Annotated in this window: 50 protein-coding genes and 2 tRNA genes (1 of these 52 running past the window's edge); 25 read left to right on the forward strand and 27 right to left on the reverse strand. The window is 54.6% G+C overall.

The genetic code is table 11. The features are described 5' to 3' along the window. Window positions 1–218: 218 nt before the first annotated feature. Both AC1MDE_RS16305 and AC1MDE_RS16310 read right to left on the reverse strand, forming a co-directional pair. Window positions 219–1973: a sulfite reductase subunit alpha gene (locus AC1MDE_RS16305; RefSeq protein WP_034826640.1), complete on the reverse strand. Its 1755-nt coding sequence runs from the start codon at window positions 1971–1973 to the stop codon at window positions 219–221. Between the two features lie 66 nt (window positions 1974–2039). After that, window positions 2040–7571, reverse strand: coding sequence for a glutamate synthase-related protein (locus AC1MDE_RS16310; RefSeq protein ID WP_058962134.1), 5532 nt, complete (start codon window positions 7569–7571; stop codon window positions 2040–2042). A gap of 885 nt (window positions 7572–8456) precedes the next feature. Here AC1MDE_RS16310 and arcB point away from each other — a divergent pair. Together arcB and mtgA are read left to right on the forward strand one after the other, a co-directional pair. Beyond that, a complete protein-coding gene (gene arcB / locus AC1MDE_RS16315; RefSeq protein ID WP_058962133.1) occupies window positions 8457–10811 on the forward strand; it encodes an aerobic respiration two-component sensor histidine kinase ArcB in 2355 nt (784 codons plus the stop codon). An 878-nt stretch (window positions 10812–11689) separates the two neighbouring features. After that, window positions 11690–12412: a monofunctional biosynthetic peptidoglycan transglycosylase gene (mtgA, locus tag AC1MDE_RS16320; protein ID WP_045815873.1), complete on the forward strand. Its 723-nt coding sequence runs from the start codon at window positions 11690–11692 to the stop codon at window positions 12410–12412. Between the two features lie 6 nt (window positions 12413–12418). Here the strand turns inward: mtgA and npr are convergent, their stop codons facing one another. The 11 genes from npr to AC1MDE_RS16375 all read right to left on the reverse strand — a co-directional run bounded on the left by npr (window position 12419) and on the right by AC1MDE_RS16375 (window position 20417). Then, window positions 12419–12691 carry a PTS phosphocarrier protein NPr gene (npr, locus tag AC1MDE_RS16325; RefSeq protein WP_034826632.1) on the reverse strand — a complete coding sequence of 91 codons (273 nt, stop codon included), beginning with the start codon at window positions 12689–12691 and terminating at the stop codon, window positions 12419–12421. Further along, window positions 12688–13542: an RNase adapter RapZ gene (gene rapZ / locus AC1MDE_RS16330; protein WP_038649498.1), complete on the reverse strand. Its 855-nt coding sequence runs from the start codon at window positions 13540–13542 to the stop codon at window positions 12688–12690. The genes npr and rapZ overlap by 4 nt, the downstream gene beginning before the upstream one ends. A gap of 52 nt (window positions 13543–13594) precedes the next feature. After that, window positions 13595–14077: a PTS IIA-like nitrogen regulatory protein PtsN gene (gene ptsN, locus AC1MDE_RS16335; protein ID WP_176505766.1), complete on the reverse strand. Its 483-nt coding sequence runs from the start codon at window positions 14075–14077 to the stop codon at window positions 13595–13597. Between the two features lie 162 nt (window positions 14078–14239). Continuing rightward, entirely contained in the window at window positions 14240–14527 is a 288-nt protein-coding gene (gene hpf / locus AC1MDE_RS16340) for a ribosome hibernation promoting factor (RefSeq protein WP_034826627.1), read from the reverse strand. A gap of 21 nt (window positions 14528–14548) precedes the next feature. Beyond that, window positions 14549–15982 carry an RNA polymerase factor sigma-54 gene (rpoN, locus tag AC1MDE_RS16345; RefSeq protein WP_058962131.1) on the reverse strand — a complete coding sequence of 478 codons (1434 nt, stop codon included), beginning with the start codon at window positions 15980–15982 and terminating at the stop codon, window positions 14549–14551. 48 nt (window positions 15983–16030) lie between these two features. Continuing rightward, entirely contained in the window at window positions 16031–16756 is a 726-nt protein-coding gene (gene lptB / locus AC1MDE_RS16350) for an LPS export ABC transporter ATP-binding protein (protein ID WP_034826621.1), read from the reverse strand. 5 nt (window positions 16757–16761) lie between these two features. After that, entirely contained in the window at window positions 16762–17316 is a 555-nt protein-coding gene (gene lptA / locus AC1MDE_RS16355; RefSeq protein ID WP_034826619.1) for a lipopolysaccharide ABC transporter substrate-binding protein LptA, read from the reverse strand. Then, complete coding sequence (lptC, locus tag AC1MDE_RS16360) at window positions 17285–17863, reverse strand: LPS export ABC transporter periplasmic protein LptC (protein ID WP_480344840.1); 579 nt, start codon at window positions 17861–17863, stop codon at window positions 17285–17287. Before lptC ends, lptA begins: the two co-directional genes overlap by 32 nt. Beyond that, window positions 17860–18426, reverse strand: a complete 567-nt coding sequence (gene kdsC / locus AC1MDE_RS16365; RefSeq protein ID WP_058962130.1) for a 3-deoxy-manno-octulosonate-8-phosphatase KdsC — start codon at window positions 18424–18426, stop codon at window positions 17860–17862. The genes lptC and kdsC overlap by 4 nt, the downstream gene beginning before the upstream one ends. Window positions 18427–18439: 13 nt before the next feature. Beyond that, window positions 18440–19420, reverse strand: a complete 981-nt coding sequence (kdsD, locus tag AC1MDE_RS16370) for an arabinose-5-phosphate isomerase KdsD (RefSeq protein WP_479401216.1) — start codon at window positions 19418–19420, stop codon at window positions 18440–18442. 13 nt (window positions 19421–19433) lie between these two features. Further along, on the reverse strand, window positions 19434–20417 hold the full coding sequence (locus AC1MDE_RS16375; RefSeq protein ID WP_058962129.1) for a calcium/sodium antiporter: 984 nt from the start codon (window positions 20415–20417) through the stop codon (window positions 19434–19436). 227 nt (window positions 20418–20644) lie between these two features. On the opposite strand from AC1MDE_RS16375, the gene mlaF reads away from it, so the two are divergent. The 7 genes from mlaF to murA all read left to right on the forward strand — a co-directional run bounded on the left by mlaF (window position 20645) and on the right by murA (window position 25422). After that, the gene (mlaF, locus tag AC1MDE_RS16380) at window positions 20645–21460 is read left to right on the forward strand and encodes a phospholipid ABC transporter ATP-binding protein MlaF (RefSeq protein ID WP_034826608.1); all 816 of its coding nucleotides are present in this window, start codon (window positions 20645–20647) and stop codon (window positions 21458–21460) included. A gap of 4 nt (window positions 21461–21464) precedes the next feature. Continuing rightward, window positions 21465–22247: a lipid asymmetry maintenance ABC transporter permease subunit MlaE gene (mlaE, locus tag AC1MDE_RS16385; protein ID WP_034826606.1), complete on the forward strand. Its 783-nt coding sequence runs from the start codon at window positions 21465–21467 to the stop codon at window positions 22245–22247. Between the two features lie 4 nt (window positions 22248–22251). Then, window positions 22252–22794, forward strand: coding sequence for an outer membrane lipid asymmetry maintenance protein MlaD (gene mlaD / locus AC1MDE_RS16390; protein ID WP_034826604.1), 543 nt, complete (start codon window positions 22252–22254; stop codon window positions 22792–22794). A gap of 14 nt (window positions 22795–22808) precedes the next feature. Further along, window positions 22809–23438, forward strand: a complete 630-nt coding sequence (gene mlaC / locus AC1MDE_RS16395; RefSeq protein WP_034826602.1) for a phospholipid-binding protein MlaC — start codon at window positions 22809–22811, stop codon at window positions 23436–23438. Between the two features lie 2 nt (window positions 23439–23440). Then, entirely contained in the window at window positions 23441–23746 is a 306-nt protein-coding gene (mlaB, locus tag AC1MDE_RS16400) for a lipid asymmetry maintenance protein MlaB (protein ID WP_034826600.1), read from the forward strand. A 114-nt stretch (window positions 23747–23860) separates the two neighbouring features. Next, window positions 23861–24118, forward strand: a complete 258-nt coding sequence (gene ibaG, locus AC1MDE_RS16405; RefSeq protein ID WP_034826599.1) for a BolA family iron metabolism protein IbaG — start codon at window positions 23861–23863, stop codon at window positions 24116–24118. A 44-nt stretch (window positions 24119–24162) separates the two neighbouring features. Further along, window positions 24163–25422, forward strand: coding sequence for a UDP-N-acetylglucosamine 1-carboxyvinyltransferase (gene murA, locus AC1MDE_RS16410; protein WP_058962128.1), 1260 nt, complete (start codon window positions 24163–24165; stop codon window positions 25420–25422). 65 nt (window positions 25423–25487) lie between these two features. Here the strand turns inward: murA and AC1MDE_RS16415 are convergent, their stop codons facing one another. Continuing rightward, window positions 25488–25769, reverse strand: a complete 282-nt coding sequence (locus AC1MDE_RS16415) for a helix-turn-helix domain-containing protein (RefSeq protein ID WP_058962127.1) — start codon at window positions 25767–25769, stop codon at window positions 25488–25490. A 271-nt stretch (window positions 25770–26040) separates the two neighbouring features. Then, window positions 26041–27012 carry an octaprenyl diphosphate synthase gene (gene ispB, locus AC1MDE_RS16420; protein WP_038649473.1) on the reverse strand — a complete coding sequence of 324 codons (972 nt, stop codon included), beginning with the start codon at window positions 27010–27012 and terminating at the stop codon, window positions 26041–26043. 254 nt (window positions 27013–27266) lie between these two features. Here ispB and rplU point away from each other — a divergent pair, with 254 nt between their 5' ends. From rplU to cgtA, 3 genes are all read left to right on the forward strand, one after another. Beyond that, window positions 27267–27578 carry a 50S ribosomal protein L21 gene (gene rplU / locus AC1MDE_RS16425; protein WP_034826596.1) on the forward strand — a complete coding sequence of 104 codons (312 nt, stop codon included), beginning with the start codon at window positions 27267–27269 and terminating at the stop codon, window positions 27576–27578. A gap of 15 nt (window positions 27579–27593) precedes the next feature. Then, entirely contained in the window at window positions 27594–27851 is a 258-nt protein-coding gene (rpmA, locus tag AC1MDE_RS16430) for a 50S ribosomal protein L27 (protein ID WP_003851093.1), read from the forward strand. Between the two features lie 249 nt (window positions 27852–28100). Beyond that, window positions 28101–29276 carry an Obg family GTPase CgtA gene (cgtA, locus tag AC1MDE_RS16435; protein WP_034826592.1) on the forward strand — a complete coding sequence of 392 codons (1176 nt, stop codon included), beginning with the start codon at window positions 28101–28103 and terminating at the stop codon, window positions 29274–29276. Between the two features lie 146 nt (window positions 29277–29422). Here the strand turns inward: cgtA and AC1MDE_RS16440 are convergent, their stop codons facing one another. Genes AC1MDE_RS16440 through AC1MDE_RS16460 form a run of 5 tightly spaced genes read right to left on the reverse strand, consistent with a single transcriptional unit; the run spans window position 29423 to window position 34278 of the window. After that, a complete protein-coding gene (locus tag AC1MDE_RS16440) occupies window positions 29423–29839 on the reverse strand; it encodes a hotdog fold thioesterase (RefSeq protein WP_058962126.1) in 417 nt (138 codons plus the stop codon). 1 nt (window position 29840) lies between these two features. Then, window positions 29841–30599 (reverse strand): 2,3-dihydro-2,3-dihydroxybenzoate dehydrogenase, encoded by a 759-nt coding sequence (dhbA, locus tag AC1MDE_RS16445; RefSeq protein WP_479402877.1) that lies wholly within the window; start codon window positions 30597–30599, stop codon window positions 29841–29843. Further along, window positions 30596–31450, reverse strand: coding sequence for an isochorismatase family protein (locus AC1MDE_RS16450; RefSeq protein ID WP_034826585.1), 855 nt, complete (start codon window positions 31448–31450; stop codon window positions 30596–30598). Before AC1MDE_RS16450 ends, dhbA begins: the two co-directional genes overlap by 4 nt. Before the next feature lie 19 nt (window positions 31451–31469). Beyond that, window positions 31470–33086, reverse strand: coding sequence for a (2,3-dihydroxybenzoyl)adenylate synthase (locus tag AC1MDE_RS16455; RefSeq protein ID WP_058962123.1), 1617 nt, complete (start codon window positions 33084–33086; stop codon window positions 31470–31472). Between the two features lie 10 nt (window positions 33087–33096). Then, window positions 33097–34278, reverse strand: coding sequence for an isochorismate synthase (locus AC1MDE_RS16460; RefSeq protein WP_058962122.1), 1182 nt, complete (start codon window positions 34276–34278; stop codon window positions 33097–33099). Window positions 34279–34455: 177 nt separating this feature from the next. On the opposite strand from AC1MDE_RS16460, the gene fepB reads away from it, so the two are divergent. Continuing rightward, window positions 34456–35421: a Fe2+-enterobactin ABC transporter substrate-binding protein gene (gene fepB, locus AC1MDE_RS16465; protein WP_479401211.1), complete on the forward strand. Its 966-nt coding sequence runs from the start codon at window positions 34456–34458 to the stop codon at window positions 35419–35421. Here fepB and entS read toward each other — a convergent pair. Next, window positions 35416–36666, reverse strand: a complete 1251-nt coding sequence (entS, locus tag AC1MDE_RS16470; protein WP_480344843.1) for an enterobactin transporter EntS — start codon at window positions 36664–36666, stop codon at window positions 35416–35418. The genes fepB and entS overlap by 6 nt on opposite strands. A 139-nt stretch (window positions 36667–36805) precedes the next feature. Between entS and fepD the strand changes: the two genes are divergently transcribed. The 3 genes from fepD to AC1MDE_RS16485 are packed head-to-tail and all read left to right on the forward strand — an operon-like array spanning window position 36806 to window position 39569. Beyond that, window positions 36806–37795 carry a Fe(3+)-siderophore ABC transporter permease gene (gene fepD, locus AC1MDE_RS16475; RefSeq protein WP_479397987.1) on the forward strand — a complete coding sequence of 330 codons (990 nt, stop codon included), beginning with the start codon at window positions 36806–36808 and terminating at the stop codon, window positions 37793–37795. Then, complete coding sequence (gene fepG, locus AC1MDE_RS16480) at window positions 37792–38775, forward strand: iron-enterobactin ABC transporter permease (protein WP_058959456.1); 984 nt, start codon at window positions 37792–37794, stop codon at window positions 38773–38775. The genes fepD and fepG overlap by 4 nt, the downstream gene beginning before the upstream one ends. Further along, entirely contained in the window at window positions 38772–39569 is a 798-nt protein-coding gene (locus AC1MDE_RS16485) for an ATP-binding cassette domain-containing protein (RefSeq protein ID WP_058959455.1), read from the forward strand. The genes fepG and AC1MDE_RS16485 overlap by 4 nt, the downstream gene beginning before the upstream one ends. Before the next feature lie 208 nt (window positions 39570–39777). Here the strand turns inward: AC1MDE_RS16485 and AC1MDE_RS16490 are convergent, their stop codons facing one another. Both AC1MDE_RS16490 and fes read right to left on the reverse strand, forming a co-directional pair. Next, the gene (locus AC1MDE_RS16490; protein ID WP_480344845.1) at window positions 39778–43692 is read right to left on the reverse strand and encodes an amino acid adenylation domain-containing protein; all 3915 of its coding nucleotides are present in this window, start codon (window positions 43690–43692) and stop codon (window positions 39778–39780) included. 32 nt (window positions 43693–43724) lie between these two features. Then, the gene (fes, locus tag AC1MDE_RS16495; RefSeq protein WP_166936427.1) at window positions 43725–44936 is read right to left on the reverse strand and encodes an enterochelin esterase; all 1212 of its coding nucleotides are present in this window, start codon (window positions 44934–44936) and stop codon (window positions 43725–43727) included. 260 nt (window positions 44937–45196) lie between these two features. On the opposite strand from fes, the gene AC1MDE_RS16500 reads away from it, so the two are divergent. Further along, the gene (locus tag AC1MDE_RS16500; RefSeq protein WP_479397990.1) at window positions 45197–47470 is read left to right on the forward strand and encodes a TonB-dependent siderophore receptor; all 2274 of its coding nucleotides are present in this window, start codon (window positions 45197–45199) and stop codon (window positions 47468–47470) included. On the opposite strand, the gene pmrB is transcribed toward AC1MDE_RS16500, so the two are convergent. Genes pmrB through dacB form a run of 3 tightly spaced genes read right to left on the reverse strand, consistent with a single transcriptional unit; the run spans window position 47467 to window position 50617 of the window. Beyond that, entirely contained in the window at window positions 47467–48525 is a 1059-nt protein-coding gene (pmrB, locus tag AC1MDE_RS16505; protein WP_058959451.1) for a two-component system sensor histidine kinase PmrB, read from the reverse strand. The genes AC1MDE_RS16500 and pmrB overlap by 4 nt on opposite strands. Beyond that, complete coding sequence (gene pmrA / locus AC1MDE_RS16510; RefSeq protein WP_034826547.1) at window positions 48522–49184, reverse strand: two-component system response regulator PmrA; 663 nt, start codon at window positions 49182–49184, stop codon at window positions 48522–48524. The genes pmrB and pmrA overlap by 4 nt, the downstream gene beginning before the upstream one ends. Next, complete coding sequence (gene dacB, locus AC1MDE_RS16515; RefSeq protein ID WP_479399799.1) at window positions 49184–50617, reverse strand: serine-type D-Ala-D-Ala carboxypeptidase; 1434 nt, start codon at window positions 50615–50617, stop codon at window positions 49184–49186. Before dacB ends, pmrA begins: the two co-directional genes overlap by 1 nt. Window positions 50618–50863: 246 nt before the next feature. Between dacB and greA the strand changes: the two genes are divergently transcribed. After that, window positions 50864–51340 carry a transcription elongation factor GreA gene (greA, locus tag AC1MDE_RS16520; RefSeq protein ID WP_034826545.1) on the forward strand — a complete coding sequence of 159 codons (477 nt, stop codon included), beginning with the start codon at window positions 50864–50866 and terminating at the stop codon, window positions 51338–51340. 128 nt (window positions 51341–51468) lie between these two features. Here greA and yhbY read toward each other — a convergent pair whose 3' ends face one another. Next, complete coding sequence (yhbY, locus tag AC1MDE_RS16525) at window positions 51469–51762, reverse strand: ribosome assembly RNA-binding protein YhbY (RefSeq protein WP_034826542.1); 294 nt, start codon at window positions 51760–51762, stop codon at window positions 51469–51471. A 126-nt stretch (window positions 51763–51888) separates the two neighbouring features. Between yhbY and rlmE the strand changes: the two genes are divergently transcribed. The 7 genes from rlmE to AC1MDE_RS16560 all read left to right on the forward strand — a co-directional run. After that, entirely contained in the window at window positions 51889–52518 is a 630-nt protein-coding gene (gene rlmE, locus AC1MDE_RS16530) for a 23S rRNA (uridine(2552)-2'-O)-methyltransferase RlmE (protein ID WP_034826540.1), read from the forward strand. A 173-nt stretch (window positions 52519–52691) separates the two neighbouring features. Beyond that, entirely contained in the window at window positions 52692–54623 is a 1932-nt protein-coding gene (gene ftsH / locus AC1MDE_RS16535; RefSeq protein ID WP_058959449.1) for an ATP-dependent zinc metalloprotease FtsH, read from the forward strand. 85 nt (window positions 54624–54708) lie between these two features. Beyond that, window positions 54709–55542 carry a dihydropteroate synthase gene (gene folP / locus AC1MDE_RS16540; protein WP_058959448.1) on the forward strand — a complete coding sequence of 278 codons (834 nt, stop codon included), beginning with the start codon at window positions 54709–54711 and terminating at the stop codon, window positions 55540–55542. Between the two features lie 3 nt (window positions 55543–55545). Next, a complete protein-coding gene (gene glmM, locus AC1MDE_RS16545) occupies window positions 55546–56880 on the forward strand; it encodes a phosphoglucosamine mutase (RefSeq protein WP_034826534.1) in 1335 nt (444 codons plus the stop codon). A 217-nt stretch (window positions 56881–57097) separates the two neighbouring features. Continuing rightward, window positions 57098–57433: a preprotein translocase subunit SecG gene (gene secG / locus AC1MDE_RS16550; RefSeq protein WP_479414768.1), complete on the forward strand. Its 336-nt coding sequence runs from the start codon at window positions 57098–57100 to the stop codon at window positions 57431–57433. A 46-nt stretch (window positions 57434–57479) separates the two neighbouring features. Further along, a tRNA-Leu gene (locus tag AC1MDE_RS16555) sits at window positions 57480–57566 on the forward strand. Between the two features lie 59 nt (window positions 57567–57625). Further along, window positions 57626–57671, forward strand: a tRNA-Met gene (locus AC1MDE_RS16560); it runs 31 nt beyond the window's last position.

The following is a 57671-nucleotide window of genomic DNA, read 5'->3' on the forward strand; positions in this document are numbered from 1 at the left end:
CGGAAACGAAGCGTTTCCGGATTCTTACACAGCCACTGGATCGTTCAACTGATCCTTAACTGATCGGCATTAGGCCAATTGGCCCGTTTTTTTATGGATGCATTTCTCAATAACGGCGCGATTGATCGCGCATCTGAACCGCGTTTACATGGTGCGATTCATCGTGCCGCGACAGCAGATGTAAAAAAGGAAGCTCATTAGCTTCCTTTTTTTGGGCCTTAGTAGACGTCACGCAGATAGCGCTTATCTTTCTTCAACTGGTCAATGTAAGCCGCTGCACGTTCGCTAGAGAGTCCACCAAACTGGCGCACCACTTCATACAGCGCTGCATCCACATCTTTCGCCATGCGCGAAGCATCGCCACAAACATAGAAGTACGCGCCATCCTGCAGCCAGGCATACAGCTCAGCGCCTTTTTCCAGCATACGATTCTGCACGTAGATCTTCTCTTCCTGATCGCGTGAGAATGCCAGGTCGAGATGTGTTAACAGACCGCTTTGCTGCCAGCCATTAAGCTCATCTTCATAAATGTAGTCGTGTTCCTGATGCTGATCGCCGAAGAACAGCCAGTTCTTACCTTCAGCTCCGGTTGACTGACGTTCCTGCAGGAAGGCACGGAACGGGGCAATACCGGTGCCAGGTCCAACCATAATCAGCGGAGCATTGCCGTTAGCCGGCACCCGGAACGCTTTGTTTGGCGAAATAAAGATCGCTGGCTTCTCACCACGGCGCACGCGCTCAGCCAGGTAGGTTGAACATACGCCTTTACGCTCACGGCCACCGCTGTGATAGCGCACGGAAGCAATCGTCAGGTGCACCTGATTCGGATGCGTTTTGGAGCTGGAAGAGATGGAGTACGCACGGTGCTGCAACGGACGCAGCATCGCCACCAGTTCTGGAACAGACAGCGTGCGCTTCAACTCAAGCTGCAGCAGGTCCAGCGTGTCTTTGCCCCACAGCCAGTTAGCCAGCGTGTCTTTATCGTCGTGCTGTAATACGTGCAGTAGTTCCTGGTTGGCAGTGTGCTGACCCACCCACTCAATCAGCTTGCGCGATGGCTCGGAGATTTCGAACTGATAGGTCAGCAGGTCGCCGAGGTTACGGTCAAAGCCAGGTACTGGCGTTTCGTAATCCGCTTTCAATTCGCTCAACAGCAGGCTAACCAGCTCAGCATCGTTCACTGGGATGACACCCAACGCATCACCGGCTTCATATTTCAGACCGCTGTCGGTGAGGTCGAATTCAAAGTGACGAATATCTTTCGCCGATGATTCGCCTGACAGACGCTTGTTGGTCGCCAATGCAGCAGCATAAGGATTTTGCTTGTTGCTACCAGGAATGACTGGCGCTTCTGGCGCGCTCTCTAATACCGTGCCACTGCTACCCGCACTGGCGGCAAATTGTGGCATTGCATCGCCAATCCATGCACTCGACGGCTCTTCAAAATCGATATCGCAGTCGATGCGGTCAAAGACACGTTTTGCACCCAGCTGTTCCAGACGCATATCGAAGAATTTACCGGCCTGACAGAAGCCATCGTATCCGGTATCACCAATCGCCAGGATAGCAAAATGCATCTGCTCCAGGCGTGGTGCGGTGCTGGCAGAGAGTGCCTGCCAGAACAGCTGGGCGTTGTCCGGCATTTCGCCTTCACCGTAGGTGGAGGTGACAATCAGCACATGGCGCATGGTCGCAAACACGTCCAAATCCACTTCGCCCAATGCCTGAACCACCGGCACCAGACCTTTGGCACGCGCGGCTTTTGCGGCAGTTTGCGCCAGCGCTTCAGCATTGCCGGTCTGTGAACCGAACAGAATGTGCAACTGCGTGTTGGTGGCGCCACCGGCCGCAGGTGCCGTCTGCTTATCTTCTAATACCAACAGACGCGAGTGGAGACCAGCGAGAAAACCCGCCAGCCAGTATTTCTGTTCGCCGTTAAACGGCGCATCTTCAGGAATGTAAGGAATCTTCATGGATATCTGTACTCAAACCCGTCTCGTGATGTTCAGTCAATATACACACATTCATTGGTGCTGCTATCAGGAAAGTTTCCCGACAGCAGCGGCGATTTCTGGCAGCGCGGCGCGTGCAAATAGCTCTTCGAAATCAGGCAGATGGCCAAGCACCTCACGGTTGCGGGCATCCTGATAAATGATCCAGCCATAGGTCGCCAGGCTGTCCATGGAGCGAATGTTGCGTTGCGTTAATGCTGCTTTGTAATCGGACATACGTTTTGCTGCAATCAGACTCGCCAGTTCGTCATCGCTGTAGCCCTCAATGGCTGAGCGTGCATGGCGTTGCAGTTTGCTCACCAGCGCAAAATCTTCGGTCATCAGCAGGTTACGAACCGCTTTCTCAACCGCAGCATCTTCAACAGGCGTGCCTTTCGGCAGTTTGCCCAGCGCCAGCTGCTGCGCGAAGCTCAGCACGGTGTAGTTGTTGAGCAACACGAACATTTCCGCTGTATCCGTCGCACCGTAAGCCGGTACGGCGCCATCCGCAATGGTTTTACCCGTGCGCCAGGCCGCTTTGAATTTGGCAACCTGATGTGCAGCCAGTGAGGTTGACAGCTCTTCCAGCAGATCCTTACGTGATTTCGCTTTCAGGATCTCGCCACCATCTTGATACAGCAGCAATGAACGCGGCATCACGTAGACAAAGTGGTGGCACTCGGTTTCCCAATTCTCCAGCAGCCAGGCTGCGCGCGGTGAGTTGGTGGCTTCCAGGTGCCAGTTCAGCATGGTCAGCACGGCTTGCTTGTGAACCTGCGCCAATTCATCTTCGTCAGCGATTGAACCGAAAAGCACGGAATCACCCGCTGCGTGTCCTGCCAGTGCGCCGTACGGATCGTACTGGTAAGCAAAGCCACCGCTCATGCCGTTGCCGAAACCTTTACCAAAGGTGCCGAGGTTCAGAATTGCGCCATTGGTCATGTATTCGCAGCAGAAATCGCCGACGCCTTCGACGACTGCGGTTGCACCGGAGTTACGAACCGCGAAACGGTCGCCCGCCTGGCCTTGTACGAACAAACGACCACCGGTCGCACCAAACAGCGCGAAGTTACCGATCAGCACGTTGCCGTCGCTGTCTTGAGCGCCGCCGCCCGGTGACATCACCACCAGTTCGCCACCGCATTGACCTTTGCCCACGCCATCGTTACAGGTGCCGTAGTGCTTCATCTGCATACCATCGTTGCAGAAGGCACCGAATGACTGACCAGCAGAACCGCTGGTGTGGATATTCACCGTGCGCGGTGCCAGATAATGACGGCCGCGATCGTCTTTGAACACCGCTGGCAGTGCAGCACGTTGTTCAGCAGACAGTTCGTGGTTGAGCATGCGCTCGATGTCGATGGCTAACTGGCCGCCCACGCTCTTGTTACGGTTGTTCAGGGTAATGCCTGCGCCGAGCGCGATATCGCGGCTCGCCTGGTCGATCAGCTGTGTTTTCAGCTCTTCAACCCAGCCATCATCCAGCTCAAAATCTTTTTCCAGATAGACCGGCTTCGCGATTTTCTGCTCTGGCACCACGGTCAACATCGCACGCAGGTCCAGTTTGCCGACTTCCAGCGGGTGATCCATCAGGTGCAGCAGGTCAGAACGACCACGCGCTTCGCGCAGTGAACGCAGGCCAAGGCGGGCGAGGAACTCACGCACTTCTTGCGCTACGTTAACGAAGTACTGTGCCAGTTGACGCGGATCGCCATCAAAGGCTTCGGCGTTGGTGGTTAAACCGGCCGGGCATTTAACGTTACAGTTTTTCGCCATCACGCATTTCAGCATCATCAGCGCGGTGGTGCCGAACTCGAAGCTGTCGCCGCCGAGCAGGGCTGACTTGATCACGTCGCTACCGGTTTGCTGTGCGCCAGAGCAACGCAGCTGCACTTTGTCACGCAGGCCATTCGCGCAGAGCGCCTGATGCACTTCCGCGATACCGATTTCGGCAACGCGTCCGGTGTATTTCAGGCTGGTGACCGAGGCCGCACCAGTACCACCGGTGTTACCTGCCACGTTAATGACGTCTGCGCCAGCTTTTGCCACGCCCACCGCGATGGTACCGATGCCTTCTGAAGACACCAGTTTCACGATAACGCGCACGCGCGCTGCCTTACAGTCGTGGATCAGCTGCGCCAAATCCTCGATGGAGTAGGTATCGTGGTGCGGTGGGGGGGAAACCAACTCAACACCCGGCGTACCGCCACGCGCGGCGGCGATCTCCACGGTCACTTTCGGTGCAGGCAGCTGTCCGCCTTCACCCGGCTTCGCGCCCTGACCGATTTTGATCTCCAGCTCTTCCAGCATCGGATCGGCCAGATAAGCCGCCCACACGCCGAATCGGCCTGACGCCAACTGCTTAATGCGTGACGCGCGGATGGTGCCGTGACGGGAATAGTGCTCGCCACCTTCACCACAGTTACTCATGCCGCCGACCATGTTAGTGCCGTGCGCTACCGCTTCATGTGCAGGTGCCACCAACGCACCGTGGCTCATCGCACCTGAGGCGAAAGTACGGGTAATTTCGTGTGCCGGTTGAATCTCTTCCAGCGGCAGAGAAGGCAGTGCGGTAAAGATCAGTGACAGATAATCTGCCGCTTTACCGTAAGCGGTGATGTGCAATACACCGCCGGCCACGCTGCTGCTTTCGATGTCGTCGCTAAAGCGGGTTTTCAGTGCACGTGCCAGCGCTTCCAGACGTTCATCTTCTGGCTTCAGGCCCGCGATGGAATCAATCAGGCGCAGCTCGAACTGGTTCAGGCTGCCTTCCACCGCTTCACACTTCAATCCACGGGTGGCAAAACCGTTGTTGACCAGTGAGTAACGGCCGAGTTTACGACCAAACTCCGCTTCGCTGTCAACGTGGGTCAAATCACACGGCAGCGCGAGGATGTCACGCAGCGCAGCAGGGCGACGTTTACGCTCGGCGTGCATCAGGCTGGAGAATTGACGGTAATCCGGCGTGATCGCCAGTGAGTCAATGACCTCGTTCGGGATGCGTTCGAAGCTACTGTCTTTGAATGCGTCAGCTTTAATGCTGAAGGCATTGTCCAGTTTGGCCAGCGTCATCAGACGGATGAAATTGTCCTCTTCGCGTGCTTTGTCCGCGAAGCGAATCGGCTGTTCCGTCATATCAATAAAGGTACGCACGGCGATGGTGCCGTAAGAGTGACCTGCACCTTCCGCACGCTCTTTGAACAAGCCGAGCAGTGGCACTTCTGCCTCGCCCTGGATTTTCAGCGCACTCTGATGCCAGTCAACCGCCATCTGAGCGATAGCCGGGAAGCCCGCGCCACCCACAGGGGTTTTGATATTCGGGAAGTACTTCTTCAGAACCGGATCGTCGGTATTCAGGAAGTTAGGTTCAAAGAATTCACCACAGCTGTAGCTCTCAACGGTACAGAGACCCACTTTACCCATGGTCTTCATCAAGGCTTTTTCGGCGGCTTTGGCATAGCGTTTGAAGGCTTTGTTACCTTCTTCGCCTTCGCCATATTTCTCTTCCGCGCGCATCTGTACGCCCAGCGGGTAAACCGCTGACGCACCAAAGCCTAAAGTGGCTGCAATGTGGTGAGAGGAGATACTCTGGCCGCTTTCTACCACCAGAGAAACATCCAGACGCAGACCTTCCTGCACCAAACGCTGGTTGATGGCAGAGACCATCAGCAGCATAGGAATCGCCGCGTGAGTTGAAGAGATGTGGCGGTCGGTGATTACCGCAATGCCGCCCTGCTGGCGTGCGAAATCCACGACCTGCTGTGCAAGATTATCAATGGCGTTTTCCAGCGCCTTGGCGTTGGCGGCACGGCTGACGATATCTTTGCCGATGACCGGCTCATACAGCATCTCGAAACGCGCATAAGGTGCGACGGTTTGCTCGCGCAGACGCAGCATATCGAGGTGTGTCAGGATCGGCGTTGGCACGATAACCTGCTGACCTTTGCTGCGGCCAAGGTGCGGTTTTGCACCCAGTGCCACGCGCAGCGTCATGCCGTCCGCTTCGCGGATAGAATCCAGCGGCGGGTTGGTGACCTGAGCAAAGCGTTGTGAGAAGTAGTGCGCCATGCCGCCTTCGTGGTCGGACAGGCCATTGATGGCGTTGCCGTAACCCATCGCCGAGATCTTCTCAGCGCCGGTTTGCAGCATCGGGTCCATCATGAATTTGAAGCTTTCCTGGTTGTAGTAATACGCCACAAAACGCTGATAGGTTTTGAGGTCACCACGATAGCGAAGCGGTGAGCCCAGCTGCTCTGCCTGAATCTCCGGCAGATCGTGCAGGTCCACGCGAGCCGCGCTCAGCAGTGAAAGGTAATCTTTCTCTGCTGCCAGTTTTTCCAGCGCTTCCACCGTGGTGTAAGAGCGTTTTTCTTTGTGATCGTAATAGAGCATGCCGCCCGCTTCGATACGGCCACGACGCAGTACGCTTTCCGGTGGGAAGGCAATCTGACCCGCTTCTGACATCGCACCGATGTATTCGGCGGTTTCGACAGAACGCAATGGGCGCAGACCCAGGCGGTCAAGGCGTGCCCCGATCACTTCGCCATTACCGAAGATCAACGCTGCCGGGCCATCGTTCTTCTCTTCATACAGAGAGAAGTACTCCAGCATGGCGCGCACTTCATTTGACAGTGAGGTGTCGTTTTCCCACGCTGGTGGCATCATTGAGACTACGGCGTTGATCAGGTCGAGGTTATCTTCCATCAAACGGCTATGAATGCTTTGGTCCAGACGCGAGCTGTCGGACTGGCCTTTCGGACGCACGATTTTCTTACCGCGCGCCAGCATCAGCGCCGCTTCAGCGATACGGTTCTTACGGTCGGTGTTCAATTCACCATTGTGCGCCATCAGACGGAACGGCTGTGCCATGGTGGTGTGCGGATCGGTGTTGGTCGAGAAGCGGGTATGGAAGAACAGCCCGCGCACCTGATGATCGGCATCGGTCAAATCTTTGAAGTACGGAATCACTTCATTAGAGTTCAGGCGTGCTTTAAATACCTGAGTGCGTGAAGAGAGCGACAGCGGATAGAGACCACCGAATTCGCTTTCAGTAAAGGCACGCGCTTCGATGTCCAGCAGCGCACGATAGATGTGGCGCTCGAACTCGAGTTGTTCGGTGACTTCCTGCGGAGCCGCAAAGATCCACTGCACAATCGGCAGCTGGAATTGCAGAGCGGCTGGACGCGTCACGCTGCCGTCCAGCGGCATATCACGCTTCATCAGCACAGGGAAGTTATGGGCAGCGAGGGTTTCTTCCACCAGACGCTCAGCGTTCGCGCGCAGCTCGCCATCTTTTGGCACGAAGAAGTTACCGACGCCAAAGCGACCGGCTTCCAGCGGTTGGCCGGTGACTTTACGGAAGAAGTTCAGAGAAAGGTCGACGTTGACACCTGCGCCATCGCCCACGCCCTCAGCAGACATGCCGCCACGGTGCGGTACCGTGCACAGTGCGCTATGCGCCATCTGCAGGATCTCATGGGTCTGCTCGCCGTCCTTACGGGTAATAAACCCAACACCACAGCTATCACTACCGGCTGAGGGATCATACAAACCATAGGGATGAGGTTTTTGAGTGGACATTGAGGGTCTCCTTAAACTGCTTTTGACATTACCTGCATTATTTCAAGCACAGAGCACCGCTGCGTGCTGTATCAAATTCGTTTTCGCCGCTTAAACGCGGACGTCGCAATACCGAGCAAAGGCTCTCAAGAGAGTATGGTCTCGTCCTTGATGAGCTGCTCTTACTTCCGGTCTCTTACGGGAGATAACTTGCATCCAGAGGGAGTTTCTTGCTGCATAGATATGCCGAGACACAGTCCCGACTGGAAAGCATCCAGCGGAATTCCAACTTATCGGGAAAGCGAACTCAGGTCAAATAGCCAGCTTTGTTGCGGTTAATCGGCTGTTTTACCAATTAACATCATGATTATGAACAATTTATTACGTAAATAACTGTCAATCTGACGATTCTGATTCCCCTATGAAGTGTGAGCCGTCTCACTGTGAGGTACGCCTCAGATATCTAATCAATGCTGAATAACTGCATTCCATCAGCATAAAATTCTGTTGGGGCGGTTTCACGCACAGCATGTATCTGTTTTTCTTATGGCGTCATATTTGAATCAAAATAGGGCTGTCATTAGTAAAATTAATCAAGCTGATTGTGAGTAAAATGGCGCTAAAGTTGAATGAATATGCAATAACGAGGCGCAACCATCAGATGAAATGGCTGCCGGGAGGCGGAATAGCACGGGATGTGACAAAAAGGTCGCAAAAGCGCGGCCCTCCAGATTATTCAGTTGGCAGATTTAGTCAAGCGATTTGCGCATAACGACGCGAACATCGGCGAAAAGGCGCTGCGATGCACCATAATGAGGCAAAGTCAGCAGGCAATGACACGCTGAGTCGGCGCAGTGCCGCGATAATTACGCTATCATGAGCCAGATTTCGTTCAGGGAGCTCGTGATGAAACAGATTCGTCTTTTAGCGCAGTACTACGTTGATTTGATGGTCAAGCTGGGGCTGGTGCGTTTCTCGCTACTGTTAGCTTCAGCACTGGTGGTGCTGGCGATGGTGGTGCAGATGGCGGTCACCATGGTACTGCGTGGCCATGTTGAGAGTATCGATGTGGTGCGATCGGTGTTCTTTGGTCTCTTAATCACGCCCTGGGCCGTCTATTTTCTCTCGGTGGTGGTTGATCAGCTGGAAGAGTCTCGCCAGCGCCTGACAAAGCTGGTCGATAAGCTGGAAGAGATGCGCACACGCGATCTTGAACTTAATCAGCAAATGAAAGAGACCATCGCTCAGCTGAATCAGGAAATTAACGATCGTATCAAAGCGGAGCAGGCCCGCGAGCAGGTGATGGATAAACTGCGCGAAGAGATGGCGCGTCGCGAACAGGCGCAAATCGAGCTGGAACAGCAATCCTCTTTCTTACGCTCCTTCCTCGATGCCTCACCGGACTTGGTATTCTATCGCAACATCGACAAGCAGTTCTCGGGCTGTAACCGCGCGATGGAGCTACTGACCGGCATGAGCGAGAAGCAGCTGATTGGTCTGACGCCGCGCGACATCTACGACGAAGATGCCGCCTCCAAGGTGCTGGAGACCGATGAGAAGGTATTCCGCCATAACGTCTCCCTGACGTACGAACAGTGGCTGCAATATCCTGATGGGCGCAAAGCCTGCTTCGAAATCCGCAAAGTGCCGTATTACGATCGCGTCGGTAAACGCAGCGGCCTGATGGGCTTTGGTCGCGATATTACTGAGCGTAAGCGTTATCAGGACGCGCTGGAGAATGCCAGCCGTGAGAAGACCACTTTTATTTCAACCATCAGCCATGAACTGCGTACGCCGCTGAATGGCATTGTCGGCTTGAGCCGCATTCTGCTGGACACCGATCTCAATCAGGAACAACTGAAGTACCTGAAAACCATCCATGTCTCGGCCATCACGCTTGGCAACATCTTTAATGACGTGATTGAAGTGGACAAAATCGAGCGCCGCAAAGTGCAGCTGGATAATCAGCCGCTCGACTTCACCGGCTTCCTTGCCGATCTGGAAAACCTCTCCGGGTTACTGGCGCAGCCGAAAGGGCTGAAGTTCGTGATGGCACCGGAGCTGCCACTGCCGCACATCATCTCTGCTGACGGCACGCGCCTGCGTCAAATTTTATGGAACCTGATCGGTAACGCGGTGAAATTCACCCAGCAGGGTGAGATTGTGGTGCGGGTCGCCTATCACCAGGACGAAACGCTGCGCTTTGAAGTGCAGGATTCTGGCATGGGAATTCCGCAGGAAGAGCAGGACAAGATCTTCGCCATGTATTACCAGGTTAAAGATCAGCACGGCGGAAAACCCGCCACCGGTACCGGTATTGGTTTGGCGGTTTCTCGTCGTCTGGCACAGGCGATGGGCGGCGATATTAGCGTGAGTAGTGCGCCGGGGCAGGGCTCATGCTTTGTGGTCGAGATAAATGCACCTCGTGTGGCCGATGAGGTGGAAGACGAAGATCTCGACGACAGCATGCCACTGCCGGCGCTGCACGTATTACTGGTTGAAGATATTGAACTGAACGTCATTGTGGCGCGCTCGGTACTGGAGAAACTGGGATGCAGTGTGGAAGTGGCGATGACCGGCACTGAAGCGCTGGCGATGTTTGATCCGCAGGAATTTGATCTGGTGTTGCTGGATATTCAACTGCCGGATATGACCGGACTGGATGTGTCACGCGCTATTCACCAACGCCATGCTGGCATGGCGCTGCCGCCGCTGGTGGCACTGACCGCCAACGTGCTGAAAGATAAAAAAGAGTATCTCGACGCCGGTATGGATGATGTGCTGAGTAAACCGCTGGCGGTGCCGGCCTTAACAGCGATGATTAAAAAGTTCTGGGATTACCAGGGCGAACCGGAAGAAGAGATTCAGACGTCCTCAGACGTACACTCGCGCATGCTGCTCGATGTGGAGATGCTGGAACAGTATATCGAATTGGTCGGCCCAGGATTGATTACACAAAGCCTGACGATGTTTGAACAAATGATGCCGGGCTATCTCGACGTGCTGGATTCCAACATGATGGCGCGCGATCAAAAAGGGATTGCGGAAGAAGGGCATAAAATTAAGGGTGCTGCGGGCTCAGTAGGACTGTTGCATCTGCAGAAACTGGCGAAACAGATACAGTCACCGGAACTGCCAGCATGGTGGGACAACGTGCAGGAGTGGATCGACGAATTAAAACATGAGTGGCTGCATGACGTTAACGTGTTACGCGAGTGGGTAGCTGAAAGGGAAAAATCTTCGGACGCCAGAAAAAAATGACCCCAGTCGAAACTGGGGTGCGCGAATACTGCGCCAACACCAGGGAAATGGGTACTGCTGCTATCGTTAGAAGTCGAATAGATCAGCAACAGTATGGTATTGGTTAACGCTTCGAAATCACCTTAACAAATTCGCCAACGCTTGTGACAAGATTCATTAAATTGTGTGAAGTTGAGCAGCGATTAAATACAGAAAACATTAATTTGCTGACACAGTCAAGCAAGGAATTAATTTCTTTGCCGTATTGCACTATTTTTGACCAATTGTTCTGCTTTTTGCCTGAATTTCCTTCAGCCTGAAGCAGGAAAAGCCTGACAGCTGCACTGAAATTCCTAATCAGCCGAAAAATCAGAGTTGATTGAACTTAACATGCTGATATTAGGTAACAAATAAGGTGGTTCTGGTGGGTTATCCAAAACGTTTTGGAAACCCTCTGCTGAAAGTTCCAGTTTAAGGTTTTGCGGTGCAATGTAAACCAAACGGAAGGCTAAATCCTTTACCATTGTCAGGGCTAATCATGATGATGTTGACGCGATTTCAGCCACGTTTATTGAAACGGCTGCGCTCATCAGTGCGCTTATTCAAACGCTTTGAAAGTTTATTGTTAAGTATTGTGAAAGTTTAAACGTGATCTTTATCACTTTGTATGAAGTATCCGATTGTAAGGGTTTTGCTGGATTTTTCACCATGGAACCGATTCCCTCATAATGGAAGTGCTTGATGTGATTGGCTCTAATAGAGGAACGATGATGACGCAGGTAATAACTTCATCTCTAACTTTCACGCGATAAGCGGTAAAGTTTTGCCCAGGATTACAGGTAATCAAAATTGTGACCGGGGTGATTGATTAATGCAGGGAACAGGTAAGAGAAAATTGCATGAGTAAGAGTAAAGGGAAAATGGGGCAACGCCTTAAAGTGCTGATTGCTAAAGTGCTGCTGGCGTGGTTGGGAATTTGGCTGGCAGGCATCGTGATCTTTGCCTTTTTACCTGTGCCGTTTTCTGCGGTGATGGTGGAGCGTCAACTGGGCGCCTGGTTCAGTGGTCGGTTCGACTATGTGGCGCACTCCGATTGGGTCAGCATGGATGAGATTTCTCCGTGGATGGCGCTGGCCGTGATCGCTTCTGAAGATCAAAAATTTCCGGAGCACTGGGGCTTTGATGTCGATGCGATACAAAAAGTATTGGATAACGATGGCTCAGAACAGATGCGTGGTGCCTCAACGCTGTCGCAGCAGACCGCAAAAAACCTGTTCTTATGGGATGGCCGCAGCTGGGTGCGAAAAGGGCTGGAAGCCGGTTTAACCGTTGGACTCGAAACCGTGTGGACCAAACGCCGCATTCTGACGGTATATTTGAATATTGCGGAGTTTGGCAACGGCGTGTTTGGTGTAGAAGAGGCTTCACAGCGCTACTTCCACAAACCAGCCAGTCGTCTGACGATTTCTGAAGCGGCGCTGCTGGCGGCGGTACTACCAAACCCGATTCGCTTCCGCGCTGATGCACCTTCCGGGTATATACGAATGCGCCAGCAGTGGATAATGCGCCAGATGCGTCAGTTAGGTGGGGAAGGTTTCCTCGCGCGTTACAAATTGCATTAACAGCAATTAGTCTTCGTCAAACCCGGCTTCGAACAGCTCAATCACCGCAGCCAGCGCCTCGACTTCCTGCGGACCGCTGGCTTCAATCTCGATATGGCCGCCTTTCGCGGAGTCGAGCATCAGCAGCGCAATCACGCTGCTGGCTTCGGCTTCCGTACCGGCTTCATTGCGCAGTAGTACCTCTGCGTCAAAACTCTGCACCAACTCGAACAGTTTCATTGCCGGGCGCGCATGCATGCCCAGCTTATTGCGAATCTCAACGACTTGCTTCACGGTCATGATTTACGTTTTTCCAGAGTGCGATGACGAGACTGCACATTTTTGCCGCGTGAACGGAAGTAATCTGCCAGCTGTTCGGCGATGTAAACCGAACGGTGTTTACCCCCGGTACAGCCAATCGCGACCGTTAGATAGCTGCGGTTGTTGGTTTCCAGCATCGGCAACCACAGCTCCAGATAGCTGCGCGTCTGGTAAATGAAGTTATGTACTTCAGTGTGGCGGTCGAGGAAAGCCGCAACAGGACGATCAAGCCCGGTCATCGGACGCAGCTTGGGATCCCAGTGCGGGTTTGGCAGGAAACGCACATCGAAGACGTAATCGGCATCAATGGGAATGCCGTGTTTGAAGCCGAAGGACTCAAACACCATGGTCAGCTCACGCTCACGTTTGCCTGACAGGCGCGTACGCAGCATTTCAGCCAACTCATGGACCGACATTTCGGAAGTATCAATGATCAGGTCTGCCCGCGAACGCAAAGGCTCAAGCAGGTCACTCTCTTCATCAATCGCACTTTCCAGTGACAGGTTTTTACTGGAGAGCGGATGGATGCGGCGAGTATCACTGTAACGCCGTATCAGCGTGTTGCGATCGGCGTCCAGGAACAGTAACTGTGGTGAAAACGAATCCGGCAGATTGTTGAGCGCCGTTTCAAACACCTCCGGCGATTCAGGCATGTTGCGCACATCAATGCTGACGGCCGCTGAAATATTGCGCTCTGTTAGGGTGTTCGCTAATTCCGGTAGCAGCACCACGGGTAGATTATCGACACAGTAAAATCCCATGTCTTCCAGGGCACGCAGTGCGACCGATTTTCCTGAGCCTGACCGACCGCTAACGATCATCAGCACCATCACATTTCTCCCGTTTTAAACCGACGAATAGGCCGGTAAATGTGTCTGTCGCTTAAGAGTGTTCTTCCTGAGCTTCTGTGATAATGGCATAGAGTTCTTCATCACTCTGTGCCGCACGCAAACGGCGGCAGACGGTTTTGTCTGCCAGACGTTTAGCGACCAGCGACAGCGTATGCAAATGGGTTTTGCACTGGTCTGCAGGCACCAGCAGAGCAAACAGCAGATCAACCGGCTGATTATCCACGGCGTCAAAAGCGATTGGTTGGTCGAGGCTGATAAATACGCCAACGGCGCGCAGCGTATCCTCCTCCAGCTTGCCATGCGGAATGGCGATACCGTTGCCAATGCCAGTACTGCCCATACGTTCGCGAGTCAGAATGGCTTCAAAAAGTGTCTGGTGCGGCAGATTGAGCTGCTTCGCTGCCAGCTCGCTGATAATTTCCAGCGCGCGTTTTTTACTCTGGCAGTGTACGCCGCTACGGGTACAGTCCAGTGAGAGGACCGAGCTCAATTCCAGTGTCAGATCGTTGTTCATCATCGTTTCACTTGCGAGTTCACATAGCCGCAAGGTTAACGCCATTCATAACACAATGGCGAGTCTCCCGTTGGCGCTTGCGCAGATGACAAAACGGGGCGGTTAACCCGCCCCATTTGCGCTCTGAGTGCCGAATCGGTCAGCACTCTGCAAGCATGAAGGTTAGTGTTTTTTCAGTTTGTCTTTGTGTTTGGTCAGCTGACGGGAAAGCTTGTCGATTAACCCGTCGATGGCCGCGTACATGTCTTCCGCTTCCCCTGTGGCGTGCAGCTCTCCGCCGTTGACGTGCAGTGTTGCTTCCGCAATCTGCGTCACCTTCTCCACTTTCAGAACAATATAAACCTGATTGATACGATCAAAGTAGTGTTCCAGTTTGGCAAATTTGCTATTTACAAATTCGCGCAGCGGTTCAGTGATTTCAACATTCAGTCCGGTCAGGTTTAGCTGCATAGGTCTTCCTTCTTCGTTCGGTCAAACCAACTGCTTACGCTGGTTTGATGGCGGTATAGATAAAGACTCGCGATATTTAGCAACCGTACGTCGCGCCACCATGATGCCCTGATCGGATAACATGGAGGTGAGTTTGCTGTCGCTCAAGGGTTTTGCGGGGTTCTCCGCGGAGATCAATTTCTTCACCAGGGCACGGATCGCCGTGGAAGAGGCTTCGCCACCGCCTTCGGTATTCACATGGCTGGAGAAAAAATATTTTAATTCAAAGATGCCACGCGGGCTGTGCAGGTACTTTTGCGTGGTCACACGGGAAATGGTGGATTCATGCATGTCCACGGCCTGGGCGATATCTGCCAGCACCATCGGCCGCATGTATTCCTCGCCCTGTTCAAAGAACGCCTGCTGCTGCTCGACAATACAACGCGTCACTTTGAGCAGTGTGTCGTTGCGGCTTTCGAGGCTTTTAATCAGCCATTTGGCTTCCTGCAAATTACTGCGAATGAATTGGCTGTCGCTGTCGTTACGTGCGGAACCGCCCATCGCGGCGTAATGTTGATTGATCTTCAGGCGCGGCAAGCTGTCTGAATTCAATTCAACGGTCCAGCGCTTACTGGTTTTACGCACCAGTACATCAGGAATCACATACTCGGGTTCGCTGGTGTTGATCGATTGGCCGGGACGGGGATCGAGTGACTGAATCAGCAGCATCGCGTCTTTCAGCACTTCTTCCTTGAGGCGTGTTATACGCATCAGGCTGCGAAAATCGTGGTTGGCCAGCAGATCCAGATGTTCACTGACGATCAACCGCGCTTCTGCCAGCATTGGCGCATCGGCAGCGTATTGTGAAAGTTGCACCAGCAAGCAGTCACGTAGATCACGTGCACCGACACCGACAGGATCAAAGCGCTGAACACGCTTCAGCACCGCTTCAACCTCTTCCAGCGTCAGCTCTTCATCACCAATGCTGTCGCAGATGTCCTGGACGGAAACGGTGAGATAGCCCGTGTCATCAATGGCGTCGACAATTGAAGTGGCAATCGCGCGGTCGGTATCCGTAAACGGCGTGAGCTCCACTTGCCACATCAGGTAGTCCTGCAGTGACTGGGTGGTTTCGCCTTGATAAACCGGCAGCTCATCATCCTGGTAATCGGTACCCGTGCCAGAAGGCGTTCCCGCGGTGTAGATTTCATCCCAGGTGGCGTCGAGTGGAAGCTCCTCGGGCATCTCTTTCTGTTCGAGGGCTTCACGTGTGTCTAACGAGTCGCTCTCCTGATGCTCACGTGAATCGACTTCTTCATGCAGATCGGTTTGCTCAAGCAGCGGATTGCTTTCCAGCGCCAGTTGCAGTTCCTGCTGGAGTTCAAGCGTAGAGAGTTGCAGCAGACGAATGGCCTGCTGCAACTGTGGGGTCATCGCCAGCTGTTGGCTGAGCCTGAGTTGCAAACCTTGCTTCATAATTCTGCTTGAATTTCCTAAGCAAATGTCGTGAATAACGACACCTTATCAGAGTCTGAACTCTTCGCCCAAATAAACCCGTTTAACCTGCTCATCTGCAAGAATTTCATCCGGCGTGCCATGCGCGATCAGATGTCCCTGGCTCACGATGTAAGCACGTTCGCACACCGCAAGCGTTTCACGCACGTTGTGATCGGTGATCAACACGCCAAGACCGCTGTCGCGTAGGTGTTCGATGATTTTTTTGATATCGATGACTGAGATCGGGTCAACACCGGCAAAAGGTTCATCCAGCAGGATAAATTTGGGGTTGGCTGCCAGAGCGCGAGCGATTTCAACACGGCGGCGTTCACCACCGGAAAGCGCCTGCCCCATGCTGTCACGCAGATGCTCAATGTGGAACTCTTCCATTAACTCATTGGCACGATCCTGACGCTGCTCTTCCGTTAAATCATCGCGGATTTGCAACACCGCCATCAGATTGTCGAACACGCTTAGACGGCGGAAGATTGACGCTTCCTGCGGCAGATAGCCAATACCACGGCGCGCTCGCGCATGCAGCGGCAGAATACTGATATCTTCGTCATCGATCACGATGCGGCCTGCATCACGCGGCACAATCCCGACAACCATATAGAATGTGGTGGTCTTGCCGGCACCGTTTGGACCCAGCAGGCCGACAATCTCGCCAGATTTTACCTGCAGGCTGACATCTTCCACCACGCGGCGGCCTTTATAGGCTTTCGCCAGGTTTTCAGCGACTAATGTGGCCATAGCGATCAGTTACTCTTTTTAGGGCTCGTGGACGAGCCGTTTTTGTCCTGCAACTGCGACGGCACCAGTACGGTGGTGACGCGTTTGCTTTCGCCCTGGCTAAATGCCTGCATTTTCTGCTCTTTCACCAGGTAAGTGATGCGATCGCCTTTGATGTTGCTGTCCAGCTGCTGAATGAAGGCATTGCCCGTCAGTTCAACGAAATCGTTCGCCAGCTCATAATGCAGTTTTGAGGCGTGGCCCTGCACGGGTTTGCCGTTATCCTGCATCTGGTAGAAAGTGGCGGGAGCGCCGTAGGCATCCACGATAGTTTTTTTACTGTCGCCACCTGGACGTGTGACCACCACTTTGTCAGCGGTGATTTTGATTGAACCCTGGGTCACAATGACATTGCCGGTAAAGGTCGCTACGTTGCCTTGCAGATCCAGCGCCTGATTCACCGAATCAATATTAACGGGTTTGTCAGAGTCTCCCGTCAGGGCCAGCGCGGGCAGGCTGGTCGCCAGTAAGGCGCTTACCAACAACAACTTAAGGCTGTTTTTGTTCATTTTGGATTTCATAGGAAGTTTTGACCTTTTCAAGCAGCTGGGCATTCTTGGTTCGTAAATTGCCGCGCATCTTCATGCCAGTGGAATTAAAACTGCGGCCAAATAGGGTGACTTGATCGTCAGATGTCACATCCTGGGTGACCAGATTAACCTGAGCCGTATCGGTAATAATGCGCTCAAGTTGAGAATCCTGGGTCAGGGAATTCACTTCGACGTGACCATATAGATACAGCATACGATCTTTGGTCAGCTTTGCCTTATCGGCACGTATAGTCCAGGTGGGCACTTTATTTTCATCATACGTGGTTGCAACCGGATTATCGAACCAGCTCACCTCATCTGCCGCAAAGTAAGTCACTTTATCCGAGATCAGTTTGTACGCCAGCGCGCCCGTGGGGTTATACACCACAGAATGGGACTTCTCGCTGGTATAGCTTGGCTCCTGGCTATTGGTCGCCACCGGCGCTTCGCTATCGTCCTGGTTGGTGAGATTCCAGCCGATCAGCACCAGGGCAATCAAGGCCAAAATCAGCGTTATCCAACGCCTGCTCTTACTCATACTGATTGCCCTTTGGCATCCTCAAATTTGTTCTGCGCCATCAAAATCAGATCGCAGAGTTCACGTACCGCACCACGGCCACCGGCAATACGGGTGACGTAGTGTGCACGAGGTAATAACACGGGGTGGGCATCGGCGACGGCCACACTCAAACCGGCCTCCGCCATCACAGGCCAGTCGATCAAATCATCGCCGATGTAAGCCACTTGCTCAGCAGATAATGACAGTTTATCCAGGAGTTCACGCCACGCCAAAAGCTTATCTGATTGTCCCTGATAAAGATGCGTAATGCCGAGCGTCTGGCAACGATCTTCCAGCAGCTTCGCTTTGCGGCCAGTAATAATAGCCACTTCGATATCAGAGGTCAGCAGGCAGCGAATACCATAGCCATCACGGACGTTAAAGGCTTTCAATTCTTCGCCGTTGTTGCCCATGTAAATCACGCCGTCAGACATCACACCGTCCACATCGCAAATCAGCAGGCGAATCCGCGCCGCCCGAGCCATTACCTCGGCACTCACCGGGCCATAGCAGGTATCGATCATCGTGGTTTCAACACTCATTATTTGTTCCTGTTCAAACTACGCCAGCGCGCAGCATGTCATGCATATGTACCACACCGAGCAGACGATCGTCATCGGCGACCAGTACCGCAGTGATGTTTTTGTTTTGCATCAGATTCAGTGCGTCAACAGCCAGCATATTCGGGCGCACGCGAATCCCGCCGCGCGTCATCACATCCTGAATGCTGGCTGACTGGAAATCGATGCCCATATCGAAGATGCGGCGTAAGTCGCCATCAGTGAAAATGCCTTCGATTTTCATCAGGTCGTCAACAATCACCGTCAGGCCGAGGTTTTTGCGCGTAATTTCCAGCAACGCATCCCGCAGCGACGCATCGCGGCTGACGTGTGGGATCTCGTCACCACTGTGCATAATATCGCTCACGTGTAGCAGCAGTTTGCGGCCCAGTGCGCCACCGGGATGCGAGAGCGCGAAGTCTTCCTGAGTAAAGCCGCGTGCTTCCAGCAGGGCAACTGCCAGCGCATCGCCCATCACCAGCGTGGCGGTAGTACTGGAGGTCGGTGCCAGACCGAGCGGGCACGCTTCCTGTGGAACCTTAACGCATAAATGCACGTCAGCGGCACGCCCCATGGCACTCTCCGGACGGCTGGTGAGGCAAATCAACGGCACTTTCTGTCGCTTGAGGACCGGGATGAGCGCCAGAATTTCGTTCGATTCGCCACTATTAGAGATAGCGATCACCACGTCGTTTGCTGTCACCATGCCGAGGTCACCATGGCTCGCTTCGCCAGGATGAACAAAGAACGAGGACGTGCCGGTACTGGCAAAAGTCGCTGCCATTTTTGCACCAATATGACCGGATTTGCCCATGCCCATCACCACCACTTTTCCACGGCAGGCAATGATCATTTCGCAGGCGCGGCTAAAGTCGGCATTAATATACTGATCGAGCTGCTCCAGCCCTTCGCGTTCGATGCGCAGTACCGCTTTACCTGACTGTTGGTAATCAAAAACCGGTTGCTGATGTGACATGGTCAGTCCGTCCTTAATAACTTGTGATGAGCGCAGGGCTGAGCCACAGCCACAGAACCCACGCAATAAATCCCGATAACAAAAGAGAGCCCGCTACGCGGCCAATCCGGCGTTTGCGTAACAGGCAAAGTAGGGCGAACAGCACGCTGACACCTAGCATCACCCAGTAATCTCGTGCGAAAGCGTGTGCATCAACGCTGCCGGGGTGCACCAGCGCGGGCAGGCCCAGCACAATGGCCAGATTAAAGATATTAGCGCCAATCAGGTTACCGATAGCGATATCGTCTTCACCTTTCAATGCACCCGCCAATACGGTAGCCAGTTCAGGCAGGCTGGTGCCGACGGCAATCAACGTCAGACCCATGACCAGCTCGCTGACACCAAAATAGTCGGCAAACACGGTGGCATTATCGATCACCATCCGCGTTGACATCGGCAGAATAATCAGCGCCACCGCCAGCCACAGAAAGGCCACGGTATTGCCAGCTTCATCGCGCGGCAGTTCAGCCAATTGTTCGCGCGTTAACGTGTCGTTGTTATCCCGCTCTGCGCGGCGGGCGATGCGAATGGCGATCAGCAGATAACCTAAAGCAATCAGCAGCAGCGCGATGCCATTAAGTCGACTAAGGTGATTATCAAACAACATGATGCCACTCAGCAGTGAGACCAGCAGCATCAGGGGGAGTTCGCGCCGAATCAGGTTGGAGTGCACTGTCAATGGGTGCAAAAGTGCGGCACCGCCGAGGATCAGCAGAATATTGGTAATGTTTGAGCCCAGCGCCGTCCCTACAGCTAAATCCATTTGCCCATGCTGCGCTGCAGAAAAAGAAACGATCAGTTCGGGTAACGATGTGCCAATGCTTACCACTGTCATGCCGATGATCAGCGGAGGAATGCCGAAGGATCGACACAGGATCGCGGCACTGAAAACCAGACGGTCAGCACCGTAAGCCAGTAAAATCAATCCAATAAACAGCAGGGCAGTGGCTACGAACATGAAAAATCCTTGATGGATAGGTGTGTCGGCAAACCTTGTCCGACAGGTAAATACATTGCGCGCGCGGAAACAGGCGCTGATTTTGACTGTCTGAGAGGCAAAAGTAAATTTTAAGGCCGTTTTCGCCACACCTGACGGGTAAGTTTCTGTAAAACTATCGTGCATTGTGGTCTACCAGGCTACCATCCACGACTTTGATTACGCCCGATCCGCATAAAGAGGTAACGATGATCCAGCAAAAAACGAATCTGGTTGAGGTTCGTGGCGTCAGCTTCACTCGCGGAGACCGCGTCATCTTTGATGACATTTCGCTTACCGTGCCAGCGGGTAAAGTGACTGCTATTATGGGGCCATCCGGGATTGGAAAAACCACGCTGCTGCGCCTGATTGGTGGTCAGTTGCAACCGGATAAAGGGGAAATTTGGTTCCGTGACCAGAATATCCCAGCGCTTTCCCGCACTAAATTGTATGAAGTGCGAAAAAAAATGAGCATGTTGTTCCAGTCGGGTGCACTTTTTACCGATCTTAACGTCTTTGATAACGTTGCCTGGCCGTTGCGTGAACACACACAATTACCGCCGGAATTGCTGCACAGCACGGTGATGATGAAGCTGGAAGCAGTCGGCCTGCGCGGTGCAGCCAAACTGATGCCGGCCGAGCTTTCTGGTGGCATGGCGCGCCGTGCCGCACTGGCGCGCGCGATTGCGCTGGAGCCGGACCTGATCATGTTCGATGAGCCCTTTGTCGGCCAGGATCCGATTACCATGGGCGTGCTGGTGAAATTGATCGATGAATTGAACCACTCGTTAGGTGTGACATGCATTGTGGTTTCACACGATGTGCCAGAGGTCTTGAGCATTGCTGACCATGCCTATATTGTTGCCGGTCAAAAGATTATTGCCCAGGGCAGTGCGCCGGAGTTGCGGGAAAATCCCGATCCGCGCGTGCGCCAGTTTATTGAGGGTCATGCGGACGGTCCAGTGCCATTCCGCTTCGCTGCCGGGGATTACCTCAGCGATCTGACTCGTGCAGGGAGAACGTAAACTGATGTTGCTAAAGGCGCTGGCGTCACTTGGACGTCAGGGAATTAATACTTGCGCGGCGTTTGGCCGTGCAGGCCTGATGCTGTTTCATGCGCTGGTGGGTAAACCCGCTTTCCGCCGCCACGCGCCACTGCTGGTAAAACAGCTGTACAGCGTGGGTGTGCTGTCGCTGCTGATCATTGTGGTCTCGGGTTTATTCATTGGTATGGTGCTGGGCCTGCAGGGTTATCTGGTGCTGACGACCTACAGCGCTGAAACCAGTCTCGGCATGCTGGTGGCCTTATCGCTGCTGCGCGAACTGGGTCCCGTGGTCACGGCATTGCTGTTTGCAGGACGCGCGGGTTCAGCCCTGACGGCAGAAATTGGTTTGATGAAAGCCACCGAACAGCTCTCCAGCATGGAAATGATGGCCGTTGATCCGCTGCGTCGCGTGGTTTCGCCGCGCTTCTGGGCAGGGTTTATCAGCATGCCGCTGCTAGCCTTGATCTTTACGGCAGTCGGTATTGCCGGTGGGGCGTTGGTGGGCGTGGGCTGGAAAGGCATCGATCCGGGCTTCTTCTGGTCAGCGATGCAAAATGCCGTGGATTTCCGCACCGATGTCATCAACTGCATCATTAAAAGCGCAGTCTTTGCCGTGACGGTAACCTGGATTGCGCTGTTCAATGGCTATGATGCCATCCCGACCTCGGAAGGGATTAGTCGGGCGACAACGCGTACCGTAGTGCATGCTTCACTGGCGGTACTCGGTTTGGACTTTGTGCTGACAGCACTGATGTTTGGGAATTGATGCAATGCAAAGCAAGAAAAACGAAATCTGGGTTGGCGTCTTCATGCTGGCAGCACTGTTGGCACTGTTATTCCTCAGCCTGCGCGTGGCCGATCTCAAGTCACTTGGCACCGAACCGACATGGAAGCTGTATGCCACTTTCGATAATATTGGCGGCCTAAAAGTCAGCTCACCGGTGAAAATTGGTGGTGTGGTGATTGGTCGAGTAACGGATATTTCGCTGGATGATAAAACGCTGTCGCCGCGTGTCACCATGGACATCAGCGATCAGTATGCTGACAAAATCCCGGACACCAGCTCGCTGGCCATTCGCACGCAAGGTCTGCTGGGTGAACAGTTCCTCGCACTGAATTTAGGCTTTGACGATCCAGAACTGGGTTCGGCAATGCTGAAAGATGGCGGCACGTTGCGTGACACCAAATCCGCGATGGTGCTGGAAGATTTGATCGGCCAGTTCCTCTACAAGAGCGGCGACAATAAAAACGATAATCAAAAGCAGGGCACCGAGAGTGCGCCTGCTCCGGCAGCACCTGCTACAACGGAATAGAGAGGTAAAACACAATGTTTAAACGTTTCCTGATGATTGCCATGCTGGCGATTGTGCCGCTGGCGGCCAATGCAGCGGATCAGAGCGATCCTTATAAACTAATGAATGAAGCGGCGGCGAAGACCTTCACCCGCTTGAAAAACGAGCAACCTAAAATCAAGCAGGATCCTAACTATCTGCGTGAGGTGGTGCGTCAGGAGTTGCTGCCGTATGTACAGATCAAGTACGCGGGTGCATTAGTGCTGGGCCGATACTATCGTGAAGCCACGCCCGCGCAACGCGACGCTTACTTTGCCGCATTTGGCGATTATCTGGCTCAGGCTTATGGCCAGGCGCTGGCGTTGTACCACGGTCAAACCTACCAGATTCAGCAACCACAGCCGATTGGCGATGCTAACATCGTGGCGATTCGCGTGACTATTTTGGATCCGAACGGCCGTCCGCCTGTGCGCCTTGATTTCCAATGGCGCAAGAACAGCCAGACCGGCAACTGGCAGGCCTATGATATGGTGGCTGAAGGCATCAGCATGATCACTACCAAACAAAATGAATGGAGTGATTTGCTGCGTACTAAGGGCATTGATGGTCTGACCGCGCAGTTGAAAACCTACGCAGCGCAGCCTATCACTCTGGATAAACAGTAAGCATGAGCGAACCGTTACGCTGGCAGCGCAATGCCAGCACGCTATCTTTAAGCGGCATGTTGGATCGCGATACCCTGCTGTCATTGTGGCATGAACGTGAAACCGCCATGGTGGATATCGCGACCATTGATGTCGCGGCGCTGGAGCGCGTGGATTCAGCGGGACTGGCTTTGTTAGTCCACCTGCGCGAGATCGCGCGGGCACAAGGTAGCACGCCACTTTTCACCGGTATCAACGACAAACTCCAGTCATTAATTGCGCTGTATAACCTGCAGCAGATTATTGTTTCTGCGGAAAAAATCGCCTGATAACGTAGTCATCGCCAAAAGCCCCTGATTTATTCAGGGGCTTTTGCGTATTTAAGAGTCAGGCGCTTTCCTCTAAGATATCCGCCTTATTATTATTAAGTGAAGCAAAGAGCGATGGAAAATAGTGAAGTTCAGGCCGTGCTGATGCAGGCGCTGCCATTAGATGAAGTACATGTTCTCAGCAACGACGGCAGTCATTTTCAGGTGATCGCGGTGGGTGAGATGTTCGGTGAACTGAGTCGTGTGAAAAAACAGCAGGCTGTTTATGCGCCGCTGATGGAATACATTGCGGATAACCGTATTCATGCGGTTTCCATCAAAACTTATACCCCAACCGAGTGGGCGCGCGACCGTAAACTCAACGGTTTCTAAGCGCCTCACAGGTTGTTTTGTTGATAGATAATTGAGAGCCGTTAATGGACAAATTTCGTGTGCAAGGCCCCACCCGTTTAAGTGGTGAAGTGACCATTTCCGGGGCGAAGAATGCTGCGCTGCCAATTCTGTTTGCTGCGCTGCTGGCAGAAGAGCCGGTAGAGATTCAGAACGTGCCGAAGCTGCGTGATATCGATACCACCATGAAGCTGCTAAATTTGCTGGGTGCGCGCGTTGAGCGTAATGGTTCGGTTCACGTTGATGCTCGCGAAGTTAATGTCTTCAGCGCACCGTATGATCTGGTGAAAACCATGCGTGCCTCGATTTGGGCACTGGGTCCGCTAGTGGCCCGTTTTGGTCAGGGTCAGGTTTCATTGCCAGGCGGCTGTGCTATTGGTGCACGTCCGGTTGATTTGCACATCACTGGCCTTGAGCAGCTGGGTGCGGAAATTAAACTGGAAGAAGGTTACGTCAAAGCTTCCGTTAATGGCCGCCTGAAAGGCGCGCATATCGTCATGGACAAAGTCAGCGTTGGCGCGACCGTGACCATCATGAGTGCGGCAACACTTGCCACTGGCACGACCATTATTGAAAACGCCGCGCGTGAGCCGGAAATTGTCGATACGGCAAACTTCCTCAACACACTGGGCGCAAAAATCAGCGGTGCAGGCACAGATAAAATCACCATCGAAGGCGTAGAACGTCTGGGTGGCGGTGTGTATCGCGTTCTGCCGGATCGTATCGAAACCGGTACCTTCCTGGTTGCTGCTGCGATTTCCCGCGGTAAAGTGGTGTGCCATAAAGCCCAGCCCGATACGCTGGATGCGGTACTCGCAAAGCTGCGTGATGCGGGTGCTGAGATTGAAACCGGTGAAGACTGGATCAGCCTCGATATGCACGGTAAGCGCCCTAAGGCGGTTAACGTCCGTACTGCACCACACCCAGGTTTTCCAACCGACATGCAGGCACAGTTCACCTTGCTGAACATGGTGGCGGAAGGCACTGGCGTGATCACCGAAACCATCTTCGAAAACCGTTTCATGCACATCCCTGAGCTGATTCGTATGGGCGGTCACGCGGAAATCGAAAGCAACACTGCGATTTGCCACGGTGTTGAGACGCTGTCAGGTGCACAAGTGATGGCAACCGACCTGCGCGCTTCTGCGAGCCTGGTACTGGCCGGTTGCATCGCGGAAGGCACCACCATTGTGGACCGTATTTATCATATCGACCGTGGCTATGAGCACATCGAAGATAAACTGAAGGCCATGGGTGCCAATATCGAGCGCGTCAGCGGCGAATAACACCGATCTCGCACGCGAAGAAAACCAGTCACGGCAGCGTGGCTGGTTTTTTTATGTCCTGGATCTCAGATCTCCTGCCGAACCCTGGGGGATCGAATACGTTTTTTGCGATCCAGCAAGCGCGATGTAATGGGATCATAATAGCGAGTTGGCCAGATCTCGGCGGGATGAACACCGATCGCGTCAGCGATTAACCACTCTCCTTTGGGCCAGGGGCGGGAAAGTGCGTTGGAGAGTGTGGACGAGTTCAGCCCCGAATTGCGTGACAATTCAGCCATTGATGTGCCTTTTTTACGCAGTGCTGCAATCACATCTGCGGGATGCCAATCCTGTTTCCTTGCTTTCATAACGTCCTGCTCCTTGTCCATGTTATTGCGTTGTCTCTGCCGCAACGGGCGTATCCAATACAGAGATATTAGGAAAAAACAAAAACCTTATAGCAAATAATTTCCATAAGCTTCCAGTAATTGTTTTGGCCTCGCATTAAACTGAGCCCTCTTTCGCAAAAGCGATGCAAGGAATGTAATGGGCAGTCAGGTGAAGCGCTGGGAAGTAAAGCAGGGGAGAATACGGGTAAGGCAGGAAAGAAAACGGGGCTATGCCGCCCCGTAATAGCAATCAGAAATCACGCTGCACTGACATGTGGGCCAATGCTTCGAGTGCACTACGCCACGGCGTTTCTGGCAGGGCCTGCAGAGCAGCAATGGCTTTATCCGCCTCTTCTTCAGCGCGTTTGCGCGTCCATTCCAGCGAGCCAGTTTGTTGCATGGCATCCAGTACCGGTTCCAGCAGATGGCGACCGTTGCCTTCTTCAATTGCTTTGCGGATCATCTGAGCTTGCTCTGGTGTACCGTTGTGCATGGCATGGAGCAGCGGCAGTGTCGGCTTGCCTTCGCTCAGGTCATCACCGGTATTTTTACCCAGGGTTTCGCCATCCGCACTGTAATCCAGCAAATCGTCAATTAACTGGAAAGCGGTACCCAGATAGCGACCATAATCCTGCAGCGCTTTTTCCTGCGCCGGCGTGGCTTCAGCCAGAATCGCGGAGGCTTGAGAAGCCGCTTCAAACAGGCGCGCGGTCTTACTGTAGATGACGCGCATGTAGCTCTCTTCCGTAATATCGGGATCGTTGCAGTTCATCAGCTGCAGCACTTCACCTTCCGCAATCACGTTCACTGCTTCAGACATCAGCGCGAGGATCTTTAAGGATCCCATACTGGTCATCATCTGAAACGCGCGGGTATATATGAAGTCCCCCACCAGCACACTGGCAGCATTACCGAACGCGGCATTGGCAGTGGCTTTGCCACGGCGCATATCGGATTCATCCACCACATCATCGTGCAGCAGAGTCGCCGTGTGGATAAATTCGATCAGCGCCGCATTGGTGACATGTAGCGATCCCTGATAGTTGAGCGCACGTGCCGAGAGCACCGCGATCATGGGCCGGATACGTTTGCCTCCGCCGCTGATGATGTAGTAACCCAACTGATTAATCAGTGAGACATCTGAATTCAGCTGGTCGAGGATGGTCTGGTTGACGGCCGCCATGTCCTGCGCGGTTAATTCATTAATCTGTTCTAAGTTCATTCGTCTGTTCAGCTTTGACTCGTATTTTGCATGGTAAGCGCTTTTACCCAGCGTGAGTTCAGGTAATCTGTTACTGATTGTACTTGAAAAATCGGGCTGAGAAACGTTTGCATTCGTCCTGCGCTTTTTTTCTGCAAGAGAGTGCAAAGTGCACTTGTCTTCTGCTGGAGATTTGCGTAGAATTCGCGCCCTATTGTGAATATTTATCGCGCCGCCTGATGAATAGAAAGGCATGCGCAGAAGCGGAGTTTTATATGTACGCGGTTTTCCAAAGTGGTGGTAAACAACACCGAGTAAGCGAAGGTCAGACCGTTCGCTTGGAAAAGCTGGACATCGCAACCGGCGAAACCATTGAGTTCGACCAGGTTCTGATGATTGCAAATGGCGAAGACGTGCAAATCGGCGCGCCACTGGTATCAGGCGGTGTGATCAAGGCAGAAGTTGTTGCTCACGGTCGTGGCGAGAAAGTTAAGATTGTTAAGTTTCGTCGTCGTAAACACTACCGTAAGCAAGCTGGTCACCGTCAGTGGTTCACTGATGTGAAAATCACTGTGATCGGCGCGTAAGAGGAGATCTGACAAATGGCACATAAAAAGGCTGGTGGCTCGACTCGTAACGGTCGCGACTCCAATGCAAAACGTCTGGGTGTTAAGCGCTTCGGTGGTGAATCTGTTCTGGCAGGTAGCATCATCGTTCGTCAGCGTGGCACCAAATTCCACGCAGGTACCAATGTAGGTTGTGGTCGTGACCACACCCTGTTTGCTACCGCAGACGGTAAAGTACAATTCGAAGTTAAAGGTCCTAACAACCGCAAGTACATCAGCATCGTTGCTGAGTAAGGTTGTTGTGACGCAGACGGTTAACGTCTGAACACACGAATTGAAGGCCCCGCAGCTTTGCGGGGCTTTTTACATTCTGCCGCAGGTTGCGGGATTCCCTCTGACCAAAATGCGCAGTTTGCTGTACAATTTATGTACTCCTGGCTTTGCCAGTCTTGTATTATCCGCCGCCGGTCAGCGCAGAAGACCCTGGCGGACCCGTTTGCTGTGCTTTAGTCGCCGCGAACGATAGCGTGACGGAGAAATAAAATGAAGTTTGTAGATGAAGCGACGATCCTTGCGGTCGCAGGCGATGGCGGTAATGGTTGCGTCAGCTTCCGCCGCGAAAAATACATTCCACGCGGTGGCCCGGACGGCGGCGACGGCGGTGACGGCGGTGATGTTTACCTGCTGGCGGATGAAAACCTGAATACCCTGATCGACTATCGTTTCGAGAAATCTTTCCGCGCCGAACGTGGTCAAAATGGCCAGAGCCGTGATTGCACCGGTAAACGCGGCAAAGACATCATTATCAAGGTGCCTGTCGGTACCCGCGTGATTGACCAGGGTACTGGCGAAACGCTGGGTGACATGACGCGCCACGAGCAGAAGCTGATGGTCGCGAAAGGCGGCTGGCACGGCTTGGGTAATACGCGTTTTAAATCCTCGGTTAACCGTTCCCCACGTCAGAAGACCATGGGTACGCCGGGCGAGAAGCGTGACCTGCAGCTGGAGCTGATGCTGCTGGCTGATGTCGGTATGCTCGGTCTGCCGAATGCCGGTAAATCGACCTTTATTCGCTCCGTGTCTGCGGCTAAACCAAAAGTGGCGGATTATCCGTTTACCACTCTGGTGCCAAGCCTTGGCGTGGTGCGCATGGACAACGAAAAGAGCTTCGTCGTCGCCGATATCCCGGGCCTGATTGAAGGCGCAGCGGATGGTGCCGGTCTGGGGATTCGCTTCCTGAAGCACCTTGAGCGTTGCCGTGTACTGTTGCACCTGATCGACCTTGCGCCGATCGATGAATCCGATCCGGTCGAAAACGCCCGCATCATCCTGGGTGAGCTGGAAAAATACAGCGAGAAGTTGTTCCAGAAGCCACGCTGGCTGGTGTTTAACAAATGTGACCTGCTGGACCGTGAAGAAGCGGAAAGCCGCGCTAAAGCGGTTGTGGAAGCTTTGGGCTGGGAAGACAAATACTACCTGATTTCTGCGGCCAGCCATGACGGCGTGAAAGATCTCTGCTGGGACGTGATGACCTTCATCATCGAGAACCCGAAAGAAGCGGAAGAAGAAGCGAAAGAGCCGGAGAAAGTGGCCTTCATGTGGGATGATTATCACCGCGAAGCCATGGAAACCGCTCAGGAAGTGGAAGAAGACGACGATTGGGATGACGACTGGGACGAGGAAGACGACGAAGGCGTCGAAATCATTTACCAGCGTTAATCGCAAAACAGAAAGCGGCCAATTGGCCGCTTTTTTTATGGCTGCTGAGTGCCATTTTCACCTCCCGATGAAAGGGCATCGTGTGCAGCAATCCGGCGCGATGATTCTTCCCCCTGGAATAAGGAGGTGAGGGCCGTCGCGGAAAATTACCCCAGCACCGCCACCGTCAATCGCGATGTGCAGCACAGTTGATCGCGTCCATTGCGAATCTCAATTTCCCAGCTCTGGTTGCGTGCGCCAAGGTGCAAAGGACGGCAGATGCCGCGCACTTCACCGCTGCTCACCGCGCGATGGTGGCTGGCACTGACCTCAATCCCCACCACACTTTTTCCCTCTTCCACACTCAGATAACCGGCAATCGATCCCATCGATTCAGCCAGCACCACTGACGCACCGCCGTGCAGCAGGCCAAACGGCTGCTGCGTGCGGGTATCCACTGGCATAGTTGCCTCAAGGTAATCGTCGCCAATCACCGTGAACACGATGCCGACGTGCGACACCAGCGAGTTATCACCGAGGGTATTTAAGGTTGCCAGATCAACCGATCGTTTCCAGATTGCCATGTCAGGATCCCAGCGTTGCGCCACCGTCGACCACAATATCCTGCAGCACCACGTGGCTGGCAAGATCCGAAGCGAGGAACAGAACGTTGTTCACGATCTCTTGCGGTTTCGCGATCTTACGCAGTGGGATCCCCAGCTTATACTGATCCGGGAAGCCATTGATCATCTCCTGTTCCGCTTCCGGCGTATGCCACAGGCTACGTTGCATATCGGTATCGGTTGAACCCGGTGAAACGATGTTGCAGCGCACGCCAAACGGTGCCATTTCCAGACCGACGGTGAGGCACAGGCTACGTAGTGCGGCTTTGGAAGCGCCATAAGCGGACATGCCGAGACGTGGCGCGTGAGCCGCGTTAGAAGCGATGGTAACAATCGCCCCCGCGCGCTGCTGGCGGAATACCGGCAGCGTTTGCTGGAACATATTAAAGGCGCCACCGGCGTTCACCGCCAGACACGCCTGCCAGTCTTCGAATGCGAGTGCTTCGGTACTGCCGACGCGCAGGATCCCGGCGCCGTTGACCAGCACATCCAGACGAGGCTGCTCAGCCAGCAGACGCTGGCACACGGCTTTCACCTCCGCCGCGTTGGCAACATCCAGAATCTGAGTGGCAAACGGATAGTCGGGCTGATCAAAACGCAGATCGAAGCCGATCACCTGTGCGCCTGCCTGATGGAATGCCAGCGCCGTATGGTAACCAATGCCTTTACCCGCGCCGGTTACCCAGACGATTTTTCCGCTAAAGTCGAAAGAAGCACTCATTTGGCAGGTGTCCGTGACAGCAGAGCCCACCAGCCATCAATGCTCGGGTTTTTTGCCAGGCTAACGAAATCGATGTCGTTGTGCACCTGGCGCCAGCGCGCCGCCAGCGCCATCACGCGCACGGAATCCAGGCCGTAGTCGATCAGATTCTCATCATCTTCTGGCACATCGTCATCTTCCAGCAGCGGCAGAATCAGTGCACGCAGATCGTCTTTGCTCAGCGGCAGCGGCATCAGATCGGCGGTCATCACCACTTTGCCACTGCGGCCAGCGGTATAGGTCAGTGCCATCATGTGCTCTTCACGGCTGAAGTCGGCCAGCGCATCCGCCACCATAAACGGCTGGATGTTACGCATAAAGGCGTCAGTGGCGGTGGTCAGGCAGCCGATGTGGGCGTAAACGCCGGTAATGATCAGTTGATCGCGGCCCATCTCCTGCAGGATCGATTCCAGCGGCGAGCGGACAAAGGCGCTGTAACGCCATTTGGTTAACACCTGATCGTCCTGATCTGGCGCCAGTGCATCCACGATCTTCTGTTGATCCGGATGCTTATTCAGGCCCGGTCCCCACATGTCGTTAAGCAGTGCGCGATCGGCATCGCTCTGCTCGTTGGGCTGCGCGGTGTAGAACACCGGAATACCTTGCGCTTTGCAATAGGCGCGCAGGCGGGCAATGTTCTCCACAACCTGATCGATCAGCGGACTGTTCTCGCCCCAAAAATTCAGGAAATAAGCCTGCATATCATGGATCAGCAGGGCAGCACGCTGTGGCTCTACGGTCCATTTCACCTTGTTGGTCGGCAGCTCAGTGGCGGCAGGCAGCGCGTAAGAATTCAGTTTTGGAATAGCCATTACAATCTCCGGAATAGGTTCAGGCTTGCGCTTGTTGGTCAGCAAGCTGTTGGCGTAAACGTTTTTTGTCCACCTTGCCAACCGGGGTCAGCGGCAGGGCATCTACGCAGGTAATACGATCGGGTAATTTAAACTCGGCGACACCGAGATCGCGCAGATGACGGCGCAGCGCCACCGCTTTGATCGGCTGGCTGGCAACAATAAAGGCGCAGCTTTTTTCACCCATCAGTTCATCAGTCATCGACACCAGCGCGGCATGAATCACATCCGGATGGCGCTGCAGCAAATTCTCGATCTCTTCTGCGGCGATCTTCTCGCCGCCACGGTTGATCTGATCCTTCTCGCGGCCCTGCACGGTGATGTAACCCTGCGGGTTGATCTCAATCAGATCGCCGGAGCAGTAAAAGCCGTTAGCATCAAAGCTGGTGGCATTGTGTTCCGGGCTTTTGTAGTAGCCACGGAAGGTGTACGGACCGCGTGTCATCAGGCGACCCACCGTGCCGTGCGGCAGCGCATTACCGTGTTCATCCGCCACCCAGACTTCGTCATCTTCAGAAATCGGTCGGCCCTGAGTGGTCAGCACGGTTTTCTCGTCATCGCCAAAGCGGGTGTAGTTCACCAGACCTTCGGCCATGCCAAACACCTGCTGTAATTGGCAGCCAATTTCGCTCTGGATGCGTGCCGCCAGGGTTTCGCCGAGCTTCGCGCCGCCGACCTGAATGCGCTGCAGCGTAGCCAGCTGCTTGTTGCTACCCCATTCCTGAATCGCCTGCAGCCACAGGCTCACTGCGGGTGGCACCAGACCGGTATCGGTGACCTGGTGCTTCTCAATCAGCGGGAAGCAGAGCGTGGCGCTTGGGTCAGCGGCAAGAATCACCTGGCCCCCGGCATAAAACACACCAAGTGAACCCGGTGAGCTCATGGCGAAGTTATGCGGTGCGGGCAGGGCGATCAGATAACGCGTGTCAGCCGTGACTTCGCAGATCTCATCGCTGGCGCGAATACTGTAGTAGTAGTCGTTGTGCGTGCGAGGAATCAGCTTCGGCGTACCGGTGCTGCCACCGGAGAGCTGGAAAAACGCCACTTCATCGGCAGCAGTTGGCGTTGGCTGGTAATCGCCCGCCGCTTCCGCCATCAAAGCTTCGAGGGTGTTTTCTTTATCACCGTCATTGCGCAGGATGATCTGCTGCAGTGACGGTTGAGCGGCACAAAGCGCACCAATAAAGGTGTCATCGCCAAACAGCGCGTGACTGCGATCGGCAATTAGCAGTTTAGGCTCAATCTGCGCGGCATAGGCGGTCAGCTCGGTGCGCTGATGGCTATACAGCGCGAAGACGGATGCTACGCCCAGTTTAAACAGCGCAAAGGCCGTGACGTAAAACTCCGCCACGTTGCCTAGCTGCACTAACGCAGTATCACCCTGTTGCAGGCCACGGCGCTGTAGGGCTGCCGCGAGGTTATCGGTTAGCTGATTCAGCTCGCGATAGCTGATTTGACGATCGCCGTCGATGACCGCGATTGCATCATTCTCTTGATGACGCGCCAGGATATCGGTCATTGGCACATCGAGCCAATAGCCTTTTTCGCGATAGCGCGCAGCCAAATCTTCAGGCCAGCGGGTATAGGGAATGCTCATGCTCTTTCCTTTATTGCAGTCCAAAAGCGCGCAACATGGTATCCAGCTTCACGCCGGTTTCGCGCCATTCTGATTCAGGTTGGGAATCGGCAACGATGCCTGCGCCCGCAAACAGTCGCACGCGTGCACCGTGCACGGTGCCACAACGAATTGTCACCACCCATTCACCGTTTCCTTCACTGTCACACCATCCCACAATGCCGCCAAACAGCTGACGATCAAAAGGCTCTAGCTGCTGAATCAGCTGCTGAGCACGCTGGTGTGGGAAGCCGCTTAATGCGGGGGTCGGATGAAGCAGGCAGGCCAGCGACAAAGCGTTCTCACGATCATCCTGCACCTCACCATCGATTTGCGTCGCGAGGTGCCATAAGGTCGCGGTGGTGATCAATGACGGTACCGTCGGCACCGACAGCAGGCGACTGCGCGGTTGCAGCGTATCGCGCATCGCATCTGTGACCAGCTGGTGTTCATGACGATCTTTGCTGGAGTCCATCAGCGTATTGCCCGCTGCCTGATCCTGTAGGCTATCGTGGTGATCACGACGTGCTGAGCCCGCCAGCGGGCACGAGCTAAAATCGCGGCCCTGCTTACGCAGCATCAGCTCCGGGCTGGCTCCCACCAGTGCACCGCCTTGCGGCAGCGGCAGATGGAAGTGATAGCTATTCGGATTCTGCGCAATGACGCGTTGCATCAGCGCCGCGGTATCCACTGGCTGCTCGGTGACAATATCCATCAGGCGCGACAGCACCACTTTATCGAGGTCACCACGTTGCGTTGCTGTCACCGCATCGGCCACCATTTGGGTAAAGACATCGTGATCGGGCACCGCCACGCGACGACGTACCTGCGGCAGCTCACTGGCAGCCGCTGGCAGCGCATTCTGTAGGTCGGCACGATGAAAAGTTTGATACGTTTCAGGAATAAACAGGGCCGCAGGCTGACTCACGTCAAACGGAATCGCACCCACCAGGATCGGATTCTCAATGCCTTGTTGTTTTGCCGCCGCAAAATGTTGATGCAGCTGAAGTTGAAAATCACCCTGCAATGATGCAGCGTCTGCCACAGAGGTGGTTATCGTGGTATAGCAGCCTTGAGTCGCGAGGCTTTGCCACGGCGAGGTAAAGAGGAACCCACGGCATAACGCAGAAAAATCCTCTAATAAGGCATTTTCAAACATGGATGATTCCACCATAATTTTCACCTATAAATGATAAGATTATTAAGAATGATTATCATTTTTATTATGGGCCTGTAACCTACGTCGATTGGACAAAAGAGTCAATCCATTCGCGGGATTTCCCGCATGATTTAGGCGTAATCGGAAGGTGACGTCGAGCCGTGCAATAAGCTAAAAGGTGGACCAAAACTTATGAATAAATGCGGTTTATTGGGCCTGACCGCCCTGTTGTTTATTTTCCAGACTTTCACAGGGCTCGCACAGGCAGAACAGGGATGGCCGCGCACGGTGCAGGGGGCAAAGGGTTCAATTACCTTAAACAAAGCTCCGCAGCGTATTGTTTCAACCAGCGTCACCTTAACTGGATCGTTGCTGGCAATTGATGCACCGGTGGTGGCTTCCGGTGCGACCGCTCCGAACAGCCGTCTGGCCGACGATCATGGCTTTTTCCGTCAATGGGGTGAGGTGGCAAAACAGCGCCATGTAAAACGTCTCTATATTGGCGAGCCGAGCGCCGAAGCGGTAGCCGCAGAAGCACCCGATCTGATTCTGGTGAGCGCCACAGGTAATGATTCTGCGATTAAACTCGCCAGCCAGCTTTCCGCCATCGCACCGACGCTGGTGGTGAATTACGACGACAAGAGCTGGCAGGATGTGGTGACGCTGCTGGGCCAGGCAACCGGCCACGAAGCGCAGGCGGCACAGCGAGTGAAAGCGTTTGACGATCGTGAAGCGGCGTTGAAAAAAGCCATCACCTTACCGCCGCAGCCGGTGTCTGCCATGGTGTGGAACGGCGATGGGCGTGCCGTCAACGTGTGGACCACGGAGTCAGCGCAGGGCAAACTGCTGGAGCAACTTGGCTTTACCCTCGCCGTTCCACCCGCCAGCGTGCAGCAAGGCCACAGCATGGGCCAGCGTAAAGACATCATTCAGCTGTCGGGTGAGAATGTGGGAAGCGGTTTGACGGGCAAAACCTTCCTGCTGTTTGCGGCTGATGACAAAACCACACAGTCAGTGATCGGCAATCCGTTCCTCGCGCAAAACGCGGCGGTTAAGGATAAGCAGGTATTCCCGCTTGGCGTCGATTCGTTCCGTCTGGATTACTACAGCGCCAGCAATCTGCTGGCGCGTCTGGAGAAACTGTTCGTTAAATCATGATGCCTGCTCCGCCAGCTCAGGGGCTGGCGGCGCATAACGACGTAAACGGCCCATTACACACCACATTACAATCCCCAACAGCGCTGCCGCAAAACCAAACGCGGCGGCAGCCTGTGGCGGCAATAACCACGATCCCATGGCCCCAATCATCGCCGCACCGATCGCATCTCCGGTGACATTTTGCGCGGTCCACAAGCCGTTAATGCGGCCCAGCAGATGGTCTGGCGTCAGCAGTTGAATCATCGCGTACTGCACCAGACTGTTGATGGCACTGAAATAACCAAACGCCACCAGACACAGCAGCGCCAGCGGCAGGTTGGGCATCAGACTGAATAATCCCAGCGCGATAAATCCGGCCACCGCACTGCCCAGCACCAGCTGTCCCGGTCGGGCTGCATGTTTCAGTTTACCGCTGGTGAACGCGCTGATGGCGGCACCCAGCGGCACGGCTGCGTAGAGCATGCCTAGCTGGTTAGCACTCACTGACCAATGTGGTGCGAGAGCGGGGTAGAGCACGCGAATCGCGCTGGCCAGAGTGACCAGAGCACCTATCAGCGCCACCATACCGACAATCGGGCTGGCAAACAGGAACTGCACCCCGGCGGCCAGCGACTTCAGCGGATGTTCACGCGGCTGAGGTGGCGGCGGGAGTTGCGGTAATTTCAGCAGCGTCAGTACGGTAATCAGTGTGCCAAACGCGGTTAAGCCGTAGTTCCACACCACGCCGCCGTGTGCAATGACAAGTCCGGCAATGGCTGGCGAGAGGATGGAGCCAAAACGCACCGTCAGCATGGTGATGGCGCCGGCCTGCATAATGTTTTCGCGCCCCACCAGCGCCGGTGTGGCCGCCAGCAGCGCCGTGACGCCAATCGCGCCAAAGAAGCCATCCCAGAATCCCAGCAGATACACCGCAATCAGTGAAGGCTGCGGCAGCGCAGCGTTAATCGCCAGCGCGATAAAGCCCAAGCCGCAGGTGGATCGGGCAAGCAAAATCAGTTTCTTACGCTCGTAGCGATCGGCTAACACTCCGCCGGTCAGCAGACCAATAAACATACCGGATGCGGCGAGGGTGACGGCCAATCCCACCAAAAGCGGGGAGTGCGTCATCTGCTGAATCTGCACCGGCACCGCCACGGCGAGCATGCCTAATGCGACAATCGAGATGAATCGGGCAATAAATACTGCGCGAAATGCCGCATGGGTTTTCAGCAGGGAGAGATCGATAAAGTGGGAAGATTTGTTCATTTGTTCGCCTTTTTGCACCAATTTTCCTCATCGTCCGCGAGGCGAGTCATGGTAACATAGGCAAACGCGAGTAATAACGATAACCATTATCAAATTGCGTTGCGCATGCGACGACGTTGAACAGTGAAGGTTTAGAACGATGCGCCAGATCCGTGCATTAGCAGGCTCAGGGATTCTGCTCTTGCTCCTCATCGCGCTCAGCTTGATGCTGGGGGCAAAATCGATACCCATTTCCGATGTTTATCATTCTCTTACCTCAGGCTGTAACAACGCTGAGTGCGTGATTGTGCGTGATGCACGCCTGCCGCGCACTCTGGCCGGATTGCTGGCGGGTGTCGCCCTTGGGTTAGCAGGCGCACTGATGCAAAGCCTGACGCGCAATCCACTGGCCGATCCGGGCATTCTCGGCGTTAACGCAGGTGCCGGGTTTGCGGTGGTGATCGGCATTGCGCTGTTTGGCGCGGATTCTCCCCTCGATTGGCTCGGCTTCGCGTTTGCCGGTGCACTGCTGGCGTCATTGCTGGTAGCGATGACGGGGGCGATTGGCGGCGGGCGAGTCAATCCGGTGCGACTGACGTTAGCGGGCGTGGCGCTGGGCGCGGTGCTGGATGGCCTGACGTCTGGTCTGTCACTGCTCAATCCCGATATTTATGATTATCTGCGTTTCTGGCACAGCGGCTCGCTGGATATTCGCAATTTCACTGTATTGCGCACCCTGTTCCCGGCCGTGCTAATCGGCAGCGGAGTGGCACTCTATTTGTCGCAGGCGTTGAACAGTTTAAGCATGGGCGGCGATATGGCGACCGCGCTGGGCACGCGGGTGGCGCGCACGCAACTGCTTGGTTTAGTGGCGATTGCGTTGTTGTGTGGTGCGGCGACGGCGGCAGTGGGGCCGATTGCTTTTATCGGACTGATGACGCCGCATTTTGCACGCTGGATGGTCGGCAACGATCACCGTTGGATGCTGCCCGCCACGGCGATCATTACCCCAATTCTGCTGCTGGCAGCGGATATTCTGGGACGACTGCTGGTGGCGGGCGAACTGCGCGTCTCCATCGTCACGGCGATGTTGGGTGCGCCGGTACTGATTGTGCTGGTGCGCCGTAAACTCGGGCGAGGTGCGTTATGACGCGTCGGGTTGGATTACATACCACGTGGTTGTTGCTCGGATGCGCACTGCTGGCGTATCTGGCGATGACGCGAGGCGCATTGCCGATTGGGGCTGAGCAGTTTTGGCAGGTGCTGGCGGGAAACGGTGCCAGCAACGTCAAGCTGATCGTTTTAGAGTGGCGACTGCCGCGTGTGCTAATGGCGCTGCTGATTGGCGCGGCACTGGGCGTCAGCGGCGCGATTTTCCAGTCACTGCTGCGCAACCCGCTCGGCAGCCCGGATATTCTCGGTTTCAATACCGGTGCCTATAGCGGCGTGCTGGTGGCGCTGGTGCTGTTCAATCAGGGCATCGCCGCCATGACCGGTGCAGCGTTGGTTGGCGGTATCGGCACGGCGGCATTGGTGTATCTGTTTGCCTGGCGCAACGGGGTAGAAACCTTCCGCCTGATTATTGTTGGTATCAGCGTGCGCGCCTTGCTGATGGCGCTGAATGCCTGGCTGATTATTAGTGCTTCGCTGGAATCCGCGCTCAGCGCCGGATTGTGGAGTGCCGGGTCGCTTAACGGCATCACCTGGGCGAAAACGCCGCCGGTGATTGGGGTATTGCTGCTGTCACTGTTGCTGATGGCATTGTTGACCCGACGCATGCGTTTGCTGGAGATGGGCGATGATACCGCCAGTGCACTCGGCGTACCGGTGGAGCGCAGTCGGCTGCTGCTGATGCTGATTGGTGTGGTGTTGACGGCGGCATCTACCGCGTTGGTAGGGCCGATCTCCTTTGTGGCGCTGCTGGCGCCGCAGATCGCGCGTCGACTCGGCGGCGGCGAAAAAGGCGCGCTGCTGCTGGCAGCGCTGTGTGGCGCACTGCTGCTGATTGCGGCCGATTTTGCTGCGCAGCATCTGTTCCTGCCTTATCAATTACCGGTTGGCGTAATTACCGTCAGCCTCGGTGGACTTTATCTGATTGCGTTACTGGTGCGGGAGGCGCGACGCCAATGATCGATATCCCTTCACGGCTGTATGGCGAAGGCCTGACGCTCGGCTACGACAAGAAAGTGGTGGCAGAAAACCTGTCGGTGGCGATCCCGGAAGGTGAGCTGACAGTGATTATCGGCCCCAACGCCTGCGGTAAATCCACTTTGCTGCGCACCCTGAGCCGCCTCAATACTCCGCTGAAAGGCGAGGTGTATCTGGATGGTGAGGCGATAGCGCGTTATCCGACCAAAGAGGTGGCGCGTCGACTTGGGCTGCTGCCGCAGAGTTCCAACGCACCGGCGGGCATCAGCGTTACCGAACTGGTGGCACGTGGGCGTTACCCGCATCAAGCGCTGTTTGGCCGCTGGCGCAGTGAAGATGAAGAGGCGGTGCAAAGCGCGATGCGGGCAACCGGCGTGGCGGATTTGGCGCAGCAGCCAGTGGATACCTTGTCCGGCGGGCAGCGTCAGCGCGTATGGATTGCCATGGTGCTGGCGCAGCAAACCCCGCTGCTGTTGCTGGATGAGCCGACTACCTGGCTGGATATCACCCATCAGATTGAACTGCTGGAACTGATGCAGGAGTTGAATCAGCAGCATGGCCGCACGCTGGTGGTGGTGTTGCACGATCTTAATCACGCCTGCCGTTATGCCACCCATTTGATCGCCATGCGTCACGGCAAGATTTTGGCCGAAGGCAAGCCCGCAGAGATCGTAACACCCGCGTTGATTGAACAGGTGTACGGTTTACGCTGCGTGATTGTGGAAGATCCGGTGGCGCACACGCCAATGATCGTGCCGCTGGGAAGAGGAAAGTAAGCGGTCTGGCTGCATAAAGCATGTTATCGCGGGAATCTAAATGCTGTGACCGGCACACCACAGTGGAGCATCGTGTCGCGAGGTCTTAACGCAGTGCCCTGCACAGGGCAGGCAGGTTGATTGCAGTGAGGCTTCATCTCAACGCCCTGTAAAAGGCAGAGAAGTTTATCGCCGGGAGGCCTTTCGACCTCCCGGAAATCGGCTGACGCTAGCCTAATATCCGCTGCAACAGCGGGCCAATCTGCTCAAACATCTGCGGGGAAATAATCTCCACGTGTGCACAATCCATCGGCCAAACCTCTAACTCACCGACATACGGTGCCCAGGCGCGACGCGCATCCTGACCGGGCTGCTGCGTCTGCTCGGCGAGGAACAGTGTGGCGCGACCGTTGAAACGCGCACTGCGCGCGGTGGCCAACAGACGCACCGAACTGGCGTAGTTGGCTTCGATGGTATCGAACATCGCGCGCATCTCTTCGCCCGCCTGATGGCGCTGGGCAGCGATAAACTGCTCGCGCTCGCGATTCACCTCTTCCAGCACCGCCGGATCCAGCACATTCTCGCCACGCTTTTCATCCCAGTTCTGCGTTTCCGGCGGCCAGGTATCGAGCAGGCCGAGGAAGGCTACCTCTTCACCTGCCGCTTCCAGTCGTGCCGCAATACCTTGCGCCAGCGTGCCGCCCAGCGAATAACCGAGGAAGAAGTACGGCCCGTGCGGCTGCACGTCACGTAAGGTTTGCAGATGCGCATCATACACTTCATCGAGATGTGCGCTTTGGTTCAGCGGGCTCTGGGTATCCGGCGACTGAATCCCCACCAGCGACCAGCGCTGATCGAGATAGCGCTGCAGAATACTGAACTGCCAGGCAAAACCCGACGCCGGATGGAAGCAGAACAGTGTCGGACCGTTGCCCTGACGCAGCGGCAGAACGGCTTCAAAACCTGCCTGCTGATGCGATTGAGTATCGCTCAGCAACCGGGCGAGTTTTTCCACCGTTGAAGCCACCATAATCTGCCCCACCGAAACCGGCTGTTGCAGTTCGCGGCGCAGTTGGGCAGCTAAGCGCATTGCCAGCAGTGAGTGTCCACCGAGGGCGAAGAAATCATCCTGGGCGCTGATGGTGTCACGCGCCAGCAACTGGCAGAAAGCCTGCGCCAATTGGGTTTCCAGACCGGGATGCGGTTCACGGCCCACGCTGTCAGCTGCATTTTTTGGCAGCGGTAAGGCTTTGCGATCCAATTTACCATTGCTGCTCAACGGGAAGGCATCCAGTTGCACAATCGCCACCGGCACCATATGTGCAGGCAGGCGCTGCGCCAGCGCATCACGCAGCGCGTCGCCATCGACAACGTGCTCTGCGACGACGTAACCCACCAGCTGACGCGCATCGCCGCCTTGTGCAGCGGCACCGCCGAGTACCACAGCATGCGTCACCGCTTGCTCAATACCGGGCTGTGCGCTCATCACATGATCGATTTCATTAAGTTCGATACGTTGGCCACGGATCTTCAGCTGATCGTCGCTGCGTCCGAGGTATTCCACCGCGCCGTTATCCAGCCAGCGCGCCACGTCACCGGTTAGGTACATGCGTTCGCCAGCGGCAAAAGGATCGGCGATAAAGCGGCTGGCGGTCAGATCCGGGCGGCCAAGATAGCCGTGTGCCAGCTGTACGCCGGTTAAGTAAAGATCGCCCGCCACACCAGGCGGCACCGGCTGCATACGTGCATCAAGAATGCGAAGTCCGGTATTCCACACCGGGAAACCAATCGGCACGCTGGCCCCTTCAACGGCTGCCAACGCTTCGCCAAACGCCGGATACCAGCTGACATCCACTGCCGCTTCGGTCGGGCCGTACAGGTTGTGCAGTGGCACCTGCGTCAGTTTTTCCCATTCACGCGACAGATCGGTCGGCAGCGCTTCACCGCTACAGAAGACGTTACGTAAGCTGCCACAGCAGGCAATCGCTGGCGCACTGTCCAGCGCCGCGACAAAGGCGGCCAGCATCGAAGGGACAAAGTGCGTGGTAGTCACTTTGTAACGCGCAAACAACTGCTGAAGGGCTTCCGGATCGCGGTGCGCTTCCGGCGGTGCCATCACCAGTTGCGCGCCTACCAGCAGCGGCCAGAAGAATTCCCATACGGATACATCGAAACTGCTTGGGGTTTTCTGCAATACCACGTCGTCAGCTTGCAGCGGATAGCGATCCTGCATCCACAATAGGCGGTTGACGATCGCTTCATGACCGACCAATACGCCTTTCGGACGCCCGGTAGATCCTGAGGTGTAGATGATGTAAGCGCCATCCTGTGGTGTCGGCTCGCTGGCGGGTGGTGGCGCGTCTGGCGCTGTATAGAGCGCATCAAAGTGCAGCTGCTTAACAGAATCGATAGCGCTAAAGCGGGCGCTCAATTCCACTGAGGTGATCAGCGTTTTGGGGGCGGCATCTTCCAGCATTAGCTGCAAACGTTCGTCGGGGTAGCCGGTATCGAGCGGCAGATAGGCCGCGCCGAGCGACACAATCGCCTGCAGTGCCAGTGAGAGATGCACTGAACGTGGCAATGCCACTGCGACGATATCGCCGCGCTGGACGCCCGCTGCACTAAGATCCGCTGCCAGAGCATACAACTGCTGCTGCATCTCACGGTAGCTTAACTGGTGCGTCGCATCAGCCAGCGCCGGGGCATCAGGCGTACGCGCGGCCTGTTGCGCCAACAGTGAGGCCAGCGTTTCTGCCGGAACAGGATGCGCGGTCTGGTTGATACCGGCAATTTGTACGTGCTCTTCTGCGGTTAGCAGATCCAGTTCACCCAACGCACGCTGCGGTTGCTCCGCCAGCTGATCCAGCAGCAAAGCAAAACGGCTGGCGTGGCGAATCAGCGTCGATTCGCTATAGCGCTCCGCATTCGCCAGCAACTCCAGCGTCAGTTCACCCTGTTCGTTGATGTAGATAGCGATTTCCAGATCGCGCACCGGGCCTGATGCCAGCTGATGGGTTATGCCTTCAACGCCAGCAAAATCGAGTTGATAGTCAAACATCTTCAGGTTGATCACCGGACCGTACAGAGGGTCACCATCGCCCAAACGTCCGAGATCGCGCTGCACCTGTTCCGCGTCATAACGCTGGTGGCGGCGCATTTTCTTCACTTCACCAGCCAGTTGGGCAGCCAGCGCACTCAGCGGCTGGGTGGGATCGTAATGCACGGCCATCGGCAGCACGTTGATCACCGGACCAGTGGCACACAGCGCGGCGGATCCGATGCGGCGCATAAAGATGAATCCAGCGGCGAAATCATTTTGTCCGCTGAGTCGCGCCAGCCACAGCGCCACCAGCGCAAAGGCCAGGTCAGCAGCGCTGGATTGTGGATGCTGATTAACCAGCTTCTGGAAGGTGCTGCGATCGAGCGTCACGCTGTGGCGCAGCAGATCGGTGGTCGCGCTTTGTCCCGCCAGCGGCAGCGATGATAGCGAAGCCGGTGAGGGCAGCGCTGCGCCTTTTTCGCGCCAGAAATCACCATCGCGCGTGAATGAAGAGGATTCCTGATAACGCTGGTACTCTTCAACGACTTCGCTAAACGGGATAAACGGCGTCGGCTCGGCCTCTTGCTGCTGCACGGCGGCAGTGTAAAGGTTAGCAATACGGCGAGTGATGGCGGTAAAGCTGAAACCATCCACCACTAAGTGGTGATAACGCTGATACCAGAACCAGTGCTGATCGCCAATGCGATACAGCGTGTGATGCCATAAAGGTGCACCGCTCAGTACGCGTAGATCACCGTTCATGTCTTCACGCATTAACGCGCGGGCTTTGGTGGCGGCATCGGTGTCAGCGCGCAAATCCACGATTTTTGGCGCACTGAACGTCTGCGGTTGCAGCCACTGCAGTGCTTCGCCCTCGACTTCGGCAAACGCCATATTCAGCGTATCGGCTTCCTGCATGCCAGCCACGATGGCTTGCGCGAGCAGGTCGCTGTTAATCGCGCCGCGTAATTCGACAAAGTGTGCCACCGCATAAGCATTGTGGTGCTGGGTCAGCTGGTCGGCAATCCAGATGCCGGGCTGGGCTGCCACTAAGGGCAAGGTGTGTTGGTCGGTCATGGTTTTGTTCATCAGAGATTCAGACATCTGTGCTCCGGTTTGCGTCCTGCGTGATGAAGTTAAGTCGGATTGCGCCACAGGGCTTGCAGACCGTCGAGCAGACCACCGCGCCAGCATAGCGCGTCATGGCCGCCCTCCACCGGCAGGTAATTCACCTGATAACCGGCAGCGGTAAGTTTTTGTTCTAATTGTTGATTGGCTTGCAGAATCAGGCCTTCACGTTTACCCGCCTCCAGCCAGAAACGCAGCGGTTGTTTCGGAGCCAGTCCGCTATCCAGCGCCTGCAACAGCCAGCCGTATGGGTTGCCACGTTCGGGCCACCAGAATGATCCAGATAGGCTCAGCGCATTGCCAAACGTCTCCGGGAAATGCAGCGCGGCAAACACCGATGCCAGCCCGCCGAAACTTTGTCCAGCCACCAGTGTGCTGTCTGCCTGTTGGCGATAGGGTGCCCATTGCGCCACCTGCGGCAGTAACTCCTGCTGCACGGCTTGCCAGAACTGCGGATTACAGGGCAGTTCACGACTACGGTGTTCACGATCGATGATGTCAATAAACAGATAAACGGCAGGTGGGAGTTTCCCTGCGTCAGTAAGTTGCTGCAATGGCCCGGCAATCGGCATTTGATTCGCCCAGAACTGCCCATCCAGCAGAATGGCCAGTGGACGTTGCGCGTTATCGGATTCGCCGGTGGCATAAATCCACACTTTGCGACTGTTACTTAGTAACGCGCTATCCCACTGATATTGTTGCAAAGAAACAGCCGATGCGCTGCCATCATCCACGGCTTGCCAGATTTGCTGATCAGGGGCTTGCGGGAGATGCAGCGGCGAAACGCCCATGCCACGCCCACCGGCCCAGCCGCGCAGTGTATTCAGGGGATCGGCCTTCGCCGTGGGGAATTTGTCACGCCACCAGTTTCGCAAGGCATACATGTCCGCCTCACCGCTAAAGTCGGTTGCCTGCTCATCGGGCATCAGACAGTAGCTGCCGCGCCAGTTTGATGGCAGCGCAGTTTGCCAGTACCACACATCGGTACCCGTTACGCGCACCAATGACTGAGGTGGACGTTTCTGGTGGTGATCGGTCACGCCAGTGATGTTGATCCATACACGCTGAATCGCTGACGTTTTTTCGCTGCCTTGGGGATCGCGCCAGAAGAAGGTCACCAGGCAGGTGCCATCCTGCTGAGGGTCAATTCGCGGAATACCCTGAGTTTGTTGCTCCTGCCACCAGGCTTCGCTACCGGTTACATCATTTCGCCAGGTCATAGGGGCTGCCAGTCACTGTGTAGGGAAAGATTTACATAAGATTAATAATTAATACTATTGATAACTATTTGCATTTGCAATAGGGTGTTTCCGCTCAAAAGAGCACGCTCGTTCCGCCTGACTCTTTCCTTCCTGGAAGGTTACGCAACGGATGGCACTGCCAGGTCTGGAACTGGGCGCGATAAGGACAGGGATATTCTCACCGGCTCGCCAGTTAAGAATCCAACGGCATTTTACTGGCCATCCAGGAATGAAAAACAATGACGCGTTACTCACGATTATCATTAGCTATTTTGATTGAACTGGGGCTGAGCGCCTCACTGCTCTCCGGCAGCGCCTGGGCAACAGACACTTCCAGCAAGACGACCAGCAGCCAATCCACTACCGACGCCGAATCGATGAACGGCGGCACGTTGATGGTGACCGCCCAGCAGCAGAATCTACAGGCGCCCGGCGTTTCTACCATCACTGCAGATGAAATTAAAAAGCATCCGCCTGCACGTGATGTCTCTGAAATTATTCGCACCATGCCGGGCGTTAACCTGACCGGTAACTCCACCAGTGGCCAGCGCGGTAACAATCGCCAGATCGATATTCGCGGCATGGGCCCGGAAAATACCCTGATTATGGTGGATGGTATGCCGATCACCAGCCGCAACTCGGTGCGTCTGGGCTGGCGTGGTGAGCGTGATACCCGCGGTGACACCAACTGGGTGCCGCCAGAGATGATCGAACGCATTGATGTGATTCGTGGCCCGGCCGCGGTGCGTTACGGTAACGGCGCAGCAGGCGGCGTGGTGAACATTATCACCAAGAAATATACCGATCAGCAGTGGCACGGTTCGTGGAATACCTACTTCAATGCGCCGGAACACAAATCGGAAGGCGCGACCAAACGCACTAACTTCAGCCTCGAAGGGCCGCTGGGTGATGACTTCAACTTCCGCTTGTACGGTGGCTTAGCGAAAACCCAGGCCGATGCTTATGACATCAACGAAGGTCATGCGGCAGCGCGTACCGGTACGTATGCGGGCAGTTATCCTTCTGGTCGTGAAGGCTCGGTCAATAAAGATATCAATGCGTTACTTAGCTGGGCGTTTGCTCCGATGCAAACCCTGGAGTTGCAAGCGGGTTACAGCCGTCAAGGCAACCTTTACGCAGGCGATACGCAGAACACCAACACCAGTGCGCTGGTGAAAAGCCTCTATGGCGATGAAACTAACCGCCTGTATCGCCAGAATATCTCGTTGAAATGGACCGGTGCCTGGGATAACGGTGTCAGCACCAATACCTATGCGCGCTATGAGAAAACCCGTAACACCCGTATCAATGAAGGTCTGGCGGGCGGTACGGAAGGTATCTTCTCTAACGATGGTTTCAACACCATTCAGTTAGACGATATTTTGCTGCACAGCGAAGTGAGCATTCCGTTTGAGTGGCTGATTAATCAGACGGCAACGCTGGGCGCCGAATGGAACCAGCAGAGCATGAAGGATCCCTCTTCAACCACTCAGGCTGCTAACTATGGTTCTGTACCTGGCGTGTCGAATACCGGTCGTAGCCCGTATTCGCAGGCGGAAATCTTCTCGCTGTTCGCTGAAGACAACATGGAACTGACCGACAGCACCATGCTGACGCCGAGTCTGCGTTTCGATCATCACTCGATTGTGGGTAACAACTGGAGCCCGTCTCTGAACCTGTCGCAAGGTTTGGGTGATGACTTCACACTGAAGATGGGGGCGGGCCTGGCTTATAAAGCGCCAAGCCTGTACCAGACTAACCCGAACTACCTGCTGTACAGCAACGGTCAGGGCTGTGCTGCCAGCACCGGTGCCTGTTATCTGCAAGGTAACCCAGACCTGAAAGCCGAAAACAGTTTCAACAAAGAGATTGGACTGGAGTGGAAACACGAAGGCTATCAGGCGGGTCTGACCTGGTTCCGTAACGATTACCGCAACAAGATTGAAGCGGGTTACGCAGCCGTCGGTAAAGCCTCTAATGGCACCACGGATATCTACAAGTGGGAAAACGTACCGAAAGCGGTGGTGGAAGGGCTGGAAGGTACGGTGAATGTGCCGTTCTCGGATAGCGTGAGCTGGAACAACAACTTCACCTACATGCTGCAGAGTAAGAACAAGGAAACCGGCGATCGTCTGTCGATCATCCCGGAATACACCCTGAACTCAACGCTGAGCTGGCAGGCAACGCAGGATCTGTCGTTGCAGACCACGTTGACCTGGTACGGCACGCAAACACCGAAAAAGTATGACTACAAAGGTCAACCGGTGACGGGTAGCGCGGCCGATAAAGTGAGTCCTTACTCCATTATTGGTCTGAGCGGGACTTATGATGTAAATAAGTACGCCAGCGTGACCCTGGGTATCGACAACCTGTTTGATAAGCGCCACTTCCGCGAAGGTAATGCGCAAACCACCGGTAACGCCACAACAGGCGCCTACCTGTACGGTGCGGGTGCCAATACTTATAACGAATCAGGCCGTACTTACTACATGAGCCTCAACACTCACTTCTAAAGCAGTTGATGCGGTAAATAGCAGCGGGCAATCAGCCCGCTGCTATCTTTACGGTTGACCAGCTCCAGCCTGCCACGGTGCATCTGTACAATGCGCAGCACAATGTTCAGACCTAATCCGCTGCCACCGTAGCGCTGATCGCGACGGCGGAAGGCTTGCGTCAGTTCTTCTGCCGCATCGGCCTCAATGCCCGGCCCCTGATCCCACACCTCGATAATCACCTGCTGCTTGTCCTGCTGCATTTTCACCTTCACTTCACTGCCTTCCGGGCTGTAGCGTGAGGCGTTTTCCAGCAGATTACGCAGCATCAGGCGCAGCAACACGGCTTCACCCTGTTGCGGAATATCTTTGCCGTTCGGCCAGTGCAGTGTTTGCTGTCGCTGTGCATAAAGTTCGGCCATTTCCGGCTGCAGCGGCTGCATGATGTCTTTTTGCCACAGCAACTGCTGATAGTGACCGCCTGCCAGCGCCTGGCCGGCTCGCGACAGCATCAGTAGTTGCTCCACGGTGTGCATCAACTGGTCGATACGTTCAATCAGCATCTCACTCTGCGGCACGTTCTGCTGGTGCAGCAGTTCAAGGTGCAGACGTAAACCGGCCAAAGGGGTACGCAATTCATGCGCGGCATCGGCGGTGAAGAGGCGTTCCTGTTGTAGCGTGTGGTCGAGCCGCGAAAATAGCTGATTAATAGAGGTGGTCACGGCAACGATTTCATCCATTTCTGAATAAACCGGCAGCGGGGTGAGATTATCGGCGGAGCGATGGGCGAGGCTATCCTGCAGGGATCGTAATGGACGAATGATCCAGTTAATCGCCCAGAATGACAGCAGCAGCGTCAGAGCGATCATCACCAGTGAAGGCAACAGCAGGGAAGCGATGGCTTCACGGATCTCATTCTCGACGCGGTCGTTACGCGCCTGAGCAGACAGCGTTTCGTTGACCAGGAAACTGATCTGTTCGCGACTCTCATGCCATAACCAGATGGCGCTCATCACCTGGCAGGTGAGGAGAATCAGCGCCAGCATAATCAGTAACCGCTGACGCATGCTATTCATTCGCGCACTTCCAGGCGGTAGCCCACGCCACGCACGGTTTTGATACGATCTTTTCCGAGCTTACGGCGCAGATTGTGGATATGAACTTCTAAGGTGTTAGATCCGGGATCGTCATTCCAGCTATAGAGATCCTGCTGCAGCGTTTCGCGATGGACGTTCTGACCGACGCGCATTAACAAGCGCGTCAGCAGTGCGAACTCTTTTGGGGTAATTTCCAGTGGACGCTCTTCCAGCAAAACCTGCTGCGAACTGAGATTGAGGGTGAGATCACCTTGTTGCAGCAAATTATCGCTGTGGCCCTGAAAACGACGAATCAGTGCACGCACGCGTGCCTGCAGTTCTACCAGCGCGAAGGGTTTGACCAGATAATCGTCGGCACCGGCATCCAGGCCATCCACGCGATCCTCCAGTGCATCACGCGCCGTCAGGATCAACACCGGTACGTTGATGCCATCGCGCCGCCACTGACGCAGCAGCGTGGCACCATCGCGATCCGGTAAACCCAGATCCAGAACGATCAGGCTGTACTGCCCACTGCGTAAGAAAGCATTACTCTCTGCAGCAGTACTCGCGCAGTCAACAGCATATCCTTGTGCGCTAAGGGCCTGAGCCAGGCCCGATTGCAACAGCGCGTCATCTTCAACGATCAGCAATTTCATTAGTTGTTTTTGTTGATATCCGAGTAGAGGCGGCTTTCAAAGCGTACCAGAGGAATGCGCCGCGTTTTCTGATCTTCAGGCGGCACCGCATAACCAGAAAGATACTGCACAAAGGCGACACGTGCACCGCTAGAAGTGGTAATAAATCCAGCCAGATTATAAACGCCCTGCAGCGAACCGGTTTTTGCCGAGACTTTGCCATCCAGTCCGGCTTCATGCAGGCCACCACGATATTGCAACGTGCCGTCATAACCCGCCAACGGCAGCATCGAAATATAGTTCAGCGTTGAGTCGTTTTTCGCGATGTATTGCAGTACCTGCATCATGGTATCTGGCGCAATCAAATCGTGACGCGACAAGCCTGAACCATCGACCTGAATGCTGTTGCCGAGATCGACGCCTGCTTTTTCACGCAGTATGCGGCGTACCGCATCGGAACCGGCGCGGAACGTGCCGGGTACGTTGAAATAGTGATGGCCGATGGTGCGGAACACCGTATCCGCAATCATGTTGTCCGATTTCTTCAGCATGGTGTGCAGCAGATTGTGCAGCGGCGCGGATTGCGTCAACGCGAGCACGGTTCCCGGTGAGGTAACCTGCGTCTGACGCACTAAATGGCCGCTGTAATCGATATCCGCGGCACGTAGTTCGGCCTTGAGGATTTCGCCCGCCCAGGCGGCACCATCTTGCACCGCAAACGCCAGCGGCAAGGGTTCGGTGCGTTGGCGCATGCAGCCGGTCAGCGTGTAGCGGTTCAGTTCGCCTGGCACCACATCCAGTTCGCAATATTGCCCATCACCACTGTTGCGGCCAATGGTACGCACCTGACTGAACATATGTGCCGGATAATAGGACGCAATGCGCACAAAGGCGTTTTCGCCCGGCGTGGTGGCGCTATAGAGCGAGACTGAGAAGCAGTTTTTGTCGACAATGGCCGCCCCAGGTGGGGCGCTGAAGCACTGCGTCAGGTCATTCCACGGCCAGCCGGGTGCCATATCGTGGCTGGCGAACACGGACGTGTCGATCACCAGATTGCCTTTGATATGCGTAATGCCCTGCTTTTTCAGGGCCGCCACCATGTTGCGCAGATCCTGACGGCTCAGTGTCGGATCGCCACCAAAGCGCGCCACTAAGTCGCCATTGAGCGTGCCATCGCTGACTGCACCCTTGGTTTCCATCGTGGTTTGAAAACGGAAGTCCGGACCGAGTTCCAGCAGGGCCGCCAGCGCGGTAATCACCTTCATGGTACTGGCCGGCAATGCCATCTGTTTGCCGTGATAGTCGATTATCGGGGTTGATGCGCCCACTTTTTGTACCATCAGCGCCAGGTTTGCGCCGTCTGGCAAATACTGCATGTATTCTTCAACGGGGGCTGCTTGTGCCTGCAGCATAAACGCACAGGTTAATCCGGTAACAAGTCGTGAAAATCGCATAATCTCGCGGTAACTGACGGGTGAAGGCGTCAATACTACTTCCCGAGGCGGTGCAAAGTAAACGATGACCCACAGGGAACTCTGGGGTAAAATACGTATCAAAATGCAAAACCGAACCTGACCCGGAAAGCTTTCCGGGTCAGGCTTCTTTTGCTTGTGAAAAGAGGTAACGCGCCGCAGAAGCTGTTTTCTGCTGTCACCGGTCAGGATGACGCCGTTAACCAGGATAGATGACGAGGAGCCAAAATGAATCAGATTCCGATGACGTTGAAAGGCGCTGAGAGCCTGCGTGAAGAGCTGAACGAACTGAAAACCGTGAAGCGTCCGCGCATCATCGCCTCTATTGCCGAAGCCCGTGAGCATGGCGATCTAAAAGAAAATGCCGAATACCACGCTGCCCGTGAAGAACAGGGTTTTTGCGAAGGACGTATTCAGGAGATTGAAGCCAAACTCTCCAACGCTCAGGTGATTGATATCACGACGATGCCGAAAACCGGCCGCGTGATTTTTGGTGCTACCGTGACCATTTTGAATGTGGATACGGACGAAGAATTCACTTACCGCATCGTGGGTGATGATGAAGCTGACTTCAAACAAAACCTGATTTCAGTGAACTCGCCGATGGCGCGTGGTTTGATTGGAAAAGAAGCAGACGACGTTGCGATTGTGAAGACACCGGGCGGCGATGTGGAATATGAAGTGTTAAAGGTGGAATACCTTTAAGATATTGCTACGCTTTGAAATGTGTAGCCGCATATTGTAAAGAAAGGAAAAAGGCCGCATAGCGGCCTTTTATCCCATGCAGGAGCATGGCACTTTCTCTGCCCGTCATGGCAGCCTTTACGGCTTAATTAACGTGGCAGAGTAATTTTGCGCTCTTTTGCAGGGCGATACAGCACCAGCGTGTTGCCGATGACCTGTACGTTACAAGCTTTTGTTTCACGTACGATAGCGTCAACGATCAGCTGCTTGGTTTCACGATCTTCAGAGGCAATTTTCACCTTGATCAATTCGTGATGCTCGAGCGCCAGTTCGATTTCGGCGAGCACGCCTTCGGTCAAGCCATTACCGCCCAGCATAACAACGGGCTTCAGTGGATGGGCAAGGCCTTTCAGGTGCTGTTTTTGTTTGGTACTCAGATTCATCGTATTTTTTACTTACTCAGGGATTGAAAACGGTTCATTCTACCGCCATCTCGGGTATATCGCCAAATCAACGCGACTCATTGCGTACTGATTTATCGCTACGATGAAGATTTAATTGGAAAAATTATGACGGGTAAAAAGCGTTCGGCCAGTTCCAGTCGCTGGCTACAGGAACACTTTAGCGATAAATATGTGTTGCAGGCACAGAAAAAGGGGTTGCGTTCGCGCGCCTGGTTTAAACTGGACGAAATTCAGCAGGGTGACAAGCTTTTCAAACCCGGCATGACAGTGGTAGATCTGGGTGCTGCGCCCGGCGGTTGGTCGCAATATGCGGTACAACAGATTGGATCGAACGGTCGTATTATTGCCTGTGACTTGCTTCCCATGGACCCGATCGTCGGTGTCGATTTTTTACAGGGCGACTTTCGTGAAGAGGCAGTGCTGAACGCATTGCTGGAGCGAGTAGGTGATCAAAAGGTGCAAGTTGTTATGTCTGACATGGCACCGAACATGAGTGGTACACCTGCGGTTGATATTCCACGATCAATGTATTTGGTAGAGTTGGCGCTGGAAATGTGTCGGGATATCCTGGCGCCTGGCGGCAGTTTTGTAGTGAAAGTGTTTCAGGGAGATGGCTTCGAGGAATACCTGCGGGAAATTCGCTCCCTATTTACGAAAGTGAAAATTCGTAAGCCAGACGCTTCTCGTTTACGTTCGCGTGAAGTGTACATTGTGGCGACAGGGCGCAAACTATAGCTCTCGGTACCGGAATCAAAGCAAGGCGAACTGCGTTTACTCTGATGTGTAATTCTGAGTTTCAGTGAAAAGCAGTAAAATCATCAGCGCCGCGATTCCAGGTCTGAAGGATATATAGTACCCTACGCTGTCTGTTAACACCGTTGTAATATGAGGTTAATCCCTTGAGTGACATGGCGAAAAACCTGATTCTCTGGTTAGTCATCGCGGTCGTGCTGATGTCTGTCTTCCAGAGCTTTGGGCCCAGCGAGTCGAATGGCCGTAGGGTTGATTATTCAACCTTCCTGTCGGAAGTGAACCAGGATCAGGTCCGCGAGGCACGTATTAACGGGCGTGAGATTAACGTTGTCAAAAAAGACAGTAATAAATATACGACTTACATTCCTGTCAACGATCCAAAGTTGCTTGATAACCTCTTGACCAAAAACGTCAAAGTGATTGGCGAACCACCAGAAGAGCCAAGCCTGCTGGCTTCCATCTTCATCTCCTGGTTCCCAATGCTGCTGTTGATTGGCGTTTGGATCTTCTTTATGCGGCAGATGCAGGGCGGCGGTGGCAAAGGCGCGATGTCCTTTGGCAAGAGTAAAGCCCGCATGCTGACCGAAGACCAGATCAAGACCACGTTTGCTGATGTCGCAGGTTGCGATGAAGCAAAAGAAGAAGTGGGTGAACTGGTTGAATATCTGCGCGAGCCAAGCCGCTTCCAGAAACTGGGGGGTAAGATCCCGAAAGGCGTCCTGATGGTCGGTCCTCCGGGTACCGGTAAAACCTTGCTGGCTAAAGCGATTGCTGGCGAAGCAAAAGTGCCGTTCTTCACTATCTCCGGTTCTGACTTTGTTGAAATGTTCGTGGGTGTCGGTGCATCTCGTGTGCGTGACATGTTCGAGCAGGCGAAGAAAGCCGCGCCGTGCATCATCTTTATCGATGAAATCGATGCTGTAGGCCGTCAACGTGGCGCCGGTTTAGGCGGTGGTCATGATGAACGTGAGCAGACGCTGAACCAGATGCTGGTTGAGATGGATGGCTTCGAAGGTAATGAAGGCATCATCGTTATCGCCGCAACTAACCGTCCAGACGTACTTGACCCCGCGCTGCTGCGCCCAGGTCGTTTTGACCGCCAGGTTGTGGTCGGTCTGCCAGATGTCCGCGGTCGTGAACAGATTCTGAAAGTGCATATGCGTCGTGTGCCGTTGGCCACTGACATCGATGCAGCGATCATCGCACGTGGTACGCCGGGCTTCTCGGGTGCTGACCTCGCTAACCTTGTCAACGAAGCGGCACTGTTTGCTGCACGTGGCAACAAGCGTGTGGTCTCGATGGTTGAGTTCGAGAAAGCGAAAGACAAAATCATGATGGGTGCAGAACGTCGCTCCATGGTGATGACGGAAGCGCAGAAAGAATCCACCGCTTACCACGAAGCGGGCCATGCGATTATTGGTCGTCTGGTACCGGAACACGATCCGGTGCATAAAGTGACAATTATCCCGCGTGGACGTGCGCTGGGTGTGACCTTCTTCTTGCCAGAAGGTGACGCGATTAGCGCCAGCCGCCAGAAGCTTGAAAGCCAGATCTCAACGCTGTATGGCGGTCGTCTGGCGGAAGAGATCATCTACGGCGCAGAACACGTTTCTACCGGTGCATCTAACGACATTAAAGTCGCCACTAACCTGGCGCGCAACATGGTGACGCAGTGGGGCTTCAACGAGAAGTTAGGTCCGTTGCTGTATGCTGAAGAAGAAGGCGAAGTGTTCCTCGGCCGCTCTGTGGCTAAGGCGAAACACATGTCAGATGAAACAGCACGCATCATCGACCAGGAAGTTAAGCACCTGATCGACAGCAACTACCAGCGTGCTCGTGTTCTGCTGGGTGAGAACATGGACATCCTTCACGCGATGAAAGACGCGCTGATGAAGTATGAAACCATTGATGCGCCACAGATTGATGACTTGATGGCTCGCCGTGAAGTTCGCCCACCAGCAGGTTGGGATGATTCAGGCAGCAACAGTTCATCGGACAACAATGGGACGCCAAAGGCGCCACGTCCGGTTGATGAACCGCGTACGCCAAATCCTGGCAACACCATGTCAGAACAGCTCGACAAATAAGAGGCCACAAACCTCAGCAAAAACCCCGGCCGGTCCGGGGTTTTTTACATTCAGTGATACCGTGATTCCCAAGGAGATTCCCACCATGAAGTTGTTCGCCCGTGATTCCCATCTCGATCTGTCGTTTCCCCATGTGATGGGTATTTTGAATGTCACGCCGGACTCCTTCTCTGATGGCGGAACACACAACACATTGGTGGATGCGCTGACCCATACCAATGAGATGGTGAATGCGGGCGCAACCATCATCGATGTCGGCGGGGAATCTACGCGGCCAGGAGCCGATGAAGTCAGCGTAGATGAAGAGTTAGCACGCGTGATTCCGGTGGTTGAAGCTATCGCCCAGCGTTTTGAAGTGTGGATTTCTGTTGATACTTCAAAGCCAGAGGTGATCCGTGAATCGGCGCGAGTGGGTGCTCACATCATTAATGATATTCGTTCACTGTCAGAATCGGGTGCATTGGCAGCAGCAGCGGAGACCGGTCTGCCGGTATGCCTGATGCACATGCAGGGCGAACCGCGCACTATGCAGCAAGCACCTGAATATCAGAATATCGTGGGTGAAGTGGACGCTTACTTCCAGGCACAGATTGCACGTTGCGAAGCGGCAGGCATTAAAAAAGAGAATCTGTTGCTCGACCCTGGCTTCGGTTTCGGTAAGAATCTCAACCACAATTATCAACTGCTGGCTGAACTCAGCCATTTCCACCATTTTGGCTTACCGCTATTGGTCGGAATGTCGCGCAAATCGATGATTGGCCAGCTGTTAAATGTCGGTCCGACGCAGCGTTTGACCGGCAGCCTGAGCTGTGCGGTGATTGCCGCTATGCAGGGCGCACAAATTATTCGCGTGCATGATGTGAAAGAGACTGTCGAAGCGATGCGTATTGTTGAAGCGACACGGAGAGCAAAAGGATAAAGCATGAGTAATCGTAAATATTTCGGTACAGATGGTATTCGTGGCAAGGTCGGTGAAGCACCGATTACCCCTGATTTTGTCCTAAAGCTGGGTTTTGCTGCGGGTAAGGTTCTGGCGCGCTCTGGATCACGTAAGGTATTAATTGGTAAAGATACGCGTATTTCTGGCTACATGCTGGAATCGGCACTGGAAGCGGGCCTGGCTGCTGCTGGTTTGTCGGCGGCCTTTACCGGGCCTATGCCAACCCCCGCGATTGCCTATCTGACGCGTACCTTCCGTGCAGAAGCCGGTATCGTGATCTCTGCATCGCATAACCCCTTCGACGATAACGGCATCAAATTCTTCTCTGCGGAAGGCACTAAATTGCCGGATGAAGTGGAAGAGGCCATCGAGCTTGAGTTAGAGAAGCCACTGACCTGCGTTGAGTCCGCTGAGTTGGGGCGCGCCAGCCGTATCGTTGATGCTGCTGGTCGTTATATTGAGTTCTGTAAAGGCACATTCCCGAGCGAGTTAAGTCTTAACGGTCTGAAAATCGTAGTGGATTGCGCCAACGGTGCGACCTATCACATTGCGCCTAATGTGCTGCGTGAATTAGGTGCCAAAGTGATTGCGATTGGCGTTCAACCCGATGGCATGAATATCAACAAAGAGTGCGGCGCAACCGATCTCCGCATGCTGCAGCAGCGCGTGCTGGAAGAGAAGGCCGATTTGGGCCTTGCTTACGATGGCGATGGTGACCGCATCATGATGGTGGATCATCTGGGCATGAAGGTCGATGGTGACCAGATTCTCTACATCATTGCACGTGAAGCCTTACGTCAGGGGCAACTGCGCGGCGGCGTGGTGGGTACGTTGATGAGTAATATGGGGCTGGAACTGGCGTTGAAACAGTTGGGCATTCCCTTCACGCGTGCCAAAGTGGGTGACCGCTACGTGCTGGAAAAAATGCAGGAGAAAGGCTGGCGCATGGGGGCTGAAAACTCCGGGCATGTCATTCTGTTGGATAAAATCAGCACTGGCGATGGCATCGTGGCAAGTTTGCAAGTACTCACTGCTATCGTGCGTAATCACATGAGTCTGCATGATTTGTGCAGTGGCATGAAAATGCTGCCGCAGATTCTGGTGAATGTGCGCTTCAGTGGCAGTCATGATCCTCTTGAATCCGAGAGCGTTAAGGCTGTCAGCGCTGAAGTGGAGAAAACGTTAGCAGGGCGCGGTCGTGTGCTGTTGCGTAAATCGGGGACTGAGCCGCTGATTCGCGTGATGGTCGAGGGTGAAGATGAAGCGTTAGTCACCGAACTGGCGCATAAAATTGCTGATGCGGTGAAAGCGGTCTAAGCGTGTTAACAGGCGGCGAGATTTCGACTTTCCGCCTGTTAAATCACCATCCTGGCGCTTTTTTCCGCAATCAATAAAGTTCGTGAAAATTGCGCTTGCAGAGGTATGTCCCATTGGTTAGTATTCACACCCGCTTCTGATGGGTGATGACGATACTCCCCGTCAATATTGGTGAAGCTTTAACTGTGCGGATAACGCGCAAGGAAACAGGTTGATTATGTACGAAGCTCTGTTAGTTGTTTTCCTTATTGTTGCGATTGGCCTCGTGGGTCTGATCATGCTTCAGCAAGGCAAAGGCGCTGATATGGGAGCCTCATTCGGTGCAGGCGCCTCTGGTACACTGTTCGGTTCAAACGGGTCTGGTAATTTCATGACACGTATGACGGCAGTACTGGCGACCCTGTTCTTCATTATCAGCTTGATTCTGGGCAATCTGAACACGAACAAGTCTTCTAAAGGAAGCGAGTGGGAAAACCTCACTGCGCCAGCTCAGTCTGAACAGCAGACTCAGCCATCTAAACCGGCAATCCCGGGCAATGATATTCCGCAGTAACATCGTCAATGCTTTAGCGACAACATAACGTCGCAGTCAGTGCAGTACCGAGGTGGTGAAATTGGTAGACACGCTACCTTGAGGTGGTAGTGCTCGAAAGGGCTTACGGGTTCAAGTCCCGTCCTCGGTACCAAATCTCAGTAAAACTTGCTTTTTAAGCAAGGTCGGCGTATTATTCGCCACGTTTTCGGACGCGGGGTGGAGCAGCCTGGTAGCTCGTCGGGCTCATAACCCGAAG

The organism is Pantoea folii (assembly GCF_056678875.1).

Bases quoted from the DNA above. Each gene is read 5' to 3' on its own strand.
- AC1MDE_RS16305 (WP_034826640.1), bottom strand. From the start codon at position 1,973: ATGAAGATTCCTTACATTCCTGAAGATGCGCCGTTTAACGGCGAACAG.
- AC1MDE_RS16310 (WP_058962134.1), bottom strand. From the start codon at position 7,571: ATGTCCACTCAAAAACCTCATCCCTATGGTTTGTATGATCCCTCAGCC.
- arcB (WP_058962133.1), top strand. From the start codon at position 8,457: ATGAAACAGATTCGTCTTTTAGCGCAGTACTACGTTGATTTGATGGTC.
- mtgA (WP_045815873.1), top strand. From the start codon at position 11,690: ATGAGTAAGAGTAAAGGGAAAATGGGGCAACGCCTTAAAGTGCTGATT.
- npr (WP_034826632.1), bottom strand. From the start codon at position 12,691: ATGACCGTGAAGCAAGTCGTTGAGATTCGCAATAAGCTGGGCATGCAT.
- rapZ (WP_038649498.1), bottom strand. From the start codon at position 13,542: ATGGTGCTGATGATCGTTAGCGGTCGGTCAGGCTCAGGAAAATCGGTC.
- ptsN (WP_176505766.1), bottom strand. From the start codon at position 14,077: ATGAACAACGATCTGACACTGGAATTGAGCTCGGTCCTCTCACTGGAC.
- hpf (WP_034826627.1), bottom strand. From the start codon at position 14,527: ATGCAGCTAAACCTGACCGGACTGAATGTTGAAATCACTGAACCGCTG.
- rpoN (WP_058962131.1), bottom strand. From the start codon at position 15,982: ATGAAGCAAGGTTTGCAACTCAGGCTCAGCCAACAGCTGGCGATGACC.
- lptB (WP_034826621.1), bottom strand. From the start codon at position 16,756: ATGGCCACATTAGTCGCTGAAAACCTGGCGAAAGCCTATAAAGGCCGC.
- lptA (WP_034826619.1), bottom strand. From the start codon at position 17,316: ATGAAATCCAAAATGAACAAAAACAGCCTTAAGTTGTTGTTGGTAAGC.
- lptC (WP_480344840.1), bottom strand. From the start codon at position 17,863: ATGAGTAAGAGCAGGCGTTGGATAACGCTGATTTTGGCCTTGATTGCC.
- kdsC (WP_058962130.1), bottom strand. From the start codon at position 18,426: ATGAGTGTTGAAACCACGATGATCGATACCTGCTATGGCCCGGTGAGT.
- kdsD (WP_479401216.1), bottom strand. From the start codon at position 19,420: ATGTCACATCAGCAACCGGTTTTTGATTACCAACAGTCAGGTAAAGCG.
- AC1MDE_RS16375 (WP_058962129.1), bottom strand. From the start codon at position 20,417: ATGTTCGTAGCCACTGCCCTGCTGTTTATTGGATTGATTTTACTGGCT.
- mlaF (WP_034826608.1), top strand. From the start codon at position 20,645: ATGATCCAGCAAAAAACGAATCTGGTTGAGGTTCGTGGCGTCAGCTTC.
- mlaE (WP_034826606.1), top strand. From the start codon at position 21,465: ATGTTGCTAAAGGCGCTGGCGTCACTTGGACGTCAGGGAATTAATACT.
- mlaD (WP_034826604.1), top strand. From the start codon at position 22,252: ATGCAAAGCAAGAAAAACGAAATCTGGGTTGGCGTCTTCATGCTGGCA.
- mlaC (WP_034826602.1), top strand. From the start codon at position 22,809: ATGTTTAAACGTTTCCTGATGATTGCCATGCTGGCGATTGTGCCGCTG.
- mlaB (WP_034826600.1), top strand. From the start codon at position 23,441: ATGAGCGAACCGTTACGCTGGCAGCGCAATGCCAGCACGCTATCTTTA.
- ibaG (WP_034826599.1), top strand. From the start codon at position 23,861: ATGGAAAATAGTGAAGTTCAGGCCGTGCTGATGCAGGCGCTGCCATTA.
- murA (WP_058962128.1), top strand. From the start codon at position 24,163: ATGGACAAATTTCGTGTGCAAGGCCCCACCCGTTTAAGTGGTGAAGTG.
- AC1MDE_RS16415 (WP_058962127.1), bottom strand. From the start codon at position 25,769: ATGAAAGCAAGGAAACAGGATTGGCATCCCGCAGATGTGATTGCAGCA.
- ispB (WP_038649473.1), bottom strand. From the start codon at position 27,012: ATGAACTTAGAACAGATTAATGAATTAACCGCGCAGGACATGGCGGCC.
- rplU (WP_034826596.1), top strand. From the start codon at position 27,267: ATGTACGCGGTTTTCCAAAGTGGTGGTAAACAACACCGAGTAAGCGAA.
- rpmA (WP_003851093.1), top strand. From the start codon at position 27,594: ATGGCACATAAAAAGGCTGGTGGCTCGACTCGTAACGGTCGCGACTCC.
- cgtA (WP_034826592.1), top strand. From the start codon at position 28,101: ATGAAGTTTGTAGATGAAGCGACGATCCTTGCGGTCGCAGGCGATGGC.
- AC1MDE_RS16440 (WP_058962126.1), bottom strand. From the start codon at position 29,839: ATGGCAATCTGGAAACGATCGGTTGATCTGGCAACCTTAAATACCCTC.
- dhbA (WP_479402877.1), bottom strand. From the start codon at position 30,599: ATGAGTGCTTCTTTCGACTTTAGCGGAAAAATCGTCTGGGTAACCGGC.
- AC1MDE_RS16450 (WP_034826585.1), bottom strand. From the start codon at position 31,450: ATGGCTATTCCAAAACTGAATTCTTACGCGCTGCCTGCCGCCACTGAG.
- AC1MDE_RS16455 (WP_058962123.1), bottom strand. From the start codon at position 33,086: ATGAGCATTCCCTATACCCGCTGGCCTGAAGATTTGGCTGCGCGCTAT.
- AC1MDE_RS16460 (WP_058962122.1), bottom strand. From the start codon at position 34,278: ATGGTGGAATCATCCATGTTTGAAAATGCCTTATTAGAGGATTTTTCT.
- fepB (WP_479401211.1), top strand. From the start codon at position 34,456: ATGAATAAATGCGGTTTATTGGGCCTGACCGCCCTGTTGTTTATTTTC.
- entS (WP_480344843.1), bottom strand. From the start codon at position 36,666: ATGAACAAATCTTCCCACTTTATCGATCTCTCCCTGCTGAAAACCCAT.
- fepD (WP_479397987.1), top strand. From the start codon at position 36,806: ATGCGCCAGATCCGTGCATTAGCAGGCTCAGGGATTCTGCTCTTGCTC.
- fepG (WP_058959456.1), top strand. From the start codon at position 37,792: ATGACGCGTCGGGTTGGATTACATACCACGTGGTTGTTGCTCGGATGC.
- AC1MDE_RS16485 (WP_058959455.1), top strand. From the start codon at position 38,772: ATGATCGATATCCCTTCACGGCTGTATGGCGAAGGCCTGACGCTCGGC.
- AC1MDE_RS16490 (WP_480344845.1), bottom strand. From the start codon at position 43,692: ATGTCTGAATCTCTGATGAACAAAACCATGACCGACCAACACACCTTG.
- fes (WP_166936427.1), bottom strand. From the start codon at position 44,936: ATGACCTGGCGAAATGATGTAACCGGTAGCGAAGCCTGGTGGCAGGAG.
- AC1MDE_RS16500 (WP_479397990.1), top strand. From the start codon at position 45,197: ATGACGCGTTACTCACGATTATCATTAGCTATTTTGATTGAACTGGGG.
- pmrB (WP_058959451.1), bottom strand. From the start codon at position 48,525: ATGAATAGCATGCGTCAGCGGTTACTGATTATGCTGGCGCTGATTCTC.
- pmrA (WP_034826547.1), bottom strand. From the start codon at position 49,184: ATGAAATTGCTGATCGTTGAAGATGACGCGCTGTTGCAATCGGGCCTG.
- dacB (WP_479399799.1), bottom strand. From the start codon at position 50,617: ATGCGATTTTCACGACTTGTTACCGGATTAACCTGTGCGTTTATGCTG.
- greA (WP_034826545.1), top strand. From the start codon at position 50,864: ATGAATCAGATTCCGATGACGTTGAAAGGCGCTGAGAGCCTGCGTGAA.
- yhbY (WP_034826542.1), bottom strand. From the start codon at position 51,762: ATGAATCTGAGTACCAAACAAAAACAGCACCTGAAAGGCCTTGCCCAT.
- rlmE (WP_034826540.1), top strand. From the start codon at position 51,889: ATGACGGGTAAAAAGCGTTCGGCCAGTTCCAGTCGCTGGCTACAGGAA.
- ftsH (WP_058959449.1), top strand. From the start codon at position 52,692: ATGGCGAAAAACCTGATTCTCTGGTTAGTCATCGCGGTCGTGCTGATG.
- folP (WP_058959448.1), top strand. From the start codon at position 54,709: ATGAAGTTGTTCGCCCGTGATTCCCATCTCGATCTGTCGTTTCCCCAT.
- glmM (WP_034826534.1), top strand. From the start codon at position 55,546: ATGAGTAATCGTAAATATTTCGGTACAGATGGTATTCGTGGCAAGGTC.
- secG (WP_479414768.1), top strand. From the start codon at position 57,098: ATGTACGAAGCTCTGTTAGTTGTTTTCCTTATTGTTGCGATTGGCCTC.